We start from the raw sequence: 49,022 nt of genomic DNA, 5'->3' as shown, positions 1-49,022 counted from the left end.
GTACACGCGGCCCCTGGACGGGCAGCGGGACCTGCGCGCGCTCGTCGGCCGCCACGAGGGCCCGGACGTGTCGGTGGCGGCCCCGGCGACGCCGGTGCTCCTGCCGGCCGAGACCGCGCGGCAGTTCGCGGCGGCGGTGGCGAGCGCGGTCGACAATGTGCGGGAGCACTGCCCGGAGGGGACGCGGGTGTGGCTGCTGCTGGAGGACGAGGGGGACGCGGTCCAGGTGAGCGTGCGCGACGACGGGCCGGGCTTCGCGCCCGACCGCCTCGCGACCGCCGCCGCGGAGGGCCGTCTCGGTGTGGCGCAGTCGATCCGGGGCCGGATCAGGGAGCTGGGCGGGACGGCCGAGGTCGTCTCGGCGCCCGGGCAGGGCACGGAGGTGGAGATGCGGATTCCGCGCGTGGAGAAGGAAGTGGGTGCCGGTGGCGACGCTCGTCGTGGTCGATGACCATCCGATCTGGAGGGAGGCGATCAGCCGGGACCTGACCGGGGCCGGGCACCGGGTGCTCGCCGTGTTCGGGGAGGGCCGGGCGGCCCTGGAGGGCATCCGGTCGCTGCGTCCGGACGTGGCGATCCTCGACCTCCAGTTGCCGGGCCTGTCGGGGGTGGCGGTGCTCCAGGGCCTGGGCGAGGACTGCCCGACCGCGGTCCTGGTGCTGTCGGCCAGCGGCGAGTCCTCGGACGTGCTGGAGGCCATCAAGGCCGGGGCGCGCGGGTACCTGGTGAAGTCGGCCTCGCCCGCCGAGCTCGCGGACGCGGTCGAGCGGGTCGCGGCCGGGGACGCGGTGTTCACGCCGGGCCTGGCGGGCCTGGTGCTCGGCGAGTACCGGCGGCTGGCGAACGCGCCCGAGCCCGAGGAGCGCCCGCAGCTGTCGGACCGGGAGACCGAGGTGCTGCGCCTGGTCGCGAAGGGCCTGGGGTACAAGGAGGTCGCCGCGCGGCTGACGCTGTCGCCGCGGACGGTGCAGAACCACGTGCAGCACATCCTCACCAAGCTCCAGCTGCACAACCGGGCCCAGCTGGTGCGGTACGCGATCGAGCAGGGCATCGACGGGGACTGAGTACTTTCGCTCCCGCGAATTGAGCGATCCAGCCGATGCGCGGACCGGCCCCGATGGGGCTCAATGGTGGGATGAACGCCTTCATCACCGCCGCAGGAGCGTACCTCCCCGGGGACCCGGTCGGGAACGACGAGATCGCCGCGCGCCTCGGCGGCGTCGACGACCGCGGCGACCGGCTCCGCCGCCGCATCCTCGCCGCCAACGGGATCGCCAAGCGCCACTACGCACTCGACGAGCGCGGGCGCACCACCGAGCTGAACGAGGAGCTCGCCGCCAACGCGCTGGGGTCCATGCTGGACGACCGCGGTTTGACCGCCGCCGACCTCGACATGCTCGCGACCGCGACCACCCAGGGCGACCTGCTGGTGCCGGGGTTCGCGTCGATGGTGCACGGGCGCATCGGGGGCGGGCCGATGCAGCTGCTGTCCGCCGCGGGCGTGTGCGCCTCCGGCCTCGCGGCGCTGGACGCGGCCGTCGCGAAGGTCCGGTTGGGCGACAAGCGAACCGTGGCCGTGGTCGGCTCGGAGCTGTCGTCGCGGTGGCTGCGGGCCTCGCGCTTCACCGGCGGGGGCGACACCGACGCGCACTTCCTGCGCTGGATGCTCTCCGACGGGGCCGGGTCGGTGCTGGTCGAGTCGCGGCCGCGCCCGGACCGGCCCTCGCTGCGGGTCGACTGGGTCCGCACCGTCTCGCTCGCGCACGAGCACGAGGTGTGCATGCGGGCCGGCATGGGCGCCGACAACTCCCCCGCCGCGGGCCGGACCTGGCAGGACATGGGCAGCGCCGCCGCGGCCGAGCAGGCCGGGATGATGCTGCTGCGCCAGGACACCTCGGCGCTCGGGGCGCTCGCGGAGGCGGGCCTCAAGGAGTTCTCGTCGCTCGCCCAGCTCGGGCTCATCGACCTCAAGCGCCTCGACCACGTGCTGTGCCACTACTCGACGAACGCGTTCCGCGACATCGTCTTCGACCAGCTCGCCTCCACCGGCGCGCAGATCGACACCGGCCGGTGGTTCTCGAACCTGGAGACGAAGGGGAACACCGGGGCCGCGTCGATCTTCATCGCCCTGGAGGAGTGCTGGCGGACCGGCCGGTTCGAGCCGGGCCAGACCGTGCTCCTCGCCGTCCCCGAGTCGGGCCGGTTCTCGTTCGGGTTCGCGCACCTGACGTGCGTGGCACCCGAAGCGGCGGAGTCGGTCTCGGTGCAGGTGCCGGAGCGGGCCCCCGCAGCGGTTCACGAGCCGGTGCCGACCTCGGACGGGAACGTGTTCGCGCGGCTCGACGCGGTGTGGGAGGACTTCGAGCGGCGACTGGACGCCGTCCCGGTCATGCGCCGCCTCGCCGACGGCGAGTCCACACTGGAGGACTACCTGCGGCTGCTGTTCAACCTGCGCCAGCAGGTCGCCGACGGCGCGCGGTGGATCTCCCGGGCCGCCTCGAACTTCTCGGTCGACTTCTTCGACCTGCGCAGCGCCGCCATCGGACACGCCGCCGAGGAGCACCGCGACTTCATGATGATCGAGCGCGACTACGCCGCGTGCGGCGGCTCCATCGAGGCGATCAGGAACGGGCGCAAGAACATCGGGTCCGAGGCGCTGTCGGCGTACATGTTCCACACCGCGAGCCGGGCCGACCCGGTCGGGCTGCTGGGCGCCATGTTCATCATCGAGGGGCTCGGCACCGGGAAGGCCTCCGGCTGGGCCGCGCAGTTCAAGGAGCAGCTGGGCCTGCGCGACGACCAGGTGAGCTTCCTGGCCTACCACGGGGAGGCCGACGACGACCACTTCGCGAAGCTCCAGGCGATCCTCGCGTCCCCGCGCGTCGACGCCGCGGCGGCCGACGCGATCGTCTCGACCGCGAAGGTGGTGGCGCGCCTGTACGCGCTCCAACTCGAAGAGCTCGACAATGTCTGACCTCGCGGGCCCGCCATTGTGGGACGCGATCACCGCCGACCCGTCGCTGTCCCTCGACCGCGAGACGGCGCGGAAGATCGCCGAGGACCAGCAGCGCTGGACCCGCACCTGGCTGTACCCGCTGATGCGGCCCGTCTCGCGGGTCCTGGCGCTGGTCATCCTGGGGCTCAAGCGGATCACGCCGGTGCGCTGGACCGCGCACCGGCTCATGGACCGGCTCTGCATCTGGTTCCTGCGCCGCTTCGCGTCCCCGCTCGCGGTCGAACTCCTCATCCGCCACTTCGTGATCGAGACGAACCTGCTCAACTTCATCGTCCGCAACTCCGACACCTCGATCGAGCCGGTCGCCTTGCGGCCCACCGACCTCGCGGGGCTGGGGAACAAGGCGGTCATCGAGCACGACATCAACGTGTACGTCGTGCTCGCCGGGCTCGGGCCCGTCGCGCGCCGCACTGAGCTCGACTTCTCAGGGCTCGACATCCCCGAGCTCGACGCGGAGCCGCGGCGGCGCCGGCTCATGCGCCTGGACATCCAGACCGCCCTGTGCCTGATGAACCTGCCGTTCGCCGCGTGCCTGACCCCCGAGGAGTACCGCCGTGCCGTCCACTCGATGCGATTCGACGACTCGATCCTGGCGATCCTCGCGGAGATCACCGGCGACCCGACGTTCCTGCGGTGGTGCAGCGGGGACCTGTCGGTGCGCGTGGACTCCAACGCGGACGTGCCGCACGCGGTGTACCGCCATGCCGTGATCTGCGAGTACGCGCACGAGCACCTGCGCCGGATGTCGGTGCGCGCCTGAGCTGCTACCGTCATCGCGCAGCGGAGGAGGAGCGGCGTGGACGCGTGGGTGGCGATCGACTTCGAGACGGCGAACGGCAGCCGCGCCAGCGCGTGCTCGGTGGCCGCGGTGCGGGTGGAGAACGGCAAGGAGGCCGAGGCGTACGCGAGCCTCATCCGCCCGCCGGCGGGCCACGACCGGTTCGACTTCCGGAACACGCAGATCCACGGGATCCAGCGGCGCGACGTCGTCGGGGCGCCCACGTGGCGGCAGGTGTGGTCGCAGCTGCGGGACCTGATCGGGGACGCGCCGGTGGTCGCGCACAACGCCGCGTTCGACACCTCGGTCATCCGCGGCGCGAACGCCGCGACCGGGATCGGGGCGCCGTCGCTGCGGTACGCGTGCACGCTCGTCATCGCCCGCCAGACCTGGGCGCTGGACTCGTACACGCTGCCGCGGGTGGCGCGGGCGGCCGGGATCGCGTTCGGCGACCACCACCGGGCCGAGGCCGACGCGCGGGCGGCGGCGAACGTCCTGCTCGCCGAGCAGCGCGAGCACGCGGTGGACTCCCTGGACGAGCTGCTGGAGACGGCGCGGGTCCGGTGGGGCCGCATTCACGGCGATGGATACGACGGCTGCCGCAAGTATTGAGCGTGGTCGATATTGTCGGGTTTCGGCGGTGTAGACGCTTTCACCCCTTCGGTGTCAAGAACCCGTCAAGGGAGTTGACGCAGGTCATTCGCGGTGGTGCGCTTGAAGGACCAAGCGAATCGCAATCGGAGGTGGATGATGGAGCGCACTCCCTCGACCCCGTACTCCCGCGCCGGCGGCCTGGCCGCCCTCGGCGGTTCCATGCTCGTGGCCGGATCGATGTTCCTCCCCTGGGCGGACGCCGGAGGAGGGACGGTGAACTTCTGGGGGCTCTCGGGCGTCGCGGGCGTCGACGGCGACGCCGGCACCTACGGGGTCTCGATGGTCCTCATCCCCCTGCTGGTGCTGTGGTGCGCGATGTTCTTCGCGTGGCGCACCCACGAGACCCGCATGGCCTGGGCGTTCGGCGGGTTCGCCGGGGCGATGATGCTCTACGGCGGCGACATGCGCCTGAGCGAGGACCTGCCCGCCGCCGGGCAGGGCGCGGGCGAGGTCGTCGCCGCGGTGGGCCTGCTGCTGCTGGCCGCGGGCTGCGTGATGGCCGTGGCCGCGAACGTGCCCGAGCCCGTCCAGACCCGCCGGGAGTGGAAGGGCTCGCTCTAGCGACCGGTACTTGCCCGCAGGCAGTGGTATGTCACACGTGACGCGTGATATGCCGCTGCCTGCGGCGTTTGCGCAGGCGGGTCACTCGCCGAGGAGGCGGCTTTTGGCGCGGTCGAACTCCTCCTGCGTGAGGTGGCCGGCCGAGCGAAGGGCCGCGAGGCGTTCGAGTTCGGAGACGATCGAGCCGGACCCGCCGGAGGTCGAGGTCGCGGAGGTCGAGGTCGCGGAGGTCGAGGTCGCCTCGGTGGTGGTCTCGGTCTTCTCTGCGGTGCCGGAGGACCGGAACCAGGGCCGGACCACGCGGGCGTTCTCGGGCCGCATCTCGCGGAAGACCGCGTACACGGGCTCGTCGAGCCACTGGCGGCGGACCCGGACCTTGACGGCGTGGCGGCTGCCGTTGTGGGTGAAGTGCATCGTGGCCTGGCCGAAGCCGTGTTCGAGGGCCTTCTCGGGCGTGTAGTTGCCGATGGGGGCGTCGGCGATCCCGAAGCCGGTGAGCGTGGCGCGCACGCGCTGGGCGCCGAGGAGGCGGGCGCCGTAGCCGGTCGTCTTCAGTTCGATGAGCAGGCCCAGGAGGGCGAGCACGGCGGCGACTCCGAAGGCCGCGCCGACGACCCGCAGCTCCGTGGCGACGGTCGCGGCGGCGAGGCCGTCCTCGGCGACCGCGGTGTTCCAGCCGGAGATCGCCGCGTACGTGCCGAGCATGGCGGCGAGGCCGACGCCGGAGAGGCGGGCCAGCGCGCCGAGTAGAACTGCGAGGATGACGTTGCAGATGATCCCGGCGACCGGCAGGAGCGCCCGCCAGTCGTTGGTGGAGCACTCACCGCCCCAGCACTCCCATTCGACGAGGTGGCCGACGCGCACGCCGGTCTCGATGAGCCACCAGGTGGCGGCGGCCAGGCCGAGGGTGAGGAGCACGGCGAAGAACCTGGCAGCGGGGTTCCGGCGCTGCGCATCCGGTTGCGAGGTGGTGGACACGACACCAGTATGGAGCCCGCGCGCCCCTTCCGCACACCGCCGTCTCACGCGGAGTTGACTTCGAGTGCGCTCTAGGTTCTAGGCTCGGGCCATGAGCACACCGCAGCAGAGCATCAACTCCGGATTCGGCGCTTCCACCACGGCGGCCGAGGTCCTCGACGGCATCGACCTGACCGGCAAGCACGTCCTCGTCACCGGCGGCTACTCCGGGATCGGCCTGGAGACCGTGAAGGCGGTCGCCGCCGCCGGCGCGCAGGTCGTGGTCCCGGCGCGGCGCCCCAAGGTCGCCGAGGAGGCGCTCGCGGGCATCGCGGGGGTCGAGACCGGCGAGCTCGACCTGGGCGACCTGGCCAGCGTCGAGGCGTTCGCGAACGGGCTCCTGGACGCCGGGAAGGGCATCGACGCGGTCATCGACTCCGCCGGGGTCATGGCCAGCCCCGAGACCCGCGTCGGCCCCGGCTGGGAACTCCAGTTCGCCGTCAACCACCTCGGGCACTTCGCGCTCGTGAACCGCTTGGCGCCCTTGCTGAACGAGGGCTCGCGCGTGGTCGCGGTGTCCTCGGGCGGGCACCGGCGCTCGCCGATCCGCTGGGACGACCCGCACTTCGCGGAGGGCTACGACCGCTGGGAGGCGTACGGGCAGTCCAAGACCGCGAACGTCCTGTTCGCCGTTCACCTCGACCGCCTCGCGCAGGGCCGGGGCGTGCGGGCGTTCGCGCTGCACCCCGGCGGCATCCTCACCCCGCTCCAGCGGCACGTCTCGCGCGAGGACCAGATGGCCATGGGCTGGGTCGACGCGGACGGGAACGCCGTCGCCGACTGGTTCAAGACGACCGAGCAGGGCGCGGCCACCCAGACGTGGGCCGCGTTCTCGCCGCAGCTCGACGGCAAGGGCGGCGTGTACCTCCAGGACTGCGACGTCGCCGAACTCGGCGAGGGCGGTGTGGCGGAGTACGCGGTCGACCCCGAGCAGGCCGCGCGGCTGTGGGACTTCTCGGTGGAGCTCACCGGGGTCGACGGCTTCCGGGGCTGACGTCGGTCGGGCGCGGTAGGTTTCGGGGCGAGCATCGAGAGGGGTTCCGCATGGAGATCGACGAGCTGCTGACCGACGCGTTCGGCCGGGTCCTGGAGGGGGTCGAGTCGGTCCTCGACGGACTGTCGCAGGAGGACCTGGAGGCCCGGCCGGGCCCGGGCGCCAACACGATCGCCTGGCTGGTCTGGCACATCGCGCGCGTCCAGGACGACCACGTGTCCGACGTGGCCGGACACGAGCAGACGTGGACCTCCGGCGGCTGGGAGGAGCGGTTCGGCCTGGGCCTGCCGCCGGGCGACACCGGCTACGGTCACACGCCCGAGCAGGTGGCGAAGGTCAGCGGTATCCCGGGCGCGGACCTCCTCGCCTACTACGGGGCCGTCCACGCGCGGACCCTCGACTACCTCGCCGGGCTGACCGCGGCCGACCTCGACCGGGTCGTGGACGTGAACTGGACGCCGCACGTGACCCTCGGGGTGCGGCTGGTCAGCGTCGTCGACGACAACCAGCAGCACAACGGGCAGGCCGCGTACGTGCGGGGGCTCCTCGGCGCTGAGGGCCTGTCCGGGGAATCCCGGTGAGGCCCTAGGCGCTGTCGCGGATGACGAGCTCGGTCGGGAGGATCACCGGCTCGACCTCGCGCTCGTCGAGGAGCTCGATGAGGAGGCGCACCGTCTCCTCGGCGACCTTGTCGAGCGGGTGGCGGACCGTGGTCAGGGCCGGGCGGGTCGCCGAGGCGATCACCGAGTCGTCGAAGCCGCCCACGGCCACGTCGTCGGGGACGCGCCGGCCCGCCGCGTGCAGGGCCTGGAGCGCCCCGGCGGCCATGAGGTCGGAGGCGACGAACACCGCGTCGATGTCGGGGACCGCCTCCAGGAGCCGGCGCATCGCGGCCTCCCCCGCGGCCTGCGTGTAGTCGCCGTGGACGACGAGCTGCTTGGCGGCCTTGCGGCCCAGCACGCCCGTGAACCCTTCGAGGCGCAGCGCCCCGCCGGGGGTGTCGAGCGGGCCGGTGATCATGCCGATCTTGCGTCGGCCCTGGTCGACCAGGTACTGGGTCATGGCGCGGGCGCCGCCGCGGTCGTCGGCTGCGGCGTACGGGATCACCGACTCGCGCCCCAGGACCGCGCCGCAGGCGACGGCCGGGATGCCGGAGCGCTCGATCTCGTCGAGCAGCGGGTCGCCCGCGTGGGTCGAGACGAGCAGCGCCCCGTCGGCGTGGCCGCCGCGCAGGTACCGGGCGACGCGGTCGCGGCCGCGGTCGTCCCCGGCGATCATGAGCACCAGCGACATGTCGCGCTCGGCGAGCTGGTTCGTGGCCACCCGCATGAGGACCGAGAAGTTCGGGTCCTCGAACAGGCGCTCCTGCGGCTCGGAGAGCACCATGACGATCGAGCCGGTCCGGCTGGTCACCAGGCTGCGCGCCGCGCGGTTGACGACGTAGCCGGTCTCGGCGACGGCACGGCGCACCGCGGTCTCCGCCGACAGCGAGACGTTCGACTTGCCGTTGAGGACCCGCGAGACCGTGCCGCGCGAGACGCCCGCGGCATCGGCGACATCGTGGATCGTCGGTCGTTTCCGTGCCAAGTTGCTCAACTCTCCCTTGTGCCTCAGTGTCATTATGTCCCCGCCCGGCGACCGGGCGGGGCGCCGGACCGGAGAGGCCGCCCAAGGGGGGTGACGGCCTCTCCGACCCGCTACGCGGTGCGGTACAGCTTCACGTCGTCGATGTTCAGCCAGTTGCCCGCGTTCGCGGCGTCCCAGAAGCCGACCCGGATCTGGCCGTTCGTCACCTGGATGCCCTCGATGGACACGTACGTCCACGCGCTCGAACTCGTCGGGATGGTCACCTGCCGCTCGGTGCCGCCGTAGTTCTTGGCGTACATGTACACCGAACTCTGGCCGCCGCCCGACAGCACCCAGCCCGAGAGCGTGTACGTGCCGTTCGTCAGCCCGGTCTTGTTCTGGTACAAGGAGACCGTGTACGCGCTCGCCCAGTAGTGGTTGAGCGTCCAATCGCCGTGCGCCGGCCAGGCGTCGGAGGTGTACGTGGCGTTGGCGTACGAGCTGTTCGCCGACACCACGGTCCAGCCGGTCGGGGTGTTCGTGTACGCCCCGTTCGCCTCGAACGAGCCGTTGGTGAGCAGGTTGACCCGCTGGGTCGAGGCCGTCTCGCCGAACACGTCGAGCGTGGCGAGGGCGTTCCCGTCCCAGTCGAACAGGGTCTGGTTGTCCCACGGGTTGCTCAGCGTCCCGGTGTCGCCGTTGTCGGTCTTGCCGGCCTCGGTGCCCCAGTTGGCGCCCTCGACCGGGAGCCAGGTCGGCTCCCACCAGATGATGCCGCGGCCGCGGTCGTCGGGGACGTCGGCGACGATCTCGCGCAGGTCGCGCAGGAAGTCGGTCTGGCCCTGGACGGACGCGGTGTACCCGCCGGTGGCCTCCTCGGCCGTGTAGAACGAGTTCCCGAGGCCGTCGCCGTCCGCCGTGGTCCACCCGTAGGCGGTCTCGACGATGAGGACGTCCTTGGAGTAGCGCTCCGAGATGTCGTTCAGGTTCTGCTTGAGCTCGCCCATGGTGCCGTGCCAGAACGGGTAGTACGACAGCGCGATGACGTCGAAGTCGACGCCCTCGGCGGTGATCCCGTCGAACCACCACTGGTACAGCGAGTTGTCGCCGCCCATGTCGAGGTGCAGCGCGATCTCGATGCCGCTCGCGGCGTCGTTGACGCCGTCGATGCCCGCCGACAAGAGCTCGCCGAGCTGCGTGAAGTCGGAGACGGTGCCGCCGATGCGGCCGTCCTCCCACAAGAGCCCTGAGGAGATCTCGTTGCCCATCTGGACCATGTCCGGCTTGGCGCCGGCGGCCTCCATGGCGTTGATGACGCTCTCGGTGTAGTCGTGCACCGCGGTCTTGAGCTGGGCGTAGGTGAGGTTCTGCCAGGCCTTGGGCTTGGTCTGCGTGCCCGGGTCGGCCCACCAGTCGGAGAGGTGGAAGTCGAGGAGGACGTCCATGCCCTGCGCCTTGGCGCGCTGCGCCATCGCGATCGTCGAGGCGAGGTCGTTGGTGCCGCCGCCGTACGGGTCGCCGGCGGCGTTGTAGGGGTCGTTCCACAGGCGCAGGCGGACCATGTTCGCGCCGTGGTTCGCCATGATGTCGAGCGCGTCGCCCTGGACGCCGTCGTCGTAGAACTGCCCGCCGAGGTCCTCGACCTCGCCGAGCATGCCCACGTCGACGCCCATGATGAAGTCGCTGCGGACCGCAGCGGCCGGCTCGCCGACGGCCAGGACGGCCGCCGTCAGCGCACCGGCCATGAGACCGGTGGTCAAACGCTTCAAGCTGTTACGCTTCAAGCTTCGCTCCTTTGCGATTGACAAGGGGGTTCAGGCGCCGCCAAGCGCCCGCAACGACGGCAGTGCATTGCCGTCGAAGTCGAAGAGGGCCTGATTGGCCCAGGAGTTGCCGGCCTCGTCCACGACGTCGTCGCCGTACTCCATCCCGGCTCGCGACGCCCAGGTGGTGCCCGCTACTGGGAGCCACGCCGGCTCCCAGTAGACGATCCCCAGGCCGAGACCGTTCGGCACGGCGGCAACGGTCGCGTAGAGGTCGCGCAGGAACGTGGTCTGGCCCTCGGGCGAGACCTCCCAGCGCAGTCCCTCGGCAAGCTTCCCGTTGAAGACCTGGTGGTGGCCCTCGGGCTGGTCCGCGGTCCACGCGTACGCCGTCTCGACGACCACGAGGCCCTTGCCGTAGCGCAGGGCGAGGTCGCTCAGGTTGGCGCCCAGGTCTTCCAGGGTCGAGTGCCAGTACGGGTAGTAGGACAGGCCGATCACGTCGTAGTCGAGGCCGCGGACCGTCGCCTGGTCGAACCAGCCGCGGTACAGCTCGTTCGCGCCGCCGAAGTCGAGGTGGACCATCACCTGCGCGCCACCGGATTCGCGGACCGCGGCGGCGCCGGCCTTGAGGAGACCGGTCAGGCGGTCGAACGCGGCCGGGTCCTCGCCGTCGAAGCGGCGCTCGGCGTCGAGGAACTTCGGGGTCTTCCCTTCGGGCCAGAGCATCCCGTTGGTGATCTCGTTGCCGACCTGCACCATGTCCGGGTAGACGCCCGCATCGGTCATGGCGGCGAGGACCTCGGCGGTCCAGTCGTGCACGCGCGCTTCGAGGTCGGCGCCCTTCAGGCCGCGCCAGGCCTTCGGGGTCGACTGCTTCTTCGGGTCGGTCCAGAAGTCCGAGTAGTGCAGGTCGAGCAGGAGGTGCTGGCCCGCCGCCTTCGCGCGGCGGGCCAGCGCGATCGTCGTCGCCAGGTCGTTGGTGCCGCCCATGTACGGCTCGCCCGACTCGTCGCGCGGGTCGACCCACAGGCGCAGGCGGATCCAGTTGACCCCCGCCTCCGCGGTGAGCTCGAAGAGGTCGCGCTCGGTCCCGCTGGAGCGGAACGCGGCGCCGCGCTCCTCGATCTCGGTGGTCATCGAGACGTCGGCACCCCGGATGGGCAGCAGCATGATCCTGTTATCCCTTCTCGGCGCCGGCGCTCGCGCCGGTCACCAGGTAGCGCTGGAGGACGATGTAGAGCACGGTGATCGGGACCGCGAGGATGACCGCGCCGGCGGCGAAGGTCGTGAACGCGTTCTGGTAGACGTCCTCGATCATGGCGAACAGGCCGAGCGCGACGGTCTGCTTCTCGGGGCTCTGGAGCAGCAGCGCCGGGAGGATGAAGTCCATCCACGGCATCGTGAACTGCGTGATGGCCACGAAGGTGAGCATCGGGCGCATGAGCGGCAGGACGATCTTCACGAAGATGGTCCAACGGCTCGCGCCGTCGATCGCGGCGGCCTCGTCGAGGCTCGCGGGCAGGTTGTCGGTGTAGCCCTTCATGAGCCACGTGTTGTACGGCAGGGCCGCGGCGATGCTCACGAGGGCGAGGCCGGTGAGCGAGTCGAGCAGCCCGAAGTTCAGGAACAGCATGTACACCGCGATGGCGGTGAGGAAGGTCGGGAACATCTGGAGGATGAGGATCCCCAGCAGCCCGGCCTTGCGGCCCTTGAACTTGATGCGCGAGAACACGTACCCGCACAGCGCCGACAGGACGACCGAGCCGACCATGTTGAGCGTGGCGACGTACAGGGAGTTGAGGTACCAGCGGCCGTAGTCGGTCTCGGTGAAGAGGCTGACGTAGTGGTCGAGAGTGGCGTCCTCGGGGATGGGGCTGGCGTTGGCCAGGCCGGTGCCGGGGCTGAAGGAGGCGCCGACGATCCACATGAGCGGGAAGATCACGATGATCGCGACGACCAGGAGCTCCAGGTGGAGGAAGGCGCTGGCGACGCGTTCGCCGCGGGGCCCGCGGTGGCGGCGCCTGCGGGCGGCGCGGGCGCGCTCGGTTGCCTCGTATGTTGCGGTCATTGGTTCACAGCTCCCGAATCGCCTTGGAGCGGTTGAGGTTCCATACCGAGATGGTCCCGACGATGACGAAGATGAGCATGCTCATCACCGCGCCGATGTTGTAGAGGCGGTTGTCCAGCGTCAGGTTGAACAGCCAGGTGATGAGCAGGTCGGTGCTCCCGGCGAACCGGTAGTCGGCGTTGTCGGGGCCGCCCTGGGTGAGGAAGTAGATGACGCCGAAGTTGTTGAAGTTCGACACGAACGCCAGGATGAGCAGCGGCGAGACCGTCCGGTGCACCACCGGGAAGGTGATGTGGCGCAGCTGCTGGAGCGGTCCGGCGCCGTCCATGCGGGCGGCCTCGTAGTAGCTGTCGGGGATGTTGGTGAGCACGCCGCCGACGAGGGCCATGAAGAACGGGAAGCCGAGCCACAGGTTGACCAGGAGCGCGACGGCGCGGGCGAGGTTCGGGTGGGACGGGTCGGTGAACCAGTAGATCCGCTCGTCGGTCAGGCCGACGTCGACGAGCCACTGGCTGACCGGCCCGAACTGGCCGTTGAACATGGCGCGGAAGACGAGTGCCGAGACGATCCCGGGGACGGCCCACGGCAGCAGGAAGACCGAGCGCCACACCCGCGGGAACTTCACCTTGCGGTTGGCGAGGAGCACGGCCTGGACGAACCCGGCGGCGTAGGTGGTGGCGGTGGCGAGGATGGCCCACACGAAGGTCCAGCCGAGGACGCCGATGAACGTGGCGGTCCAGGAGGGGACGGCGAAGATCGTCGCGAAGTTCTCGAAGCCGACCCAGTTGACGAGGTTCTTCGGCGGGAGGTTGTCCCGGTTGTAGTCGGTGAAGGCGACGAGGATGCCGAAGAGCACCGGCAGGACCGACATGAAGACGATCAGGACCAGGCCGGGCGACAGCACGATGTACGCGAAGGCGCCCTCCCAGACGCGTTTGAAGTAGGCGAGGGAGGTCTCGCGCGGCGCGCCGTCGTTCAGCTTGCGGCGGTAGGCCACTGCGTCGCGGATGCTCCAGATCCACATGATCGCCAGGAGCGCGAGCGTGAGCAGGGCGATGAGGCCGTTGGCCATGAGGACGATGGAGTTGTCGCCGTCGGTGAGGCCGGTGACGGTCATCTGGCGCGGCTGGGTGCCGAGCGTGAACAGGCCCCACAGGCCCTTGACGAAGAACCCGCCGTTGCCGCGGGCGTCGTAGTCCATGCCGGCGTAGTAGTTGCCGGTCCCCATCTCCCAGCCGATCAGGAGGGCGAAGAAGGCGAAGAAGAAGGCGGCCTTGCCGGCCTGGCGGTTGATCAGCTGGCCGGCGCCCCACACCAGTGCCGAGGCGATGCCCGGCACTGGTGCGGGTGGCCCGCTGACCTTCTGAGCGGTGCTCATCAGCGGTGTCGTCCCTAGAGTCCGGCGAGTTCGTCGTAGCCGGCGACGGCCGCCGCGGCGGCGTCGGCGGAGCTCGACAGGTCGTCCCAGACGGCGACGGTCATCTCGTTGGCGGTGGACCAGAAGTACTCCGGCAGCTGCGGGAACAGGTCGGCCTGGGCGCCCTGGGCGACGATGCCGGCGACGTGCGGGTCCTCGGACAGGCCCGCGATGCCGGTGAGCAGGTCGGGGTTGAGGGCCGGGATCTGGCCGGTGGTGGCGTAGAGCGCGGCGGCGCCGGCGTCGGAGGCCAGGAAGTTGGCGAAGACGCGGGCGGCGGCCGGGTACTTGGTGTAGGCGGAGACGGCGATGACGTGCATGCCGGCGAAGGAGGAGGCCGGGTCGCCGGAGGCGGCGGCCGGGATGGTGGTGACGCCGTACTCGAAGCCGTTGTCGGCGGCGCCGGTGTCGAAGGCGGAGAACGCCCACGGGCCGGTGATGATGTACGGCGTGTTGCCGGCGGCGAACTCGGCCTCGACGGTCTCGGGGGTGGCGTCGGCGGAGGGGACGTCCCAGACCTCGCGCAGGCCCTTGTAGTACTCCAGGGCCTCGGCCAGCGCCGGGTCGTCGAAGCCGGGCTCGGCGACGTCGCCGGCGGGGTAGGCCTGCCAGCCCATGGAGGAGAGCACGGAGTAGGAGTAGTAGATCTCGCCGGGGACCCAGCGGATCGTCCACTTGTTGGCGGCGGGGTCGTTGTAGGTCGCGGCGAGGGCCTTGACGTCCTCCCAGGTGGCGGCGGGCTGGTCGGAGCCGGTCTCGGCGGCCAGGAGGGTCTTGTTGTACATGAGGGCGATGGACTCGGTGGTGACGGGGACGGCGTAGATCTGGCCGTCCTCGCCGGAGACGGCGCCGATGAAGTTCTCGGCCATGCGGCTCTTCAGGACGGACTCGTACTCGCCGAGGGGCGCGGCGGTACCTTCCTCGATGGCGCGGGCGACCTGGTCGTAGAAGCTCATGAAGACGTCGCCGCCGTTGCCGGCCTCGCCGGCGAGGGACATCTCGTTGACGGCGTCGTTCTGGGCGACCAGCTCGTACTCGAACCGGATGTCGGGGTAGACGTCCTTGAACGCCTCCTTGAACGCGGCGATCTGCGCGTTCGCGAGGTCTTCGTTCTCGAACCAGAGCTTGAGGGGGACCTCGCCGGAGGCGATCTCCTCTTCGATGACGTACTGCTGTGCGTCGGCGTCCCATTCGAGGCCGCCGGATTCGGTCTCCTCCTCTTCGGGGCCGCCGCAGGCGGCGAGGGCCCCGGCAGCGGCGACGCCGCCGCCAGCGGCGAGGAGGTGGCGCCGGTTCATCGAGGGTCCCGCGTAAGCACCTTTGCTGCGCATGTCAAGTCCTTGTCTCGGTGAGAGGGAGTCCGGGGCGCGCTGGGCCAAGATCTGCCGCCATCGGACTGTGAACGTTTACACGAATCTAGCGACTCACGCCTCAGTTGGCAACGTATCTATGTCCGTTCATGACCGTTTCACGTGGAACGTACTTCATGAAACGATCACAATTTCGAAACGAGAACCGACTGAACCACAGGTTGCACGGCCGTCAGGCGTGGAGTACTGTGCACGTTCACAGGCATTTGTGCAAGGAACCTCACAGGAGACCGCGGTGCAGACCATTCGCTACGGAGGCGACTACAACCCCGAACAGTGGCCGGAGGAGATCTGGCGGGAGGACGTGCGCCTCATGCGCGAGGCGGGCGTCAACCTCGTCAGCCTCGGCGTCTTCAACTGGGGGATCATCGAGCCCGCCCCGGGCGAGTACGACTGGAGCGGCCTCGACGAGATCGTCGAGCTGCTGCACGGCAACGGGATCGGGGTCAACCTCGGCACCCCGACCTCCTCGCCGCCCGCGTGGCTGCGCCAGGCCCACCCCGAGATCCGCCTCGTCGACGCCGAGGGCCGGACCCTGGCCGGGGGCTCGCGCCACGGCGTGTGCCCCTCGCACCCGGCTTATCGGGACGCGTGCGCGTCCATCGTGGAGCAGCTGGCGCAGCGGTACGGGAAGCACCCGGCGGTCGAGCTGTGGCACGTGCACAACGAGTACGGCTGGGCCAATGTGGAGTGCTACTGCGAGGCGTCCACCGCGGCGTTCCAAGGGTGGCTCGCGGAGAAGTACGGCGACGTCGACCGCCTGAACGACGCGTGGGGCACCGCGTTCTGGGGCCTCGTGTACCGGTCCTTCGACCAGATCGAGGCGCCCGCGGTCGCGCCGCCGGGCGTCAACCCCGCACTCCAGCTGGACTGGAAGCGGTTCTCCAACGACGAGCACATCGCCAACTACCGGCTCCAGCGCGAGGTCATCGCCCGCCACTCCCCCGCGCCGGCGACCACGAACTTCATGATCCCCAACTGCGAGGGCATGGACTACTGGCGCTGGGCGGGCACTGTGGACGTGGTCTCGAACAACCACTACCTCATCGCCGAGCGCGAGGACCACCAGATCGAGCTGTCGATGAGCGCCGACCTGACCCGGGCGGTCGCGGGCGGCCCGTGGATGATCATGGAGCACTCCACGTCCGCGGTGAACTGGCAGCCGCGCAACATCGCCAAGACCCCCGGCGAACTGCGCCGCAACTCGCTCGCGCACGTCGCGCGCGGCGCCGACGGCCTCATGTTCTTCCAGTGGCGGGCCTCCCGGGCCGGGGCCGAGAAGTTCCACTCCGCGATGGTCCCCCACGGCGGCACCGACACCGGGGTGTGGCGCGACGTCGCCGCCCTCGGCAACGACCTCAAGCAGCTGTCGAGTGTGGTCGGTTCCGAGGTCGCCGCCGACGTGGCGGTCCTGTGGGACTGGGAGTCGTGGTGGGCGCTCGAACTCGAATGGCGCCCTTCGGCGGACCTGAAGTACCGCGAGCGCGTCGAGGCGTACTACGCGGCCCTGTGGCGCCAGCACGTCACCGTCGACTTCGCCCACCCCGAGGCGGACCTGTCGGGCTACCGGCTCGTCGTCGCGCCGTCGTCCTATGTGCTCACCGACGCGGCGTCGAAGAACCTGCGCGGGTACGTCGAGAACGGCGGGCACCTGGTGGTCTCGTACTTCTCGGGGATCGTCGACGAGCACGACACCGTCCACCCCGGCGCCCACCCCGGGGCGCTGCGGGAGACCCTCGGCCTGTGGATCGAGGAGTTCCACCCGCTCCACGAGAACGAGACCCTCGAACTGGACTCCGGTGCTGCGGGCCGGATCTGGTCCGAGCACGTGCGCCTCGACGGCGCCGAGGCCGTGGCGCGCTTCGCGGCCGGGCCCGACCAGGGGCGCCCGGCGCTGACCCGGCACGACCTCGGCCGCGGCACCGCCTGGTACGCCGCGACCGCGCTCGACGAGTCCAGCGGCCTGAACGAACTGCTCGCCACGGCCATGGACACCGCCGGTGTCGAACGGCCGCAAGGCATCCCCGAGAACGTCGAGGTGGTGCGCCGCGGCGCGCACCGGTTCCTCATCAATCACACCGGACAGGACGTCCAGGTGCCCGGCAGCGGCGTGAACGCCCTCGACGGCACCGCGTACGACGGCCGCGTCCCGGTCCCCGCCGGAGAGGTCGTGGTCCTCGCCGACGCCTAAGCCCCGGCGGCCCCGCGCCCCTGCGGGGCCGCCACCCCCCGAAATCACCTCAGGGAGTGAGTCTCAATGAAGAGAAGAACCGCCCTCACGGCCGCAGTGGCCGCCCCGGCACTCGCTGTCCTCGGCAGCGGCACCGCGGCCTCGGCGCAGACCGCGTTCGCGCGCGGCGCCGACATCTCCAGCCTCGCGAAGTCCGAAGCGCTCGGCGGGACCTACATGTGGCCCGACGGCTGGCGCGAGGACGCGATCTGGATCCTCCAGAAGAGCGGCGTCAACTGGATCCGGCTCAAGGTGTGGGTCAACCCCGCCGACGGCTACAACAACAAGGCCCGCGTCGTGGCCGTCGCCAAGCGCGCCAGGGCCGCCGGCCTCAACGTGCTCGTCGACTTCCACTACTCCGACTCCTGGGCCGACCCCGGCCAGCAGACCAAGCCCGCCGCTTGGGCGAACTACAGCGTCGCGCAGCTGAAGACCGCGGTCTACAACCACACCGCCGACGTCCTCGGCGCGATGGTCGCCGCGGGCGCGGCCCCGCAGATGGTGCAGGTCGGCAACGAGCTCAACGGCGGGATGCTGTGGCCCACCGGCCGCTACGACCAGCTCGACAACCTCGCGCAGTTCCTGATCTCCGGCGCCAACGCGGTCCGCGCGACCGTGCCGGCCGCCAAGGTCATGCTGCACCTCGCCGAGGGCGGCAACAACTCGCTGTTCCGCTGGTTCTTCGACGCGATGAAGGCGCGCGGCGTCACGTGGGACGCCATCGGCGCCTCGTACTACCCGTACTGGCACGGATCGCTCTCGGGCCTCCAGTCCAATCTGAACGATGTCGCGTCGCGGTACGCGAAGCCGGTGTACGTGGTCGAGACCGCGTACCCGTTCACCTCGGCCGACAGCGACGGGTTCGCGAACATCATCTCGTCCTCGACGCCGGTGTCCGGCTACCCGGCGAACACGACCGGGCAGTCGAACATGCTCAAGGCCATCAGCAACGTCGTCAAGGCCGTCCCGAACGGCCGCGGCGCGGGCGTGTTCTGGTGGGAGGCCACCTGGACCGCCGTGCGCGGCAACGGATGGGACCCGACGAACCCGAGCAGCGGCAACGGCTGGGAGAACCAGGCGCTGTTCGACTACGCGTGGAAGGCGACGCCCGCGCTGAAGACCCTCGGCACCCTGTAGACCCTTCCCTCCCCCGGTGGGGCCGGTCCCCTCGGCGCACTCCGAGCGGGCCGGCCCCCGATCCCCCCTTGTAGAAAGCGAAGACATGAAACGCAGAACCGCCATCGCCGCCGCCGGCATCGGCGCCCTCGGCGTCGCCGCGGCCGCGGCAACCCCGGCTCTCGCCGAGGCCGTGAGCGACGACCGAGGACGTCCGAAGCCCGGGAAGTTCGTGCGCGGCGCCGACATTTCCGGGTTGATCAAGAACGAGGACTTCGGCGCGGTGTACCGGAAGGCCAACGGCCGCACCGGGGACGCCGTCAAGATCCTCGCCGACTCGGGCGTCAACACGATCCGCGCGAAGGTGTGGGTCGACCCCGCCGACGGCTACAACACCAAGACGCAGGTCGTCGAACTCGGCAAGCGCGCCAAGCGGGCCGGGATGGACCTCATGGTCGACTTCCACTACTCCGACGCGTGGGCCGACCCCGGCAAGCAGTTCAAGCCCGCGGCCTGGGCCGAACTCCCGTTCGCGGACTTGAAGACCGCCGTGTACGACCACACCGCCGACGTCCTCGGAGCACTCAAGCGCGCCGGGGTCAAGCCGACGCTCGTGCAGGTCGGCAACGAGACCAACGGCGGCCTGCTGTGGCCCGACGGCCGCTGGGACCAGTTGGAGCAGATGGGCCAGCTCCTGGCCGCCGGGTGCGACGCGGTGCACGACACCGTCCCCGGCGCGAAGGCGATGCTGCACCTCGCCGAGGGCGGCAACAACGGCGCGTTCACGTGGTTCTTCGACAACGCGGTGGCCAACGGCGTCGAGTTCGACGCGATCGGCGCCTCGTACTACCCGTACTGGCACGGGCCGCTGTCGGGCCTGGAGGCGAACCTGAACGACCTCGCGACCCGGTACGGCAAGCCGCTGTACGTGGTCGAGACCGCCTACCCGTTCACCACCGAGGACTCCGACGGGCACGCCAACATCATCACCGACCCTGAGCCGGTCGCCGGGTACCCCGCGAGCCCGGAGAACCAGGTGCACTGGCTGGAGGCCGTCGCCGAGGTCGTGAAGAACGTCCCCGACGGGCTCGGCAAGGGCGTGATCTGGTGGGAGCCGACCTGGACCGGCGTCGAGGGCGCCGGCTGGGACCCGGCCGACCCCGCCAGCGGCAACGGCTGGGAGAACCAGGCGCTGTTCGACTTCGACAACAAGGCGCTGCCGGGGTTGCGGGCCCTGGGCAAACTGTAGGAACGACCCTCGAACACCCCTGAAGTCGGCCGCGCCGTCCGACCGAACGCCCCGGTGGGGTCAAGCACCGGACGCGCTCGATCGGGCGGCGCGGTTCTCTGCGTCCTAGAGCGGCCAGGGGCCGAAGCGGCCCCAGGCGATGACGGCGGCGATGAGGAACAGGACGCCGTTGATGCCCAAGGCCGAGTACTCGCCCTTGCGGACGTGGTAGGCGGCGGCCAGGACCATGGTGAGCGCGAGGGCGGCCGCGGCGATCGGGGTCAGGACGACGGCGATGCCGGTGAGGCCGGGCAGGATGAGGCCGAGGGCGCCGAGGAACTCGGCGACGCCGACGAACTTGACCGTGCCGGTCGAGAAGTCGTTGACCCACGGCATGTTCGGGGCGAGCTTCTCCTTGGGCTGGGTCGCCTTCATCACGCCTGCGGCGAGGAAGGCGAGTCCGAGCAGGCCTTGCAGGATCCAGAGCAGCACGTTCATGTGGGCGTTCTCCGTAACAGATCGACGGGGGCCGCTCCCAAGCGGAGCGGTCTATCCGGTTATTGGCAGTGAGTGTAACAACATAAGCGGATAGGGCATTCCACTTGGTTAGGATTGCGGCATGGAACCGACCCCCGACGAGAGCCCCCGCAAGCGCCCCCGGCGCCTCCGCTGCGACGCGGAGGCGAACCGCGACCGCATCATCGAGGCGGCGCGGAAGGTCTACCGGCGCGAGGGGCTGAGCGCGTCGATGGCCTCGATCGCCCGCGCCGCGGGGGTCGGGATCGCGACGCTGTTCCGGCGGTTCCCGACCCGGACCGAGCTCATCGCGGCGGTGTTCGAGGACGCGATGGAGGGCAGCCGGGCGGCCGCGGTCGCGGCGGCCGGGCGCGAGTCGGCGTGGGACGGGTTCCGCGAGTACGTCGAGACGGTGTGCGCGCTCCAGGCCGACAACCGCGGGTTCGCCGAGGTGCTGACGATGAACTTCGGGTCGGCGAAGGACCTGGAGCGCAAGCGGCAGGAAGGCTTCGCGGCCTTCACCGGGCTCATCGAGCGGGCCAAGGCCGAGGGGCGCCTGCACGAGGACTTCACGCCTGAGGACCTGCCGATCCTGCTGATGGCGAATGCGGGCGTGCTGACCGCGGCGGGCGAGGCCGCCGGTGAGGCGTCGCGGCGGCTGGTCGCGCAGATGCTGCGGGCCTTCGCGGTCGAAGCGGCCGAGCCGCTGCCTCCGGCGCCCGCGCCGAAGCGCCTGCTGCGCGGCATGGTCCGCCAGCGCCGGGCGGACGCGGCCTCAGGCTGAAGCGGTGCCATGTGACATGTGATGCGGCACAGCACGGTCCGGACTCCGGCTCGCATTCGGGTGCCGTGTCACATGTGACGTATTACTTCCCGTGGCGGGCGGCTTGCCGCGCCTACCCGGCCGCGAGCTTCGCGGCGAAGCCGATCATGATCGCGCCGACGAGGCCGTTGCCGGCCGCGGCGAGGCGGCGCCGCCGGCGGAAGGCCTGGGCGAGGCCGTCTCCGGCGAGGATGAGCGTGGTCAGGTAGGCCATGGAGAAGGCCTGGATGATCACGTAGAGGACGCCGTAGGACAGGACCGGGTAGGCGTAGGCCGGGTCGACGAACTGCACGAAGAACGAGACGAAGAACAGGATCGCCTTGGGGTTGAGCAGGCTCGCGATGAGGGCGCGCATGAAGGGCCGCTCGTTCGCGGGGCCGGTGGCGGGGGCCTCCTCGGCAGCGCTTTCAACGACGCTGTCGCCGCGGCGGGCGGCGCGCCAGGACTTGACGCCGCCGCGGATGAGGCCGAACGCGAGGTAGGCGAGGTAGACGACGCCGGCCCAGCGGACCAGGTTGTAGACCAGGGGCGAGGTGGCGAAGACCGAGGCGAGTCCGGCGGCGGTGGCGATCATGATGACCGAGTCGCCGCAGAAGACGGCGGCCGCGGCCTTGAAGCCGTCGCGGCGCCCGCGGCGGGAGGCCACGGAGAGGACGTACAGGGAGTTCGGTCCCGGGAGCAGGATGATGAGGACCGAGGCGACCACGTAGGTCCACAGGTCGACGGTGCCGAACACGGGCGGGGGTCCTCTCAGCGCGGGAGCGGGGAACGCGAGCGGCGCTCGCGGGGCGAAACGCTCCGAGTCTACGCTGGGGTTCGAAGCCGGGGCCGGCGGCGCGTGCGGGTATGCGCCGCTGGCCCCGCCCCGTGTCAGGAGTTGTCGAGGCGCGGGAGCACGAGCTCCTTGCCGATGAGCCGGACCGCGGCGTAGATCGGGACCGACAGGACGATGCCGACGACGCCGAAGAGGGTGCCGCCGACCAGGACCGCGACGATCGCGGCGAGGTTGGAGACCTTGACGGCGCTTCGCATGACAGTCGGGTAGATGACCCAGTTCTCCAGCTGCTGGTAGGCGATGAAGAAGATCGCCGAGGCGACCGCGGTCATCGGGGAGACCGCGAGGGCCACCAGGGTGACCACGACGGCGCCGATGGTGGCGCCGATCTGCGGGATGAGGTCGAGCAGGGCCACCAGGAGCGCGAGGAGCGCGGCGTAGGGGATGCCGACGATCGCCATGAAGATCCACGAGGAGACGCCGGCGACGAACCCGATGGCGAGCGCACCGATGAGGTAGGCGCCGACCTGCGCGAGGATGCCGTCGAGGATGCGGCCGGTCTGCTCGCGCTTGGAGGCGGCGACCAGGCGCAGGGCGCCTTGGCGCAGTTGGGTGTAGGCCGCGAGGATGAACACGGTCAGCAGGAGCGTCGTGATGGTCCAGACGAGGCCGTTGGCGGCCGATGCGGCGCCGCCGGCGACGCCGCCGAGGGTCGCCATGACGTTGTCGCCGGTGAGCGCGGTCTGGGCCCGTTCGAGCAGGCCCGACTCGCCGCCGAACTGCGCGGCGAGATCGCTGGACATGATGTCCTCGTAGTACCCGGGGACGTTCTCGACGAACTGCGTGGTCTCGCGGACGAGCGCGGGGATGATCGCGGCGATGCCGCCGCAGAAGACCAGGAACAGGCCGAGGAACAGGATCGTCATGGCGAGCCAGCGGCGCATGCCGCGGTTGGTCATGGTGGAGATGATGCGTTCGAGGCCGACCGCGAGGAACGCCGCCACGACCAGGGCGGTGATGACGGTGCTGAGCTCCTGGATCGACCAGACCAGGGCGTACGCGACGGCGAGGCCGAGGCCGAAGAGGATCCCGGCGGCGACCGGCGGGCTCTGGGAGAGACTTCTGCGCAGCGGCAGTCCTGGTTTGTCAGCCATGGGCAATGTCTAGCAGATTCGGCGGAGCGGCGTCACTCTCGGTGCACCCGTGTCCGGGTCGGGCTCCACTTTGACGGGTTGGCGGTAGACGCCGCCGAGGCGTTCGGCGGTGAAGACCTCGGCGGGTTTCCCGCAGGAGGCGATGCGGCCCTGCGAAAGCAGCGCGGTGCGGTCGGCGTAGGCGGCGGCGAGGTCGAGGTCGTGGACGACGATGACGACGGCGCGGCCTTCGGCGGCGAGGTCGCGGCACAGGCGGCCGACGAGTTCCTGGTGGCGCAGGTCGAGGGCGGCGGTGGGCTCGTCGAGGAGGACGAGGCCGGCGTCCTGGGCGATGACGCGGGCGAGCATGACGCGGGCCTGCTCGCCGCCGGACAGGGACGTGAAGGGTCGCGGGGCGAAGTCCTCGGTCTCGGTGCGGGCCAGGGCGTCGGCGATGCGCTCCTCGTCGCGGTCGGCGCGGGTGGTGCCGGCCCAGGGAGCGCGGCCCATCTCGACGACCTCGCGGACCGTGAACGGGAACGAGACGCGGTGGGCCTGCGGGAGGACGGCACGGCGGCGGGCGACGTCGAGGGCGCTCCAGTCGCCGATGGGTCGGTCCCACAGGAGGGCGCCGCCGGAGGCGGCCTCCAGGTCGCCGGAGAGCGCGGCGAGGAGGGTCGACTTGCCGGCGCCGTTGGGGCCGACGAGGCCGAGGACCTCGCCGGAGCGGACGTCGAGGTCGACGCCGCGGAGGATCTCCTTGCCGCCCAGGCGGACGTGGAGGCCGGCGGCGGCCGCGGGGCGGTCGGGGACGGCGCCGGCGTCGGTGGCGCGGCGTCTGCGAATTCGCATCAGGCCCAGCCTCCTTGGCGGCGTCGGGTGCGGCGGAGCAGCCAGAAGAAGAAGGGGCTGCCGATGAGGGCGGTGAGGATGCCGAGGGGGATCTCGGCGGGGGCGGCGATCGTGCGGGCGGCGAGGTCGGCCCAGACGACGACCGCAGCGCCGCCCACTGTGGACAGCGGGAGCAGGAGCCGGTGGCCCGGGCCCGCGGCCATGCGGACCAGGTGCGGGACGACCAGGCCGATGAAGCCGATGACGCCGGAGACGGCGACGGCCGCGCCGGTCAGGAGGGCGACGATCACGATGAGGTGCAGGCGGAGCCGTTCGACGTCGACGCCGAGATGGCGGGCGGGGCGCTCGCCGAGGGCGAGGAGGTCGAGGCGGCGCCCGTACGTGGGGGCGAGCGCGAGGCCGATCAGCGCGAGCGGGGCGACGGCGAGGATCTTCGGCCAGGTCGCCTGGGAGAGGGAGCCCATCTGCCAGAAGGTGATCGCGGTGATCTCGTCGTTGTCGGCGTAGAAGATGAAGATGCCGATGAGGGCCCCGGCGAGGCCGTTGACGGCGACGCCGGTGAGGACGAGGGTGACGACCTCGGTGCGCCCGCCCGAGCGCGACAGGACGTAGACGACGGTGACGGTGACGAGTCCGGCTGCGAAGGCGCACAGGGAGATCGTCCAGTTCCCGGCGAAGGTGAACCCGAAGGCGATGGCGCATACCGCGCCGACGGCGGCGCCGGAGCTGACGCCGATGATCCCGGGTTCGGCGAGGGGGTTGCCGAACATGCCCTGCATGAGGGCGCCCGCGCAGGCGAGGCTCGCGCCGACGATGACGCCGAGGACCACGCGCGGGAAGCGGATGTTCCACAGGACGCTCTCGCCGGTCCCGTCGATCGGGGAGCCGGGGAGGCCGAGCCTGTGGCCGACGGAGGCGAGGAGGTCGCCGATCGGGATGGCGAAGGCGCCGTTGGAGGCCGAGACGAGGACGCCGAGGGCGAGGAGGCCGGTGAGGACGACACCGAGGAGGGTCGCGGCGGCCCGGCGGCGCTTCGGCGGGGCTTCGACCGCCGAGGCGGGCCGCGCCTCGGGTTCGGTCTTGGCAGTCGCGGTCACGCGGCGACTCCTCGGGGTCGGCGGGCCGCCTGTGCCATGTGACATGGCACAGGTCGGGGCGAGGGTGCCATGTGACATGGCACCTGGCGGCGCAGGGCGGCGGGGGTCATTCGGCGTCCTCGTTCTGGTCGCCGTGGAGCTGCTCGGCGAGGTCGGCGACGACGTCGCCGGTGCGGGGGCCGTAGTTGAGCATGATGCCGTCGGGGAGGTGGGCGATGCGCTCGTTCTCGCCCGCGGGGGTCTGGGCGACGCCGGGGATCTCCAGGAGTCCTGCGATGCCGCCGACGGAGTCGAGTCCCTTGTCCATCACCAGGATCACGTCGGGCGCGGCGGCCGCGAGGGCCTCGGGGGTGAGTTCGAGGAAGTCCCCTTCGAGGGCCTCGGCACCCGCGTCGATGCCCCCGGCGGCCTGGATGAGCGAGGTGGCGCCGGAGTCGCGGGCGCCGATCATGTAGACCGACGCGGAGCCGCGCAGGTAGAGGAAGGCCACGCGCGGCGGGTTCGAGAGGTCCAAGCCCTCGGTCGCGGCCGCGATCCCAGCCTCGGTGCGCTCCACCAATTGCGCGCCGAGGTCGGTGACGCCCAGGACCGCGGCGACGGCGGTGATGCGCTCGCCCGCTGCGTCGATGCCGTCGGCGGGGTCGAAGACGACGATCGGGACCCCGGCGGCCGCGATCTGGTCGAGCGCGGTCTGCGGGCCCGAGCTGGTCTCGGCGAGGACGAGGTCCGGCTGGAGCGAGAGGACGCCTTCGGCGGAGATGTCGTGGCCGTGGCTGACGACGGGGAGTTCGGCGGCCTGCTCGAAGGTCGCGGTGATGTCGCGGGCGACGACGCGGTCGCCGAGGCCGAGGGTGAAGACGATCTCCGAAAGGGAACCGGAGAGCGGGACGATCGCGTCGGCGGACTCGACGGTGATCGCCGCGCCGGTGGCGTCGGTGACCGTCGTCGGCAGGACCGGATCGGCGCCTTCGGCGATCGGGTCGACGCGGTCGACGGCCGCCTCCACCGCGGTGTCGGTGTCGGAGTCGCTTGCGCCGCAACCCGTCAGGACGAGGAGTGCGGCCGCGCCGAGGGCGGTCGCCGTCGCGCGGACGGTCCGGCGGGAGCGGGTTCTGCGCACGGGCGTTCTCCAGTTCTGTGTTCAGGCGGCCGATCGAGCATAGGTTAGGCTTCGCTAACAATTATTAGCACCCCCTATGTTCAGCGCGTCGAACTTAGGTTAGCCTTGCCTCCATTGAACGTGAATACGGAGGTCCCCCGCGATGCCCCAAGCCCTAGCCCGCACGGCGGGAGCGCTGACCGCCTTGATGGTCGCCTCGCTCCTGTTGTGGGCCGCACCCGCGAGCGCCGACGAGCTCTCCGGAGGCCGGCTCGACTGGGGCGTCAAGGAGTCGTTCCGGTCCTACATCACCGGGCCCATCGCCCAGGGCGAGGTGCAGACCGGCGACGGCGCCTCCACCGTGGACGGCGAGTACCGGTTCCACTCCGCCTCGGGCACGTACGAGGACGGCACGGCCGTCGTCGACTACCAGGGCTGGGTCTACTTCTGGGGCCACGACGGCGAACTCGACCTGACCTTCGCCAACCCGTCCGTGGAGTACTCCGGCTCCTCGGGGACGCTGTACGTCTACGTCAACGGCTCCCGCACCGACATGGCGACGCTCAGCGGCGCCTCCCTCGACGCCTCCGGCGGCACGGTCTCGGTCTCGGGCGCCGCCGCGACCCTGACGACCAACGGCGCCGAGGCGTTCGCCGGGTACTACGAACCCGGCCAGGAGCTCGACCCCGTGTCCTTCAGCGCCGACGTGGCCGTCGAGCCCGAGGAGACCACCGAGGAGCCGACCGAGACCGCCTCCGCCGAGGCGGCGGGCGACGCCGTCACCGGCGCGGTCGTCGACTGGGGCGTGCGGACCTCCTGGCGCGACTACGTGTCCGGCGACATCGCCGACGGCTCCTGGACCGTGGCGGACGGCGCGGCCGACGGCGGCGCGATCTTCCGCTTCGCCGAAGGCGCGGGAACCGCGACCGCCGCCGATTACCAGCTGGCGTTCCAGGGGACCGTCGCGTTCACCGGGACGAATGTGGACCTGGCGATCACCGACCCGGTCGTCACCGCCGCCGACGGACAGGGCGTGCTCTCGGCCGAGGTCGCCGGGACCCGTGTCGACCTGGTGTCCTTCGAGGCCACATTGGTCGAGACCGACGGCGTGCTGCTCGCCGCGGACGTCCCCACCGTCCTCACCGAGGCAGCCGTGCCGGTCTTCGGCGGGTACTACCAGGCCGGGGACCCCATGGACCCGCTGCTCATCGCCGTGCCGCTCACCGCCGACGCGGCAGTGCCCGCGCTGCCGGACCTCGGTTCGGACCCGGTCGAGACGAGCGAGAGCGAACCGGCCGAGGTCGTGGACGCCGACCGCGCCTCCAGCGAGGGCGGGCTCAACCCGCTGGTGTGGATCGCCCCCGCCGCCGCCCTGCTCGTCCTCGGCGCCGCGGCCGCGGTCGTCGCGGTCGTCCAGCGCCGCAAGCACCGCCAGCGCGAAACCGAAGCCACCCCGGAGACCGCTCCCTCCGCGGGCACCCCTGAGGACACCCCCGCAGAAACCGGGGCCGCAGACGAGACCGTCGCGGACCCCGCCGAGCCCTCCCCCGAGGGCCCGGAGAACGACAAGGAGAGATAACCCATGAGAGCCCCCACCCGCAAGCGCATCGCGGCCGTCGCCGCGATCGCCCTGGGCGCCGGCGCGGTCGTCGGACTCGCCTCCCTCCCCGCCCAGGCCCAGGAGCTCGCCAAGTACCCCATCGTCGACGGCCAGGTCACCTGGGGCATCAAGGAGTCGTTCCGCAACTACGTCACCGGTCCCATCGCCGGCGGCGCGATCGAGGCGGTCGACGGCGCGGTCGTCAACGACGACGGCACCTTCACCTTCAAGCCCGTCACCGGCGTCTCCGACCTGCCGAACCAGGCCACCGAGACCACCGCCCCCGGCGGGGTCCACTTCACCGGCCACCACGGCGAACTCGACCTCACCATCGAGGACGTCGAGACCGTCAGCGACACCGTGTCCTACACCGGCGCGATCTACGCCGACGTCACCTCCGGCGACGAGGTCTTCGAGGACGTCCACTTCGCCGACTTCGAGGTCGGCTCGTGGACCTGGGTGAACGGCTACAGCACCCTCACCGACGCGCCCGTGACCCTCACGGCGGACGGCGCGGAGGCGTTCGCCGGGTTCTACAAGGAGGGCGACGCCCTCGACCCGATCACGATCGCCGTCAAGACCGACATGACCGACCCGATCGACGACCCCACCGAGGAGGAGCCGTCCTCTGAGGACCCGACGTCCGACGACCCGGCCACGGAGGAGCCCGGCGGCACGGTCTACGACGTGACCGGCGGCGACGCCGACTGGGGCGTCAAGGAGTCCTTCCGCGAGTACGTGGTCGGCCCGATCGCGGGCGGCGAGATCACGGTTGCGGCCCCGGCGACCGAGAACGCGGACGGGACCTACCACTTCCCGGACGCCTCGGGGACCTTCACCGCCGAGACCTGCGCGCTCGACGCCGCCTTCGCGGGCGGGGTCAACTTCTCGGGTCACGAGGGCGAACTCGACCTCGACGTGGCCGACGTGCGGATCGCGAGCGTCGACGGCGGCCTCGCGGTCTTCTCCGGCGACACGCGGATCGCCGACGTCGCGGTCGACGAGCTGGCGATCAGCGACGGCGTCGTCGCGGTCGAGGGCGCGGCGGCCAGCGTCTCGGCCGACGGCGTGGACTTCTTCGGCGGCTTCTACACCGAGGGCACCGAGCTCGACGCCGTGAGCTTCACCGTCGAGATCGACGGCGCCGCGGACACCACCTGCGAGCCGACCGGCAACCCCGGCGGCGGCGACGGCAGCGGCGGCGAGACCACCTCCAGCGCCTCCGGCGCGGGCTCGCCGAAGCTCCCGGTCACCGGCTCCCCGCTGACGCTCGTCCTGGCCGCGGCCGGCGCACTCCTCGCGGGCGGCGTCGCGGTCACGGTCCTGGCGCGCCGCCGGGCGATCCAGAGCTAAAGGCCTCACTCCGGGGGCCGCCCAGCCTGCAACCTCGGCGGCCCCCTTTTTCGTGCGGGAGAATGAGAACACGGCCGAAGGCCGGTGGCTTGCGGCCACCGGCCCTCGGGTCGTCCTGGGGCGAGGAGCGGGTCAGGCGGTCTGCTTCAGGCCGTGGGCGAAGAAGCGGCGGGTCTGGTAGCGGCGGCCCCACGCGATGAACGCGAAGAACGCGAGCAGGATCAGCGGGGTGTAGACGGGGAAGTCCAGGATCGTGGCGTTGAAGATCGTCGCGCCGATCATGAGCAGGCCCAGGCCGGTGGCGGCCAGGCCGGACAGGCGCGGGATCAGCAGGCCCACGCCGCCGGCGAGCTCCACGGCGCCCACGAAGTACATGAACCAGTCGCCCCAGCCGATGACGTCGAAGCCCTCGGCCGCGGACTCCAGGCCCAGGAGCTTCGCCGAGGCGGAGGCGCCGATCATGAACACGGCGAGCAGCACTTGCAGGACCCACAGGGTGACGTGCAGTCCGCGGCCGGGGCGCTCGGCGTCGACGGTCTTTTCGGTAGCGATCTCGTTGGTGCTCATAGTGTTTCGTTCCTTCCGGGAGTATCGGGCTCTCGGTTATGAAGACGAGGGGCCGCCCGCGGATTCATCGCGGCCGCGAAGAAAACTTTCGGCCCGGCCGTCGGACCCCGCGGCTACGGTGAAGGCATGATCGACAGCCGACAGGTCCTCCGCTACCGCACCAGCGTCCAGCAGCTCGACCGGGAGGAAGGTGCGCTCGCCGACACCGCGGTCCTCGACCTCGGCGCGCAGGAGACGGGCCCGGACGGGGCGATGTGGGCGCTCGCGGTCCGCGGGGTCGCGCCGGAGGAGGCGGACCTGGTGTGGCTGTGGACGCTGCGCGGCGCCCCGCACGCGTACCGGCGGTCCGACGTCGCCTCGGTCGCGGCCGCGGTGGCGCCGTGGTCGGAGGCCGACGCGGCCAAGCGGATCTTCGACGCCTCCAAGCCGCTCAAGGCCGCGGGCATCCCGGTCCTGGAGGCCCTGGACGCGGTCGCGGACCAGATGAAGGCGATCGTGACGGCCCCGATGGTCAAGGGCGAGATGTCGCAGCGGCTCCACGAGGTCATGCCGGAGGCGTACCAGCGGTACTGCCGGTCCTGCGAGGCGGTGCACATGTACGAGCAGCCGTTCCGGCTCGCGGCGGTCCGCGCGGGGCTGGAGCTGGAGCCGCACACCTCGCCGCCGGTCCTCAAGCCCATCAAGGGGTTCGAGGAGGCGAAGGAGTTCCCGCAGCGGCTCGATCCGGTCCGGGCCTACCTGCACCTGTGCGGTCCGGCCACGGTCAAGGAGGTCGCCGAGTACCTCGACTCGCCGGTGAAGGAGGTCAAGGCGCACTGGCCCGAGGACGCCGTGGAGGTCGAGGTCGCGGGCGAGTCCCGGTGGATCCTGGCCGGGGACGAGGCGGCGCTGCGTGAGGCGGATGCGGAGGCGGTGCGGCTCGTCGGACCCTACGACCTGCTGCTCCAGTCGCGGGACCGCAGGCTGCTGGTCGACGATCCCGCGAAGGCGAAGGCCCTGTGGCCGGTCCTGGGCCGCCCCGGCGCGGTCCTCGCCGGGGGCCGGATCGCCGGGCTGTGGCGGCCCCGCAAGTCCGGGAAGAAGTTCACCGTGAACGTGGAGCCGTGGGGGAGGCTGACGGCGGGCGAGCGGAAGGCGGTCGGGGCCGAGGCCGAGCGGCTCGCGGCGTTCCGGGGCGCGGCCCTGTCCGGGGTCGGGTACGCGGGCTGACCGCTACTCGCCGGTCTCGCCGTCGATCGACTCGCGGATGAGGTCGGCGTGGCCGTTGTGGCGCGCGTACTCCTCGATCATGTGGAGGACGATCCAGCGCAGCGTGGGGGCGCGCCCGTCCTTCCAGCGGCGGGCGGCGACGCGGTCGAGGCCGCCGTCCTCCAGGGCCTCGGCGGTGAGGGCGCGGGCGCGCTCGACCTCGCGCTCCCACAGGGCGATGAGCGCTTCGGGGGTGTCCTGCTTGGAGGAGTGCCACTCCCAGTCGGGGTCGGACTTCCAGTCGACGGAGTCCCACGGCTCGCCGACGGGCCGGTGGAACAGGTCGTCGGAGAACCAGCTGACCTCGACAAGGGCGAGGTGCTTGAGCATGCCGCCCAAGGTCATGGTGGAGGCGCCGACCGTGGCCTGGAGTCCGGCGGCGTCGAGGCCGCGGACCTTCCAGGCGAAGGTGGCGCGGTGGAAGTCGAGGAAGCCGAGGAGCATGGCGGCCTCGTCGCCGGAGACGGGCGCTTCGGGGCGGCCCTGTGCGTCGATGACGGTCATGCCCGGACTGTATCGGTCCGGAAGGGACCGGCGCTCGCGCATTTCGAGCGGCAATCGGATGCCGAAACTTCCGGGCCGTGTCAATCCAGCTCAACCTATTTACATGCCTCGATGTTTATCGGTAACCTGGCGGGGCGGCGCGGACGATTCCGGAATTCCCTGAAACTTCCGGACCCGTGTTGCGAATGCGATGTACCGCAACGAGAGAGGCGAATCATGGCAATCCCGATCCGATCACGGCTGCGAGCGGTGCGCATCGCGCTGCTGGCCGCCGCCATGGCCGCGACGATGGCGGCCGCCGCCCTGACGGCGAACGCGCAGGAGGACTCGGCCGACCCGGTGCAGGCCGAGGCGCTCCCGACGAGCTTCACGTGGAGCTCCAGCGGCGTCCTGGCGGGCCCCAAGCCCGACGCGTCCCACCCCAGCATCGCCGGCCTGAAGGACCCCTCGGTGGTCTACTCGGGCGGCAAGTGGCACGTGTTCGCGAGCATCGCGAGCTCCGCCGGCTACAACATGGTCTACTTCAGCTTCACCGACTGGTCCCAGGCCTCCTCGGCCACCCACTACTACCTCGACCAGTCCGGCATCGGCGCCGGCTACCGGGCCGCCCCGGAGGTGTTCTACTACGAGCCGCAGGGCCTGTGGTACCTGGTGTACCAGACCGGGAACGCGTCCTACTCCACGAACGCGAACATCGCGAACCCGGCGGGCTGGACCGCGCCGAAGCACTTCTACTCCGGGATGCCGCAGATCATCCAGGACAACATCGGCAGCGGCTACTGGGTCGACATGTGGGTCACCTGCGACGACGTCAACTGCCACCTGTTCTCCTCCGACGACAACGGGCACCTCTACCGGTCCCAGACCACCGTCGCGAACTTCCCCAACGGCATGAGCCAGCCGGTCATCGCCATGCAGGAGTCGAACAAGTACGACCTGTGGGAGGCCGCGAACATCTACAAGGTGAAGGAGACCAACCAGTACCTGCTGCTGGTGGAGGCCTTCGGATCGGTGGGCCGCTACTTCAGATCCTGGACGTCCACGAGCATCGCCGGGCCATGGACGCAGCTGGCGGCCAGCAACGCCAACCCGTTCGCGGCCGCCTCCAACGTGTCCTTCCCCGGCGGGACCTGGACCGAGGACATCAGCCACGGCGAGATGCTCCGCACCGGCGTGAACCAGAAGATGGAGGTCAGCTCCTGCAACATGCGCTACCTCTACCAGGGGGTCGATCCCAGCGCGGGCGGCGACTACAACAGCCTGCCGTGGCGGCTCGGGCTGCTCACGCAGACCAACCAGAGCCCCGGCTGCGGAGGCGGCGAGGAGACCACCTCCCCGCCGACCACGACGTCGCCGCCGCCGACCACCGGCGCCTGCACCGCCGCGGTCTCGGTGGTGGGCAGCTGGACCGGCGGCTGGCAGGGGAAGGTCACGGTGACCGCCGGGTCGGCCGCGATCAACTCCTGGAAGGTGACGTGGACCTGGCCGGGCTCCCAGACCGTGACCTCGGCGTGGAACGCGACCTGGTCGCAGACCGGAACGGCGGTGACGGCCACGAATGTCAGCTGGAACGGGTCGGTCGCGGCCGGCCAGTCCCGTGAGGCGTTCGGCTTCATCGCCAACGGGTCCGGCGCGACCCCGCAGGTGACCTGCTCGACCGCGTAGCCCGAACGACCGCGCAACGAGCCGGTGCCCGCTCCCCCGGATCTGGGGAGCGGGCACCGGAGCACGGCGTGGAATGGGGATCTGCGTCGATCGTTATGCGGCCGTAGCCGTTTCAGGGCAGTAAAAAAGGCCCCACCGCAACGAACCGAAACGACGAAAGCCTTAAAAATGAAACGATGACCTTCTTTTGCTACCGCTTTTTCTTTCCACAGACTATTTGTCCACAACATACACTAACTTTAAGTATCACCGAGACACTCATATCATAAGGCCCGGACGCCTTTCCGGTCAAGGCGTCCGGGCCCTTCTTCGCTATTATCAGCTGTTCAGCTGATGTCGAATTGCACCAACAGGTAAGCGCGGCGGACGTCCTCGGGCAGCAGCGAGTCGTAATCGGCCGCTGCGGCGCGCTTCAGCCCCAGCCGCCACTCCCCCAGCATCGCCGGGGCCGGGACGGGCGCGACCGCCGAGTGCGGGGCGCCGCCGAACGACGGGTCGTTCGCGCCCGGCACCTCGCTCGCCGACATCTGCCCGGGCAGGCGCCACTTGACGGCGAACGCGTCGGTGTGGACGGTGTCGAGCACGAGGTCGGCCGCGGCCACCTTGACCGTGCCGGTGGCGGCGCGGACCCGCGCCCAGAACGGCAGGTGCTCCGGGGTGAGCGTGAAGACGAGCTCCTGCTCCTCCTCGCCCTCGGGGAACAGCATCCGGTGCCAGGCGGTGCCGAACTGCTCCTCCAGGGCGAACAGGGCTGCACCCGAGGTCGGCAGGACCGCGTCGAGGTTGCCGACCGCGAGGCCGGCCAGGCCCGGCCCGCCCGCGCGCGCCGTGTAGTCGAGGTGGAGGACCACGTCGGTGATCGAGGCGAGGTCGAACTGGTTGTGGGCCTTGGGGAGCGAGATCGTCCACTGGCTGACGGCGCCGGCGCCCTCGAAGGGCAGGAACCGCTCGTCCTCGAAGCGCAGCTCGAACATGCCGCGGTCGTTGACCGCGTGGCTGGTCGCGATCGCCTCGGTCGGCACCGGGCTCTTCCAGAACCGGGGGTCGCCGCCGACCAGCGGGTCGCCGTAGCCGCCCGCGACCGAGTCGGTCAGCCGCACGCCGTTGTTGGTGACCGCGAGCGTGCAGTTGACGGACGTGTAGGGGCCCACCACGCACGGGACCGACAGCGCCACGGACTTGAGGCGGCGGCGGTAGTGGCCGGGGTAGTCGAGGTCGAACAGCCACTCCGGCAGCTGCACCACCGCCTGCCCGGTGAGCTTGAGCGCCAGGAGCGCCAGCGGGTCGACCTGCGCGAGCGACACGTGCTTGGTCAGCTCCAGGTCCCGCTTGTGCTTCTCCATGTAGGACGATTCCATGCGCCGCAGGTCGTTCGTCAGCCGCTCGGGGGCCAGGAGGCCCTTGCGCAGGGAGTCCCAGTACCCGAACTGGATGAACGAGGCGTCCGGCTCGGCCAGCTCGAACTGGTAGGACTGCTGGGCGAGCATCGCGGTGTCGAAGGCGATCTGGTACGCCTGGAAGTACACGGTGGACACCCGCGCGAGCATCCAGTCGTACAGCTCCTTGTCGGTGTACTTGGTGCGCAGGTACTCCTCGACCGCCTCGGTGTCGGCGGTCGCCTGGAGGTGGTTGGCGAGCTCGGCGGTCGCGATCTGCTCGCGGATCGCCGCCGTGATGAGCTGGGCCTCCAGCTGGGCGAGGTCGTTGACGGCCACGTCCCGGTCGAAGCCGTGCTCGTCGGCCTGGCGCGAGTAGCGGCCCTGCGTCTCGGCCATCGCCGCGCCGGTCATGAGCATCCCCGCGAAGCCGCCGATCATGGCGCCGGTGTTCGACAGGAACCCCGAGACGTTCGACCCGCCGATCGACATGCTCACCGTCGGCGAGCCGCCGAACCCGGCGATGCCGATGCTGAAGTCGGGGATCAGGTTCGCGGCCCCGGCCATGCCGGACATGACGGCGCTGACGGCGTTCCCGACCAGGCCGATGCTCTGCATGACGACCGCGGCGATCTCCTCGCCGTTCATGCGCGGCACCGAGCCGTGGTAGGCGATCCGGGTGTCGATCGCGGCCCGCCCGGCCTCCAGGGCCTCGCGGCTCGCGACCGCCTCGTCCTCCTGGAGCTCGCGCACCGCCTGGATCGCCCGGTTCAGGGCGGCCTCCTGCGTGGCGCGCAGGAGCATCAGCTCCTCGGAGTCCCGGGTCTCCAGGATGCGCAGCAGCTTGTCCCCCAGGGCCCGCAGCTCGCCGAGCAGCTCGGCCGCGCGGGCGGCCAGCACCCGGAACCGGTAGCGGGTGTCGGTGGCCGCGAACAGGCTCAGGACGCTGGAGAGGTCGGCGCCCGCGGCGGCGGCCTTGACGAGCATGCCCGGGTCCAGCGGCGGCTCGAACAGCGGCAGCTGGCGGAAGACGCCCTCGATGTTGAGGCCGTGCCGGACCTTGAACAGGCGGTCGGCGACGGTGTCCCAGTAGCCGAGGAGCTTGTCGTTCACCGGGATGCCGAAGTACTTGACCTCCAGGTGCGGCAGCGGCTCGCCGCCGCCGAGGTCGGGCTCGTCCGTGAAGTCGAGCGGCGGCGCGAACCCTTCGAGGATCGCGGCCACGTCCTGGTTCCCGAAGGGGTCCAGGGCGCTCTCGGCGGTCAGCTGCGCGTAGCTCTTGTCCTCGCGCTCGGGCGGCGGGACCTTCTCGGGCCGCCGGCCCAGGATCTCGGCCGCGAGCGTGTACAGCAGCACCGCCTGGTTGATCGACTCCAGGGTGTCGCGGCGGAACTGCTGGTCGGCCCAGCCGATCAGGTTGTCGAGGTACTTCATGACGATCGCCTTCTGGTAGGCGACCGGCCGGTGGCGCGCGACGGTGTGCGGCGAGAACGGGTGGTTCTTCCAGGCGCGCAGCTCGTCCAGGTGGTCCCCGATGTCGCCGAGGATCGACTCGATGCGCTGCTGCCGGTAGTCCTCGCTGGTGTGGTCGAAGAACGGCTTGGTCACCCAGTAGCGCTGGGGCGCTTCGGGTCCGTCGGTGCTGGTGGGGTCGAAGATCCGGTGGTACCAGCGCATCGCCTCCTCGAACCGCTGCTCGGCGGTGAGCTTCGCGGCGATGAGCATGGGCGCGTGGAAGAACAGCTCCCAGTTGTACGCCGAGTACGCGCCGCCGCGGGTGAAGTCGACCCCGCCCTGGGCGGTCGGGTCGATCGCGTTCCCCGGCTGCGGGCCGTAGGAGAACGAGGTCTCCGAGTTCGGCGCGATGCTCTGCTGCGCGCGCGTCACCAGGCCCTCGACGCCCTTGGTGTCCAAGGAGGCCAGGAAGTCCGAGGCGTGCGGGTGCCAGAACGGGTACCAGCGGTGGCCCATGGTCGTGACCGGCGCGTGGATCCAGTGGATCCCGCCGCCCCCGGTGTAGCTGAACGAGGTCGTGACGGTGACCTGGGTGCGCTTGAGCCAGTAGGCCCGCTGGCGGTCCTGATAGATCAATGGGGACACCGGGTCGTCGTTGTACTGGCGGTGGTGCGGGGCGAGCACGAGCTCGGCGGGCGTGCGGGCGGCGCTGAGGAGCTTGCGCGTGTCGTCCCAGCCGACCATGACGTCCACGGCCGTGCCCATCGCGGCCAGGCGGCCGTTCGCGAAGCGCATCGTGGAGGGCTTGCGCAGCTTCGGGGACCGCTCGGTCGAGGACAGCGACTTGATGCCGCGTCCCTTCTCGCCGAAGTTGGTCTGCACGTGCCACAGCGAGTCGGCGGTGAACACGACCCCGTCGGAGCGCCGCGTGTAGTTGCCGTACATCGGCTTCATCTTCAGGTCCACGACCTCGCCGGTGAACACGTAGGACGAGGAGTGCCAGGGCCAGTGCAGGACCGAGTACTGGCGCTTGGTCAGCCGCTCGTGCGAGTCGGTGAACTCGTCGTAGAAGCGCCCGTTGTTGAACTCGATCGAGGAGGAGATGAACACGTCCAGCCACAGCTGCGAGCTGCGGTGGCGCGGCTTGAGCGTGTACGAGGAGCGCGGGCGCGGCCACGGGTGGATGAGCTTCTCGCCGCTGGTGCGCCGGGCCGTCCAGCCGTCCGGGGTGCGCTCGGACCAGCACAGCTCGATCTCCAGGGTCCGCGACGGGTCGGCGGTCTGGCCGGGCGACTCGCTGGCCTTGGCCGGGGGCTGGCGCTTGGGCTGCTGGGTCTTCTCCTCGAACTGGAGCCAGAACAGGTGGAGGCGGTCGCGGTAGACGACCGGGACGACCTGGTCGGAGGCGATGTCGGCGTCGATGCGCTCCCAGCCGGTCCACTCGTTGTAGGCCAGGTCGAGGGACCGGTAGTAGCAGTGGCTCGGCTGCGAGGCCGAGCGGGCGACCACGTGCAGGCGGTTCCCCGACGCGGTCTGCTGGTGGTAGATCCCGAGGGTCTGCATGTGGGCGACCTCGACGAGCTTGCGCAGGTAGTCGCGGTAGGCCGACTCGGCGTTCGCGTCGGTCAGCTCCCCTTGGGACAGCTGGTCTTCGAGCTCCTTGAAGAACGGCGTCTTGTCGTCCCGCAGCTCGGCCTCCAGCCAGTTCTCCGGGTACAGGAAGACCTTCCGGTTGGCCTCCCACAGGCGGTAGCCGCTCATCCACTCCCACTGGCTCCACGAGTCCAGCGAGGTCGTGTCGGCCGTCTGCGCGGCGGTGATGCGCACCAGCGGCAGCTCCAGGTTGAGCAGGCACCGCTGCGCGAACAGCTGCACGGCGCTGATGGCCTGCTTGAGGCGGGAGGTGAGCTGGACGGAGGTCATCTCGGTGTCGAGGAGGAACCAGCGCTGGAGGTCGGCGGTGTCCTTCCAGTGTCGCGGGTTGACCCATTCGCGGCCCTCGGCGGTGATCGTCGGCGCGGTGGTGCGCAGCGAGTGCTCCACGAGGTAGGAGGTGAGGGCGTCGCGGCGGGCCTCGCGCAGCGGGTCCTGGAGCTCGGGCATGAGCGCGAGCCACGCGCCGGTGTCGTACTTGGACTTCATGGTCTGGCGCAGGTGCTCGGCGGCGAGGCGCTGGGCGCCCCCGGCGTCGTCGTCGCGGTCGACCCACAGGAGCGCGTCGGCGGCCGGGACGCCCAGGCGCCGCAGGGCCTCGGCGGCGGCGCGGGCGCGGGCCAGCGCGTCGACGTCGGCGTAGAAGGCGCTGGCGTCGCCGTCGAGTTCGGCGAGGTCGGCGGCGTGCCAGCCGGTGAGGGCGGCGACCGCGTCGCGGAGGTCCTCGACGGGGTCTCCGGCTGCTGCGGCGTCGAAGACCTCGGGCCAGCCGGTCTCCTCGGGTTCGGGGTAGCGGTGGCGCAGGACGAGCCAGGAGGCGAGGGCGCGCCATTCGGCTAGGGCGGCAGGGGGGTCGGCGGGTCCGGCGGGGAGGGCGCCGAGGTGGAGCCAGCCGAAGGCGGCGGCCTTCTCCAGGAGCCAGGGGAGGTCGTCGGCGTCGATGCGCATGCGGCGCACGAGGTATGCGGCTTTGTGGAGGAGGCGCCAGGTGTGGAAGAGGTCGGCGAACTCGGTTTCGGTGAGGGGGTGGGTGTAGTCGCCGTCGGCGTTTTGAGCCATGAAGTCGGGGTTGTCGAAGACGTCCCAGAGGGCTTCGGCGGGGCGCAGGAGGTCGAGGAGGGTGACGGCCTGGCCGTCGGGGAGGGAGAAGGTGGCGGCGACGGTGGCGGCGATCTGGCCGTCGACTTCGTCGGCGGGGGTGGTGCGCAGGCCTTCGCGGAGGGCGTCGAGCTGTTCGGTGATGGCTTCTGCGCGTTGGCCGAAGGGGGCGTCGGGGCGGTGTTCGAGAAGCCAGTCGAGTTCGGCGACGGCGAGTCCGGCTGCTTTGGTCTCGGCGTGGCGGTCGGCGAGGGCGGCGGTGGCTTCGGGGTGGGCGAAGGGGTCGGGGGTGTCGGCGGCGGCGAGGTCGACGAGGGCGAGGAGTTCGGCGACGGGCAGGCGGAGGGCGTTCGCGAGGGCGGTGTAGCGCAGGGGCGCGGTGAGGTCGGCGAGAGTGAGGTTGGGGCCGGTGCGGGCGAGGAGGAGGTCGAGGTCGGCTTCGCCGACCTGCCAGGCGGCGGCGAGGGCGGGGCGGTGGTCGGCCATGGGTTCGGTGCCGGTGAGGGGCAGGGCGAACGCGGGGTCGACAGGGTCGAGGAGGTTGGGGTTGGCGAAGAGGTCGGCGTAGGGGGAGCGGGTGTCGTCGGGTCCGGGTTCGGTGCTGAGGGGGGCGTAGAGGGTGAGGGCGGGTTCGAAGGGGAGGCGCAGGCGTGCGGCGAGTTCGGCGAAGGAGGCGAGGCGGCGCAGGGCCTGGGCGTCGAGAACGCCGTTCGCGAGGCCGGGGGCGCGCAGGAGCCGGTCGAGCTGGGGGGCGGTCCACTTGGTGTGGCGCCAGAGGCGGATGAAGCGGTGGATGCGGTCGTAGACGGCGGGGGCGAGGCCGGTGAGGGTCTGCTCGTCGAGGATGCAGGTGCCTTCGGGGCGTTGGAGTTCGACGGTTCCGGCGCCGTGGATCCAGGTGGTGTCGAGGAGGGCGAGGAGTTCGGTGTAGGTGAGGCCGGCGTGGTGGAGGAAGGGGAGGACGCCGACCTCGCCGACAGTGGTGTCGAGGCCCCAGGTCTCGTCCTGGGAGACGGCGCTGGGGGCGGGGACGGTGACGAGGTGGACGTCGAGTGTGGAGAGTCCGAAGTACTCCCCTGCGGCGGAGGTGTGGGCGGCGGGGGTGGCGGGGGCGAGGAGGCGCATGAGTTCGTGGCGGGGGACGCCGAGGTGGGCGAGGAGGACGCGGGCCTCCTCCTGCCAGGCGTTGAAGGCGCCGCGGACGGGGAAGCGGGCGGCCTTGACGGTCTCGTAGGCGCTCGCGTGGAGGTGTTCGGGGACGGCGCGCAGTTCGGCGGCGGTGCGGGTGGTCTGGGGCTGGGGGGCGGCGGCGCCGGGGACGGCGCGTTCGAGGAGTTCGTTGACGAGGTCGATGTAGGGCAGGGGGGTGTCGGTGTTGGGGCAGTTGAGGAGGAGGTCGTCGATGTCGGGGCGGCGGGCCTGGAGGACGGAGAGGACGGTGGCAGGGCCGGTGGTCTTGGCGGGGCGGGTGGAGAGGAACCGGAGGAGGTCGGCGAGGTAGGCGGCGGGGCCATACACGGATTCGCAGTGGCCGCATTCGCAGTAGTCGAGGCCGCCGAAGAGGAGGGCGAGGTCGGGGACGTCGCCGAGGACGCCGGTGGCGTCGGCGAGGGTGATCTGCTGGGGGCCGAAGACCTGGAACTGGCCGGGGGCGTGGTCGGACTGGAAGGAGGCGACCTGGGAGAGGACGTGGGCGTAGGCGATCTGGGCGCTGGAGTGGATGTTCGCGACGGCGATGTCGTCGACGCCGGGGTGGGTCTTGAGTTTCGCGGCGAGTTCGGTGCGGTCGAGGGCGGCGATCTGGCCGGCGGAGTGGAGGTGCTCGGCGAGGAGGGCGGCCCCGGCCTTGTGGGTGGGGGCGAGGCGGACGACGCGCTGCTGGACGCGCATCTCGCCGCGCAGGTCGGCGTCGATGTCGAGGGAGGCGCTGCGGACGTAGGCGTCGAGGCCGGTGGCGCGCAGTTCGAGGTCGGGGTGGGCGTCGATGAAGGCGGCGGCCTGGTCGACGAGGGCGAGGCCGTGGCCGTCGGTGCGGCCGAGTTCGGCGATGAGGGCGGTGGTCGGGTAGTGGGCGGCGGCGGTGGCTTCGAGCTTGCGGGCGAAGGCGTCCGGGGTCTCGTCGGCGGGGTGTCCGGCGTCGGCGACGACGGCGTCCCATTCCTCGGTGGAGAGGCGGGCGAGGTGGCGGGTGGTGGTGATGCCGGCCAGGTCGGGGTCGTCGATGCGGGCCTTGAGGAGGGCGGCGGTGGGGCCGTGGCCGCCGGCGATGGCGGCGGTCTCGACGGCGGCGGCGACGTCGGCGACCACGTCCCCGCCGCCGAGGTCGGCCGCGGCGCCGGTGAGGTCGGTCCAGAACGCCTCGCTGGGCTCGCCGTGGCCCAGGAGCATGGCGGCGACGCTGTCGTAGTGGGCCGCTTGGAGTTTGGAGGAGTCGAGGAGCTGGCGCAGGGTGGCGTCGCCGCCGACGGGCGGGGCGTCGAGGGCGGCGGTGACCGAGCGGGCGGTGAGCGCGGTGAGGACGGCCTCCTCGTCGCGGACGATGCCGATGGGGACGAGGTTGTCGTCGGCGGCGCGCGCGAACGCCTCGGCCTGCTTCTCGGGGCCCAGCAGGAGGATTCCGGAGGCGGTGGTGGCGGTGAGCTCGTCGATGCGGGTCCACTCGTCGGTGGCGGTGAGGAGCTCCTCGGGGAGGGTCCCGGGCAGGCCCTGGGCGATGAATCCGAAGTAGAGGGCGGCGCCGAGGGCCGGGTGGCCGACGTGCTTGGCGGCGCGCACGGCCAGGACCAGGCGCATGACCTCGTACTGGGTGAGCCCGGATTCGAGGGCGGCGACGGTGACGTCGTTGCGGTCGCCGTCCTCGACGAGGTCGGTGACGCCGAGCGCGCCGAGCACGGCGTCGAGCGCGGCCCGCTGCGTCTCGTAGAGGGACGGACCGCGGTAGGGGCGGTCGCCGAGAGTCTGGTTGGTCCACTGGATGGGCGTGGGGTTGAACAGGATCCGCGAGCCGAGGGCCGCGCCGTCGGGGCCGGTGAAGGTGACGGCGAGGTGGAGGGGCTTGACGACCTCCTTCGTGTCGGGGTCGCGCGGCGGGTCGTACGGCAGGTCGTAGAACCCGGACTCGCTCGTGACGCGCTGCGCGAGGGTCTGGCCTTCGCCTGCGAGGGACCGGAACGCGAGGCGGACCTTGGCGCCCTTGACCGGCCGCCAGCGCTCGTCGCGCACGGACCCGCGCAGACGGTAGCGGGCGGCGGGCTGCTCGCTCGCGGGGAGGGCGGCGAGGATGTCGGCGTTGAGGGCTTTGACCGTGGGCCCGTCGAGCTGGCCGGTAGCGGGCAGGTGCTTGTCGGCCTGGAACTTGAGGACGGCCTGGCGGGTGGCCTTGCCGTAGCGGGCCTCGCCGTGCTCGGACATGGGGACCGGGTAGCCGAAGTGGGCGAGGGCCTGCTGGGCGGCGGCGACGTGGCCGCCGCGCATGTTGAGCTTGGCCTGGCGCTTGAGGGTGCCGAGTCCGAGGGCGGACTTGACCTTGAGGGTCTTGGCGGGGGCGGGGCGTGAGGCGGCGACGGCTTCGAGCTTGTCCATGGTGGCGAGGTCGAAGCGCCCGGACGCGGGGAGGCGGTACTTGGCCTGGAAGGCGCGCAGCGCGGCCTGGGTGCCGGGTCCGGCCTGGCGGGCGTTGAGCTCGTCGGCGCCGACCTGGACGTCGAGTTTGGCGATTCCCAAGGCGCGCACGAGGGTCCGCTGGGCCTTGCCGAACTGGGTGCGCGAGCCGAGGCGGGCCTGGAGGGCTTCGGCGCGGAGGCGTTCGACGAGGGCCTCGTCGAGCCACCAGGAGACGCCGCGCGATTTCGTGCGCTGGCGGAACTGCTGGATGGCGGCGGCGGTCGTGGTGCCGACGCGGCGGCCGGAGAGTTCGCCGGGGTCGATCTGGTGGCCGAGGGCGGTGAGGAGGCCCTGGATCTTGGCGGCGCGGTGGGGGGCGTCGGTGAAGTAGCGGTGTTCGAGCTCGCGTTTGATCTGCCCGGCGGTCTCGGGGGTGACGACGCCGGTGCGCATGAGGCCCGCGGAGGCCTGGAGGCGGCGCACGGCTTCCCTTGTGGACGGTCCGAGGCGGGACTCGGCGAGTTCGTCGGCCTCGATGCCGTGGCGCAGGCGCACCAGGGACGCCTGGAGGGCGGCGACGTCCTTGCCGGTGGGCTCCTCGGTGAAGCCGGGGAGCTGGATGGCCATGGTGCGGTCCGGGTCCGCTCCGGGCGGGGCCGCGGCGGTCTCGACCGGCAGCGCGAGCCTGCGGATCGCCTCGGGGCTGAAGTGCCGCTTCGGCTGGTTCATGTCCTGCGCCTTTCTGGGTGGGGTGGCGGGGTCACCACCAGTCGAAGAAGTCCCCGAGGTGGTAGATGCCGACGCCGATGGCCGCGACGATGCCGACGGCGAGGAGGACGGGCGCGCCCGCGATCCCCGCGGCGATGCCGATCGCCCCGGCCGCGATGGCGAGTCCGGCCCCGACGCCCACGGCGCCGGCGACGACGCCCGCGGTGTCGCCGCGCTGGTAGGCGCGGTAGCCGCTGATGCCGGAGGTGACGGCGATGCCGAGGCCGCCGACGACGAGCCCGGCGGTCATGGCGCTGACGCCGGCGACCGTGGCCCCCGGCGCGGCCAGTGCGTACAGTTCGAGCCCGCCGCCGACGGTCCCGAGGGCGTCGCCGACGGCCATGGCGTAGTCGCCCTGGTAGATGTCGTAGGCGAGGGCGGCCGCGGACAGGGCGGTGCCGACGCCGGTGAGGACCCGGGCGCCGGCGCCGGCGTTCCCGGGGAAACCGCGGATGTGCTCGGGGGGCAGCGCGCCGGCGGGGACGGAGCGGGGGCGGCCGCGGGTGTTGGGGACGAGGGCGTCGGTGATGGCGTCGCCGACGGCGACGGGGACGTCGGTCTCGGTGATGATCACGGCGCGGGGGTTGCGGCCGGAGAGGTTGGGGTCGCCCGCGATGGACCTGGCGGCGTCGCGGGTGGCGGCGCGGGTGATGTCGCCGACCTCGTCGAGCTGGGCGGTCGACTTGATCTGGCGCACTTCGGTGGCGGTGACGACGTCGTGCCCGGCGGTGTTGTCGCGCCAGGGGACGCCGGCGAGCCATTCGAGGATCTGGCCGCGGCGCGAGCCGGGGACGCCCTGGTTGGGGAAGGGGAAGTTCCAGATGAACCGCTCGACGGCGGAGGGCACGAGGCTGGTGGAGGTGCCGAGGGTCCCGGGGGTGCCCTCGTCGTCGCCGGGCGAGCCGCTGACGTCGGCGTCGGTGTCCCCCGTGCCGCCGTCGCCCGTGCCTGCGTCGCCTCCGGTGCCCCCGTCCCCGGCGTCGCCGCCGGTGTCGCCCTCCCCTTCGCCTTCGCCCGCACCGGTCCCGGCGCCCGCTCCGGCGTCGGTGGCGGGCGCGGGGTCCTCGCCGGGGGTGTCGCCGGAGCCGGTGCCGGGGACCTCCACGTCGCCGTTCTCGTCGACGCTGAGGTCGGGGAAGAACCACTGGCCGAACTCGAAGCGGGGCGTCTCGCGCAGGTGCGGGTAGTCCTTCTGGGCCTCGCGGAGGATGTCGGCGGGGGTGGAGTTCGGGTTGTTCCACACGGCGGGGTCGGCGGAGGGGAACCCGACGGTGACGCGGCTGTCGGGTCGGCCGGGCGGGTGGTCCTGGGTGCCGGTGGGGTCGACGCGGCCGGAGGGGTCGTTGCCGCAGTAGCGGTAGAGGTTGGGTCCGGCGGTGGTGCCGGCGGGGTCGGCGCTGGTCCAGCGGCCGAGCCAGGACGCGTAGTAGCGGGCGCCGAAGCTGTCGAGGCCGGTCTCGTCGTCGCGCTCCTTGCCGTGGAAGCGGTAGCGCTTGAGGCCGAGGTCGGTGCCGGGGCGGGAGGCGCGGTAGGCGGTGGAGCCGTAGGGGTGGTACTCCTCGTAGGAGATGACGGCCCCGCCGTCGTCGGTCTCCACTGTGGCCGATCCGAGGTGGTTGCCGCACCGGTACCTGATGACGACCTCGCCGACCGCGGCGCCGCCGATGCCGCCCGGGTCGTGGACGAGGACCTCGGCCGAGGCGAAGGAGCCGGTCTCGTCGGCGAGGTGGACGGTGCGCCGCTCCAGGCGCAGGACGCCGTTCATCCACTCCCGGTAGATCTCGACGGCGCCGAGGTAGCGGCGCTCGGTGCGCAGGCCGCCCTGGCGCTGGATCGTCTTGCGCAGGCGCGCGCCGCTGCCGTCGTAGGTGTACCAGGCGGTGCCGCCGCCGCCGAGGTCGGCGCGGCGCAGGCGCCCGCTCCGGTCCCAGTCGAGGGCGGCCAGGTGCGGGGCGGAGGTGAGGTTCCCGTAGGCGTCGTGGGTGTAGGCGTGCGTGTAGGGGCCGTCCGGGTCGTCGCCGGGCGCGCTGGTGGCGGCGAGGCGGTTCTGCCGGTTCGCGGGGTCGGCGTCGTGCTCGTACCGGTAGCGGCGGGTCCATCCGCCGCCGCCGTTCGCGATGTGGCGCATGGTCGTCAGGTTGCCGAGGTCGTCGTACTCGTACTCCTGGCGGTAGGTGCGCACGGCGAGGACGTCGTTGGGGTGCGGCAGGGGCGCGCCGACCGGGTCGCCGGGGCCGGTCTGGCCGTTGGCGGCGTGCTCGCGGCCGGTGGCCTCCACGAGCTGGCCGATGGCGTCGTGGCGGAACCGCATGCGCGGGGACACGAACGCGCCGTTGAAGAACAGGGACTGCTGGGCGCCGTCGTCGACCTCGACGAGGTGCCCGCCCGCGTCGTACACGTAGTGGAGGTCCTGGACGGCGTCCCCGCCGCCTTCGGGGGCGGTCCGGATGCCGGTGACCCTGCGGTGCAAGGCGTCGTAGGTGTAGGCGGTGGCGAGGCCGTTGCCGTACACGGCGAGCGAGCGGCGCCCGAGGGCGTCGTGCTCCTGCCCGGCGAGGTAGGTCCGGAAGGGGCCGGTGCCGCCGATCTGGGCGCGCAGCTCGGCGATGAGCCCGGACGGGTCGTACGTCGGCTGGAGGACCGTCCCGTCTGCCATGGTGATCGACTCGGGGCGCCCGAGCGCGTCGAAGGCGGCGCCGGTGCCGACCGCCTCCGACACGGGCTCCAGGAGGGGCTCGGCGGCGGCCATGACCAGCGCGGGGTCGTCGAGGCCGACCAGGTCCTGCCAGTCGGGCTCGGTCTCGGCGTCGGCGCACAGGCGCCGCACCACTTCGAGGGGCGCGCCCTTAGGGTCGAAGCGCTCGAAGACGACCGCGCCCGCCGCGTCGAAGACCATGTGGATCTTGCCGGTCAGGTTCCTCTGCGCCGCTTCGGGGTGCGCCTCGCCGTAGACGACGCGGCCCACGACGGTCTCGGCCTCGCCGGGCTCGGTCGCGTACGTGGCGACGGGCCGGTGCGCGGCGTCGTACTCGATGCGGCTGGAGCGCCCGTACTCGTCCCAGGCGCGCACGAGCCGCCCGGCGACGTCCGAGAGGTGCCAGCGCCGGCCCCGCTCGGCCGACTCGCCGCGCAGGGAGGCGCCGGTGAGGTCGGCGACCCCGGAGGTGAACTCGCGGCCGCGGGCGTCGAACTGGCGGCTGAAGCCGCCGGTGGCGTCGGCCTCGCCGCGCAGGGTCCGCAGGTCGCCGTTCCCGTTGTCGGAGACGGTGAGGACGGTGCGGCCCAAGGCGTCCGTGTGGGTGCGCCCGGGGGTGCCCGCGTGCTGGGCGGCGATCCACGCCGCCCGCTCCTCGGCGTCGGCCGGCTCGGGGCCGGCGGGGTCGGGGCTGCCGCGCTCGGCGTACCAGGCGCTGTCGAGGACGGTGTCGCCCGGACCGTGCGCGACCGTGCCCCAGGGGCCGGTCTCGGTGCGCGCGAACGTGCCGTCCGGGTGGTCGACGCGCAGGACCCTCCCGATGGGGTCGTAGCGGGTGACGGCGGTGACGCCGGTCTGGACGAGCGCGGTCGCGGACTCGAACTCGTGGGTGGCCGAGAAGTACGGCTCGTACTGCTTGACCGCCAGGCCCTTGTTGTTGAAGACGCCGCGGCCGCCGCCGATCCAGCGCGGGTCGGCGTGGGCCTCGGTCACGGTGCCCGACACGGGGTCCCAGGTGCGGGCGGGCCCGGCGGCGGCGCGGGCCTTTACGAGAACGGCCGTGCCGGAGCCGTCGAAGTAGGCGTAGGTCTCGCGCCATTCGGCGGCGGGGTCGCCGTGGCGCTCGCGGTGGCGGCGGCGCACGCTGACGGGCTCCTGCCGGTCGGCCCAGGCGAACAGGTCGTAGTCCATGGTGGCCGTGGGGGCGTCGAGGGTGTCCATGCCGGTGTCGCCGGCCTTGCCGAGGAGGGCGCTGGCGACGGGGGCGCCGAGGGCGTCGTAGACGGTTTCGGCGCGGTTCCCGGCGGGGTCGACGGCCAGGCGCGGGGCGAGGACCCGGTAGTCGTGCTCGGTGCGGACCTCGCGGCCGAGGACGTCGCGGGTGACGGTGACGGCGAGGTCGTGGACGTCGCGTTCGATCTCGGTGGCGACCCCGAGCGGGTCCTCGGCGCCGGAGGGCAGGTAGAAGTGGGCGGCGGCGTCGGGGGCGTACAGGGCGGTTCCCGAAGGGGCCCACCAGCCTCCGTCGAGGTGCTCGTATCCGGCGCCGGTGAGCTCGGCGGCGTCGACGGACCCGTCGTAGTGGGCGGCGACGAGGCCGTCGGTGAAGACGAGGCGGCGGGTGCGGTAGGACAGGCCGAGGGTGTCGTGGACGCCGAGCGGGAGCGGGCCGGTGAGGTCGTCGGCGCGGAACAGGACCTGGGCGCGGCCGGTCAGGCGCAGGACGGGGCCGTCGGGGGTCGGCACGGTGCCGTCCTCGTCGACCGCCTCGTAGGGGACGCGTTCGGCGGCGAGCGCGAAGGCGTCCACTTCGGATGCGGTGAGGTGCCCGGCGGGGAGCCCGGCGAGCTCGTAGGCGCGGGTCTCGCACACCTGGCGCAGCCGCCGCACGTCGGGCCCGTCGATGTCGGGCGTGTAGTCGGTCTCCAGGTAGCCGCCGCCGGTGCGGGCCTGGGCCTCGCGGACCGGCTGCGGCAGTTCGGGGTCGATGATCGATCGTCCATGGGAGACGGTGGCGGAGCGGATCGGCAGGCCGAGGTCGTCGGTCTCCAGGACGAGGGTGCGGGCGGTCCGGGGGTCCTCGGGGCGCCGGTCGTAGACGCGGGTCACCGCCTCGGTGGGCAGCAGCTGGAACACCGCGTGGCGCCGGGCGCCCTTGGGCTGGCGCAGCGCGACGGCGTAGGCGGCCTCGTTGACCGAGTAGGGGTGCACCGACTCGGGGGCGTCGTCGAGGCCGTACACCTCGGTGCGCAGCGCGACGCCCTTGAGCGCGCGGCAGGCCTGGCGGTACTCGTCGTCGTCCAGGCCCGGCGGCAGGTCCGGTTCGGGCAGGGCGGGCTCGGGCCCGACCGGGTTGTCCCAGTACTGGTCCCGGCGCGCGTGCAGCAGCCGCTCCCCCGCTCCGGCGGCGGCCCCGGCGTGGAACCAGGTGCGGGTGAGCACGGGCGCCTGGTCCAGCGACGCGGCGGGGTCGTCGAGCGCGAACGCCTCGGTGTCGAGGGTCTCGACGAGCCCGAAGCCCCGGAACTCGCGCTCGACGGGGTCGAAGTAGCCGTCGTGGTACGAGGTGACGGAGGTGAACACGGTCTCGCGGACATGGTCGGTGCGGGTCACCTTGTGCGCGCAGGCGACCGGGAACGGGAGCGTCGCGGGCCAGGGCCGCCCGGCGCGCTCGTCGGCCAGCGCGAAGTACGTGGAGGGCCGGTACTCGACGGCCGTTTCGGCGCCGACGCCGTTGTCGTAGCCGGTGAGCAGGTGCGGGCGCCCGGCCGAGAGCAGGTCGATGTAGCGCATGGGGGCGGCGGTGCCGCTGGGCAGGCCGGTGGACCAGACGAGGCAGGCGGTGCCGGTGCCGCGCAGGTCGACGACGGAGGCGAAGCGGCGGTTGTCGGCGGCGGGCAGGCCGGGGAGGTCGCGGGCGGGGCCCCAGCCGTTGCCGGCGCGGTTGGCGTAGAGGCGGACGGCGTCGGCGCCGAGGTAGACGAGGTCGGTGCGGCGGTTGCCGTCGAGGTCGGCGAGGAGGACGCGGCGGGGGTCGAACCGGTCCGGGGAGTCGAACCAGGGGGCGTCGTCCATGGCGATCTCGGGTCCGAAGCGGCCGTGGCCGAGGCTGGGCCGGTACGTGACGGCGCCGTTGGCGATCCGCACGAGGTCGGGCAGGCCGTCGCCGGTCATGTCGGCGAGCTGGACGGCCGCGGCCGCGGAGACGCCGACGAGGCCGGGCCGGTGCGGGCCGGGGCCTTCGAGGAGGCGCGGCGCGGCGAAGCCGTCGGGGCCGAGGCCCTCGCACCAGCGGGTCCCGGCGGGGTCGGCCAGGACGAGGTCGGGGAGGCCGTCGCCGGTGAGGTCGGCCAGGCGCACG

At 71.7% G+C, this 49,022-nt stretch carries 33 protein-coding genes and 1 pseudogene; 17 read left to right on the top strand and 17 right to left on the bottom strand.

The features are described 5' to 3' along the window. The 6 genes from DI269_RS24360 to DI269_RS24335 all read left to right on the top strand — a co-directional run. A partial coding sequence (locus DI269_RS24360; protein WP_232822889.1) for a sensor histidine kinase occupies positions 1 to 451 on the top strand: 451 nt, incomplete at its 5' end. Further along, positions 426 to 1,064: a response regulator gene (locus DI269_RS24355; protein WP_112140835.1), complete on the top strand. Its 639-nt coding sequence runs from the start codon at positions 426 to 428 to the stop codon at positions 1,062 to 1,064. The genes DI269_RS24360 and DI269_RS24355, both read left to right, overlap by 26 nt. Positions 1,065 to 1,135: 71 nt before the next feature. Next, positions 1,136 to 2,974 carry an iron-containing redox enzyme family protein gene (locus DI269_RS24350; RefSeq protein ID WP_112140832.1) on the top strand — a complete coding sequence of 613 codons (1,839 nt, stop codon included), beginning with the start codon at positions 1,136 to 1,138 and terminating at the stop codon, positions 2,972 to 2,974. Next, the gene (locus tag DI269_RS24345; protein WP_112140830.1) at positions 2,967 to 3,776 is read left to right on the top strand and encodes a DUF6999 family protein; all 810 of its coding nucleotides are present in this window, start codon (positions 2,967 to 2,969) and stop codon (positions 3,774 to 3,776) included. The genes DI269_RS24350 and DI269_RS24345 overlap by 8 nt, the downstream gene beginning before the upstream one ends. 36 nt (positions 3,777 to 3,812) lie before the next feature. Then, positions 3,813 to 4,406, top strand: a complete 594-nt coding sequence (locus tag DI269_RS24340) for a 3'-5' exonuclease (RefSeq protein ID WP_112140827.1) — start codon at positions 3,813 to 3,815, stop codon at positions 4,404 to 4,406. Between the two features lie 138 nt (positions 4,407 to 4,544). Then, complete coding sequence (locus tag DI269_RS24335; protein ID WP_112140825.1) at positions 4,545 to 5,009, top strand: hypothetical protein; 465 nt, start codon at positions 4,545 to 4,547, stop codon at positions 5,007 to 5,009. Positions 5,010 to 5,090: 81 nt separating this feature from the next. Here the strand turns inward: DI269_RS24335 and DI269_RS27895 are convergent, their stop codons facing one another. Beyond that, positions 5,091 to 5,987, bottom strand: a complete 897-nt coding sequence (locus DI269_RS27895; protein ID WP_198667716.1) for an SHOCT domain-containing protein — start codon at positions 5,985 to 5,987, stop codon at positions 5,091 to 5,093. 91 nt (positions 5,988 to 6,078) lie between these two features. On the opposite strand from DI269_RS27895, the gene DI269_RS24325 reads away from it, so the two are divergent. Further along, the gene (locus DI269_RS24325; RefSeq protein ID WP_112140823.1) at positions 6,079 to 7,020 is read left to right on the top strand and encodes an SDR family NAD(P)-dependent oxidoreductase; all 942 of its coding nucleotides are present in this window, start codon (positions 6,079 to 6,081) and stop codon (positions 7,018 to 7,020) included. Positions 7,021 to 7,070: 50 nt separating this feature from the next. Then, on the top strand, positions 7,071 to 7,601 hold the full coding sequence (locus tag DI269_RS24320; RefSeq protein WP_112140820.1) for a mycothiol transferase: 531 nt from the start codon (positions 7,071 to 7,073) through the stop codon (positions 7,599 to 7,601). Positions 7,602 to 7,605: 4 nt separating this feature from the next. On the opposite strand, the gene DI269_RS24315 is transcribed toward DI269_RS24320, so the two are convergent. From DI269_RS24315 to DI269_RS24290, 6 genes are all read right to left on the bottom strand, one after another. Beyond that, positions 7,606 to 8,640: a LacI family DNA-binding transcriptional regulator gene (locus DI269_RS24315; RefSeq protein ID WP_112140818.1), complete on the bottom strand. Its 1,035-nt coding sequence runs from the start codon at positions 8,638 to 8,640 to the stop codon at positions 7,606 to 7,608. Positions 8,641 to 8,717: 77 nt separating this feature from the next. Beyond that, complete coding sequence (locus DI269_RS24310) at positions 8,718 to 10,370, bottom strand: glycoside hydrolase family 53 protein (RefSeq protein ID WP_198667715.1); 1,653 nt, start codon at positions 10,368 to 10,370, stop codon at positions 8,718 to 8,720. A gap of 30 nt (positions 10,371 to 10,400) precedes the next feature. Then, entirely contained in the window at positions 10,401 to 11,522 is a 1,122-nt protein-coding gene (locus DI269_RS24305) for a glycoside hydrolase family 53 protein (RefSeq protein ID WP_112140816.1), read from the bottom strand. A gap of 7 nt (positions 11,523 to 11,529) precedes the next feature. After that, positions 11,530 to 12,420, bottom strand: a complete 891-nt coding sequence (locus tag DI269_RS24300; protein WP_112140814.1) for a sugar ABC transporter permease — start codon at positions 12,418 to 12,420, stop codon at positions 11,530 to 11,532. 4 nt (positions 12,421 to 12,424) lie between these two features. Continuing rightward, positions 12,425 to 13,798, bottom strand: coding sequence for a carbohydrate ABC transporter permease (locus tag DI269_RS24295; protein WP_112140812.1), 1,374 nt, complete (start codon positions 13,796 to 13,798; stop codon positions 12,425 to 12,427). Positions 13,799 to 13,812: 14 nt separating this feature from the next. Next, positions 13,813 to 15,168, bottom strand: coding sequence for an extracellular solute-binding protein (locus DI269_RS24290; protein WP_112140837.1), 1,356 nt, complete (start codon positions 15,166 to 15,168; stop codon positions 13,813 to 13,815). Positions 15,169 to 15,442: 274 nt separating this feature from the next. Between DI269_RS24290 and DI269_RS24285 the strand changes: the two genes are divergently transcribed. From DI269_RS24285 to DI269_RS24275, 3 genes are all read left to right on the top strand, one after another. After that, the gene (locus DI269_RS24285) at positions 15,443 to 17,398 is read left to right on the top strand and encodes a beta-galactosidase (protein WP_198667714.1); all 1,956 of its coding nucleotides are present in this window, start codon (positions 15,443 to 15,445) and stop codon (positions 17,396 to 17,398) included. Positions 17,399 to 17,464: 66 nt separating this feature from the next. Next, a complete protein-coding gene (locus DI269_RS24280) occupies positions 17,465 to 18,574 on the top strand; it encodes a glycoside hydrolase family 53 protein (protein WP_112140808.1) in 1,110 nt (369 codons plus the stop codon). Between the two features lie 85 nt (positions 18,575 to 18,659). Further along, positions 18,660 to 19,802 carry a glycoside hydrolase family 53 protein gene (locus tag DI269_RS24275; protein ID WP_112140806.1) on the top strand — a complete coding sequence of 381 codons (1,143 nt, stop codon included), beginning with the start codon at positions 18,660 to 18,662 and terminating at the stop codon, positions 19,800 to 19,802. A gap of 105 nt (positions 19,803 to 19,907) precedes the next feature. Here the strand turns inward: DI269_RS24275 and DI269_RS24270 are convergent, their stop codons facing one another. Beyond that, complete coding sequence (locus DI269_RS24270) at positions 19,908 to 20,279, bottom strand: DoxX family protein (protein ID WP_112140804.1); 372 nt, start codon at positions 20,277 to 20,279, stop codon at positions 19,908 to 19,910. Between the two features lie 121 nt (positions 20,280 to 20,400). Between DI269_RS24270 and DI269_RS24265 the strand changes: the two genes are divergently transcribed. Beyond that, on the top strand, positions 20,401 to 21,081 hold the full coding sequence (locus tag DI269_RS24265) for a TetR/AcrR family transcriptional regulator (RefSeq protein ID WP_112140802.1): 681 nt from the start codon (positions 20,401 to 20,403) through the stop codon (positions 21,079 to 21,081). Between the two features lie 112 nt (positions 21,082 to 21,193). Here the strand turns inward: DI269_RS24265 and leuE are convergent, their stop codons facing one another. The 5 genes from leuE to DI269_RS24240 all read right to left on the bottom strand — a co-directional run bounded on the left by leuE (position 21,194) and on the right by DI269_RS24240 (position 26,097). Continuing rightward, complete coding sequence (gene leuE, locus DI269_RS24260; protein ID WP_112140799.1) at positions 21,194 to 21,856, bottom strand: leucine efflux protein LeuE; 663 nt, start codon at positions 21,854 to 21,856, stop codon at positions 21,194 to 21,196. A 134-nt stretch (positions 21,857 to 21,990) separates the two neighbouring features. Continuing rightward, a complete protein-coding gene (locus DI269_RS24255) occupies positions 21,991 to 23,049 on the bottom strand; it encodes an AI-2E family transporter (protein ID WP_112140797.1) in 1,059 nt (352 codons plus the stop codon). Between the two features lie 9 nt (positions 23,050 to 23,058). Continuing rightward, complete coding sequence (locus DI269_RS24250; protein WP_112140794.1) at positions 23,059 to 23,880, bottom strand: heme ABC transporter ATP-binding protein; 822 nt, start codon at positions 23,878 to 23,880, stop codon at positions 23,059 to 23,061. Beyond that, entirely contained in the window at positions 23,880 to 25,022 is a 1,143-nt protein-coding gene (locus tag DI269_RS24245; protein ID WP_112140791.1) for a FecCD family ABC transporter permease, read from the bottom strand. Before DI269_RS24245 ends, DI269_RS24250 begins: the two co-directional genes overlap by 1 nt. 61 nt (positions 25,023 to 25,083) lie before the next feature. Continuing rightward, positions 25,084 to 26,097: a heme/hemin ABC transporter substrate-binding protein gene (locus DI269_RS24240; RefSeq protein ID WP_112140789.1), complete on the bottom strand. Its 1,014-nt coding sequence runs from the start codon at positions 26,095 to 26,097 to the stop codon at positions 25,084 to 25,086. Between the two features lie 142 nt (positions 26,098 to 26,239). Between DI269_RS24240 and DI269_RS24235 the strand changes: the two genes are divergently transcribed. After that, positions 26,240 to 27,655 carry an HtaA domain-containing protein gene (locus DI269_RS24235; RefSeq protein WP_112140786.1) on the top strand — a complete coding sequence of 472 codons (1,416 nt, stop codon included), beginning with the start codon at positions 26,240 to 26,242 and terminating at the stop codon, positions 27,653 to 27,655. 3 nt (positions 27,656 to 27,658) lie between these two features. Next, on the top strand, positions 27,659 to 29,029 hold the full coding sequence (locus DI269_RS24230) for an HtaA domain-containing protein (protein WP_112140784.1): 1,371 nt from the start codon (positions 27,659 to 27,661) through the stop codon (positions 29,027 to 29,029). A 132-nt stretch (positions 29,030 to 29,161) separates the two neighbouring features. On the opposite strand, the gene DI269_RS24225 is transcribed toward DI269_RS24230, so the two are convergent. Further along, on the bottom strand, positions 29,162 to 29,596 hold the full coding sequence (locus DI269_RS24225) for a DoxX family protein (protein ID WP_112140781.1): 435 nt from the start codon (positions 29,594 to 29,596) through the stop codon (positions 29,162 to 29,164). A gap of 126 nt (positions 29,597 to 29,722) precedes the next feature. On the opposite strand from DI269_RS24225, the gene DI269_RS24220 reads away from it, so the two are divergent. Continuing rightward, on the top strand, positions 29,723 to 30,805 hold the full coding sequence (locus DI269_RS24220; protein WP_112140779.1) for a winged helix DNA-binding domain-containing protein: 1,083 nt from the start codon (positions 29,723 to 29,725) through the stop codon (positions 30,803 to 30,805). A 3-nt stretch (positions 30,806 to 30,808) separates the two neighbouring features. Here DI269_RS24220 and DI269_RS24215 read toward each other — a convergent pair whose 3' ends face one another. Then, positions 30,809 to 31,348 (bottom strand): DinB family protein, encoded by a 540-nt coding sequence (locus DI269_RS24215; RefSeq protein ID WP_112140777.1) that lies wholly within the window; start codon positions 31,346 to 31,348, stop codon positions 30,809 to 30,811. Positions 31,349 to 31,621: 273 nt separating this feature from the next. Here DI269_RS24215 and DI269_RS24210 point away from each other — a divergent pair. Together DI269_RS24210 and DI269_RS29210 are read left to right on the top strand one after the other, a co-directional pair. After that, positions 31,622 to 32,650: pseudogene (locus DI269_RS24210) on the top strand (non-reducing end alpha-L-arabinofuranosidase family hydrolase); the annotation flags it as partial. After that, positions 32,627 to 33,013 carry a cellulose binding domain-containing protein gene (locus tag DI269_RS29210; protein WP_408612331.1) on the top strand — a complete coding sequence of 129 codons (387 nt, stop codon included), beginning with the start codon at positions 32,627 to 32,629 and terminating at the stop codon, positions 33,011 to 33,013. The pseudogene DI269_RS24210 and the gene DI269_RS29210, both read left to right, overlap by 24 nt. 326 nt (positions 33,014 to 33,339) lie before the next feature. On the opposite strand, the gene DI269_RS24205 is transcribed toward DI269_RS29210, so the two are convergent. Together DI269_RS24205 and DI269_RS24200 are read right to left on the bottom strand one after the other, a co-directional pair. Continuing rightward, positions 33,340 to 42,927 carry a Tc toxin subunit A-related protein gene (locus DI269_RS24205; protein ID WP_112140772.1) on the bottom strand — a complete coding sequence of 3,196 codons (9,588 nt, stop codon included), beginning with the start codon at positions 42,925 to 42,927 and terminating at the stop codon, positions 33,340 to 33,342. Between the two features lie 31 nt (positions 42,928 to 42,958). Continuing rightward, on the bottom strand, positions 42,959 to 49,022 hold a 6,064-nt coding region (locus DI269_RS24200; RefSeq protein WP_198667711.1), incomplete at its 5' end, for a toxin TcdB middle/N-terminal domain-containing protein.

Origin of the sequence: Glycomyces dulcitolivorans, assembly GCF_003265355.1 — a bacterium.
Taxonomy (GTDB): Bacteria; Actinomycetota; Actinomycetes; order Mycobacteriales; family Micromonosporaceae; genus Glycomyces; species Glycomyces dulcitolivorans.
This window is presented reverse-complemented; position numbering and strand designations above follow the sequence as displayed.

Coding starts and splice junctions, on each gene's coding strand:
- DI269_RS24350 (WP_112140832.1), top strand. CDS start 1,136: ATGAACGCCTTCATCACCGCCGCAGGAGCGTACCTCCCCGGGGACCCG.
- DI269_RS24345 (WP_112140830.1), top strand. CDS start 2,967: ATGTCTGACCTCGCGGGCCCGCCATTGTGGGACGCGATCACCGCCGAC.
- DI269_RS24335 (WP_112140825.1), top strand. CDS start 4,545: ATGGAGCGCACTCCCTCGACCCCGTACTCCCGCGCCGGCGGCCTGGCC.
- DI269_RS24325 (WP_112140823.1), top strand. CDS start 6,079: ATGAGCACACCGCAGCAGAGCATCAACTCCGGATTCGGCGCTTCCACC.
- DI269_RS24320 (WP_112140820.1), top strand. CDS start 7,071: ATGGAGATCGACGAGCTGCTGACCGACGCGTTCGGCCGGGTCCTGGAG.
- DI269_RS24315 (WP_112140818.1), bottom strand. CDS start 8,640: ATGACACTGAGGCACAAGGGAGAGTTGAGCAACTTGGCACGGAAACGA.
- DI269_RS24305 (WP_112140816.1), bottom strand. CDS start 11,522: ATGCTGCTGCCCATCCGGGGTGCCGACGTCTCGATGACCACCGAGATC.
- DI269_RS24300 (WP_112140814.1), bottom strand. CDS start 12,420: ATGACCGCAACATACGAGGCAACCGAGCGCGCCCGCGCCGCCCGCAGG.
- DI269_RS24295 (WP_112140812.1), bottom strand. CDS start 13,798: ATGAGCACCGCTCAGAAGGTCAGCGGGCCACCCGCACCAGTGCCGGGC.
- DI269_RS24290 (WP_112140837.1), bottom strand. CDS start 15,168: ATGCGCAGCAAAGGTGCTTACGCGGGACCCTCGATGAACCGGCGCCAC.
- DI269_RS24280 (WP_112140808.1), top strand. CDS start 17,465: ATGAAGAGAAGAACCGCCCTCACGGCCGCAGTGGCCGCCCCGGCACTC.
- DI269_RS24275 (WP_112140806.1), top strand. CDS start 18,660: ATGAAACGCAGAACCGCCATCGCCGCCGCCGGCATCGGCGCCCTCGGC.
- DI269_RS24270 (WP_112140804.1), bottom strand. CDS start 20,279: ATGAACGTGCTGCTCTGGATCCTGCAAGGCCTGCTCGGACTCGCCTTC.
- DI269_RS24265 (WP_112140802.1), top strand. CDS start 20,401: ATGGAACCGACCCCCGACGAGAGCCCCCGCAAGCGCCCCCGGCGCCTC.
- DI269_RS24255 (WP_112140797.1), bottom strand. CDS start 23,049: ATGGCTGACAAACCAGGACTGCCGCTGCGCAGAAGTCTCTCCCAGAGC.
- DI269_RS24250 (WP_112140794.1), bottom strand. CDS start 23,880: ATGCGAATTCGCAGACGCCGCGCCACCGACGCCGGCGCCGTCCCCGAC.
- DI269_RS24245 (WP_112140791.1), bottom strand. CDS start 25,022: ATGTCACATGGCACAGGCGGCCCGCCGACCCCGAGGAGTCGCCGCGTG.
- DI269_RS24235 (WP_112140786.1), top strand. CDS start 26,240: ATGCCCCAAGCCCTAGCCCGCACGGCGGGAGCGCTGACCGCCTTGATG.
- DI269_RS24230 (WP_112140784.1), top strand. CDS start 27,659: ATGAGAGCCCCCACCCGCAAGCGCATCGCGGCCGTCGCCGCGATCGCC.
- DI269_RS24225 (WP_112140781.1), bottom strand. CDS start 29,596: ATGAGCACCAACGAGATCGCTACCGAAAAGACCGTCGACGCCGAGCGC.
- DI269_RS24220 (WP_112140779.1), top strand. CDS start 29,723: ATGATCGACAGCCGACAGGTCCTCCGCTACCGCACCAGCGTCCAGCAG.
- DI269_RS24215 (WP_112140777.1), bottom strand. CDS start 31,348: ATGACCGTCATCGACGCACAGGGCCGCCCCGAAGCGCCCGTCTCCGGC.
- DI269_RS24205 (WP_112140772.1), bottom strand. CDS start 42,927: ATGAACCAGCCGAAGCGGCACTTCAGCCCCGAGGCGATCCGCAGGCTC.